General features: G+C 38.5%; 49 protein-coding genes and 1 pseudogene (2 of these 50 only partly in view). 28 read left to right on the top strand and 22 right to left on the bottom strand.

Annotated features, from left to right (window positions below; genetic code table 11):
* The 6 genes from paaB to FRZ67_RS11705 form a co-directional block, all read right to left on the bottom strand.
* Positions 1 to 164, bottom strand: partial view of a 1,2-phenylacetyl-CoA epoxidase subunit PaaB gene (gene paaB / locus FRZ67_RS11730; RefSeq protein ID WP_374728494.1) — the 5' portion only. The gene continues 223 nt to the left of window position 1, outside the view; the window shows 164 of its 387 coding nt (coding positions 1-164); the start codon lies at positions 162 to 164; the stop codon falls past the left edge of the window.
* Positions 165 to 176: 12 nt separating this feature from the next.
* Positions 177 to 1,133 (bottom strand): 1,2-phenylacetyl-CoA epoxidase subunit PaaA, encoded by a 957-nt coding sequence (paaA, locus tag FRZ67_RS11725; RefSeq protein ID WP_147189744.1) that lies wholly within the window; start codon positions 1,131 to 1,133, stop codon positions 177 to 179.
* 186 nt (positions 1,134 to 1,319) lie between these two features.
* On the bottom strand, positions 1,320 to 1,511 hold the full coding sequence (locus FRZ67_RS11720; protein ID WP_147189743.1) for a hypothetical protein: 192 nt from the start codon (positions 1,509 to 1,511) through the stop codon (positions 1,320 to 1,322).
* A 63-nt stretch (positions 1,512 to 1,574) separates the two neighbouring features.
* Complete coding sequence (locus tag FRZ67_RS11715; protein ID WP_147189742.1) at positions 1,575 to 2,336, bottom strand: hypothetical protein; 762 nt, start codon at positions 2,334 to 2,336, stop codon at positions 1,575 to 1,577.
* A 988-nt stretch (positions 2,337 to 3,324) separates the two neighbouring features.
* Positions 3,325 to 3,888: a hypothetical protein gene (locus FRZ67_RS11710; RefSeq protein ID WP_147189741.1), complete on the bottom strand. Its 564-nt coding sequence runs from the start codon at positions 3,886 to 3,888 to the stop codon at positions 3,325 to 3,327.
* 33 nt (positions 3,889 to 3,921) lie between these two features.
* Positions 3,922 to 4,290: a hypothetical protein gene (locus FRZ67_RS11705; RefSeq protein ID WP_147189740.1), complete on the bottom strand. Its 369-nt coding sequence runs from the start codon at positions 4,288 to 4,290 to the stop codon at positions 3,922 to 3,924.
* 365 nt (positions 4,291 to 4,655) lie between these two features.
* On the opposite strand from FRZ67_RS11705, the gene FRZ67_RS11700 reads away from it, so the two are divergent.
* From FRZ67_RS11700 to FRZ67_RS23930, 4 genes are all read left to right on the top strand, one after another.
* A complete protein-coding gene (locus FRZ67_RS11700; RefSeq protein WP_147189739.1) occupies positions 4,656 to 4,964 on the top strand; it encodes a hypothetical protein in 309 nt (102 codons plus the stop codon).
* Positions 4,965 to 5,094: 130 nt separating this feature from the next.
* Positions 5,095 to 6,162: a type I restriction endonuclease gene (locus FRZ67_RS11695; RefSeq protein WP_147189738.1), complete on the top strand. Its 1,068-nt coding sequence runs from the start codon at positions 5,095 to 5,097 to the stop codon at positions 6,160 to 6,162.
* Positions 6,163 to 6,268: 106 nt separating this feature from the next.
* Positions 6,269 to 6,604, top strand: coding sequence for a YegP family protein (locus tag FRZ67_RS11690; RefSeq protein ID WP_147189737.1), 336 nt, complete (start codon positions 6,269 to 6,271; stop codon positions 6,602 to 6,604).
* A 41-nt stretch (positions 6,605 to 6,645) separates the two neighbouring features.
* Positions 6,646 to 6,966: a DUF5763 domain-containing protein gene (locus tag FRZ67_RS23930; protein ID WP_225975318.1), complete on the top strand. Its 321-nt coding sequence runs from the start codon at positions 6,646 to 6,648 to the stop codon at positions 6,964 to 6,966.
* 199 nt (positions 6,967 to 7,165) lie between these two features.
* On the opposite strand, the gene FRZ67_RS11685 is transcribed toward FRZ67_RS23930, so the two are convergent.
* The 4 genes from FRZ67_RS11685 to FRZ67_RS11670 form a co-directional block, all read right to left on the bottom strand.
* Positions 7,166 to 8,749, bottom strand: a complete 1,584-nt coding sequence (locus tag FRZ67_RS11685; RefSeq protein WP_147189736.1) for an ATP-binding protein — start codon at positions 8,747 to 8,749, stop codon at positions 7,166 to 7,168.
* A 2-nt stretch (positions 8,750 to 8,751) separates the two neighbouring features.
* The gene (locus FRZ67_RS11680) at positions 8,752 to 9,552 is read right to left on the bottom strand and encodes a hypothetical protein (protein ID WP_147189735.1); all 801 of its coding nucleotides are present in this window, start codon (positions 9,550 to 9,552) and stop codon (positions 8,752 to 8,754) included.
* The gene (locus FRZ67_RS11675) at positions 9,552 to 10,439 is read right to left on the bottom strand and encodes a DNA-methyltransferase (protein ID WP_147189734.1); all 888 of its coding nucleotides are present in this window, start codon (positions 10,437 to 10,439) and stop codon (positions 9,552 to 9,554) included. Before FRZ67_RS11675 ends, FRZ67_RS11680 begins: the two co-directional genes overlap by 1 nt.
* Before the next feature lie 460 nt (positions 10,440 to 10,899).
* Positions 10,900 to 11,130 carry a transcriptional regulator gene (locus FRZ67_RS11670; RefSeq protein WP_147189733.1) on the bottom strand — a complete coding sequence of 77 codons (231 nt, stop codon included), beginning with the start codon at positions 11,128 to 11,130 and terminating at the stop codon, positions 10,900 to 10,902.
* A gap of 326 nt (positions 11,131 to 11,456) precedes the next feature.
* Here FRZ67_RS11670 and FRZ67_RS11665 point away from each other — a divergent pair, with 326 nt between their 5' ends.
* The 4 genes from FRZ67_RS11665 to FRZ67_RS11650 all read left to right on the top strand — a co-directional run bounded on the left by FRZ67_RS11665 (position 11,457) and on the right by FRZ67_RS11650 (position 18,797).
* The gene (locus FRZ67_RS11665; protein WP_147189732.1) at positions 11,457 to 11,747 is read left to right on the top strand and encodes a hypothetical protein; all 291 of its coding nucleotides are present in this window, start codon (positions 11,457 to 11,459) and stop codon (positions 11,745 to 11,747) included.
* Between the two features lie 883 nt (positions 11,748 to 12,630).
* Positions 12,631 to 15,858, top strand: coding sequence for a SusC/RagA family TonB-linked outer membrane protein (locus FRZ67_RS11660; RefSeq protein ID WP_147189731.1), 3,228 nt, complete (start codon positions 12,631 to 12,633; stop codon positions 15,856 to 15,858).
* Positions 15,859 to 16,012: 154 nt separating this feature from the next.
* Positions 16,013 to 17,386 carry a RagB/SusD family nutrient uptake outer membrane protein gene (locus FRZ67_RS11655; protein ID WP_147189730.1) on the top strand — a complete coding sequence of 458 codons (1,374 nt, stop codon included), beginning with the start codon at positions 16,013 to 16,015 and terminating at the stop codon, positions 17,384 to 17,386.
* Positions 17,387 to 17,438: 52 nt separating this feature from the next.
* Positions 17,439 to 18,797: a redoxin domain-containing protein gene (locus tag FRZ67_RS11650; protein ID WP_147189729.1), complete on the top strand. Its 1,359-nt coding sequence runs from the start codon at positions 17,439 to 17,441 to the stop codon at positions 18,795 to 18,797.
* 310 nt (positions 18,798 to 19,107) lie between these two features.
* Here the strand turns inward: FRZ67_RS11650 and FRZ67_RS11645 are convergent, their stop codons facing one another.
* The 3 genes from FRZ67_RS11645 to FRZ67_RS11635 form a co-directional block, all read right to left on the bottom strand.
* The gene (locus FRZ67_RS11645) at positions 19,108 to 19,392 is read right to left on the bottom strand and encodes a hypothetical protein (RefSeq protein WP_147189728.1); all 285 of its coding nucleotides are present in this window, start codon (positions 19,390 to 19,392) and stop codon (positions 19,108 to 19,110) included.
* Between the two features lie 55 nt (positions 19,393 to 19,447).
* Positions 19,448 to 19,879, bottom strand: coding sequence for a MauE/DoxX family redox-associated membrane protein (locus FRZ67_RS11640; protein WP_147189727.1), 432 nt, complete (start codon positions 19,877 to 19,879; stop codon positions 19,448 to 19,450).
* 72 nt (positions 19,880 to 19,951) lie between these two features.
* Positions 19,952 to 20,926 (bottom strand): helix-turn-helix domain-containing protein, encoded by a 975-nt coding sequence (locus tag FRZ67_RS11635; RefSeq protein ID WP_147189726.1) that lies wholly within the window; start codon positions 20,924 to 20,926, stop codon positions 19,952 to 19,954.
* A gap of 161 nt (positions 20,927 to 21,087) precedes the next feature.
* On the opposite strand from FRZ67_RS11635, the gene FRZ67_RS11630 reads away from it, so the two are divergent.
* From FRZ67_RS11630 to FRZ67_RS11615, 5 genes are read left to right on the top strand one after another with little or no spacing between them, the layout of a single operon-like run.
* The gene (locus tag FRZ67_RS11630; RefSeq protein WP_147189725.1) at positions 21,088 to 21,432 is read left to right on the top strand and encodes a hypothetical protein; all 345 of its coding nucleotides are present in this window, start codon (positions 21,088 to 21,090) and stop codon (positions 21,430 to 21,432) included.
* Positions 21,433 to 21,435: 3 nt separating this feature from the next.
* Positions 21,436 to 22,089: a hypothetical protein gene (locus tag FRZ67_RS23415; RefSeq protein WP_158638362.1), complete on the top strand. Its 654-nt coding sequence runs from the start codon at positions 21,436 to 21,438 to the stop codon at positions 22,087 to 22,089.
* The gene (locus FRZ67_RS11625) at positions 22,017 to 22,796 is read left to right on the top strand and encodes a sensor histidine kinase (RefSeq protein ID WP_158638361.1); all 780 of its coding nucleotides are present in this window, start codon (positions 22,017 to 22,019) and stop codon (positions 22,794 to 22,796) included. The genes FRZ67_RS23415 and FRZ67_RS11625 overlap by 73 nt, the downstream gene beginning before the upstream one ends.
* A complete protein-coding gene (locus tag FRZ67_RS11620; RefSeq protein ID WP_147189723.1) occupies positions 22,789 to 23,448 on the top strand; it encodes a response regulator transcription factor in 660 nt (219 codons plus the stop codon). Before FRZ67_RS11625 ends, FRZ67_RS11620 begins: the two co-directional genes overlap by 8 nt.
* Positions 23,449 to 23,480: 32 nt before the next feature.
* A complete protein-coding gene (locus FRZ67_RS11615) occupies positions 23,481 to 24,164 on the top strand; it encodes a hypothetical protein (RefSeq protein ID WP_147189722.1) in 684 nt (227 codons plus the stop codon).
* A gap of 93 nt (positions 24,165 to 24,257) precedes the next feature.
* On the opposite strand, the gene FRZ67_RS23925 is transcribed toward FRZ67_RS11615, so the two are convergent.
* The 5 genes and pseudogenes from FRZ67_RS23925 to FRZ67_RS11595 form a co-directional block, all read right to left on the bottom strand.
* A complete protein-coding gene (locus FRZ67_RS23925; RefSeq protein ID WP_374728505.1) occupies positions 24,258 to 24,485 on the bottom strand; it encodes a type II toxin-antitoxin system death-on-curing family toxin in 228 nt (75 codons plus the stop codon).
* 126 nt (positions 24,486 to 24,611) lie between these two features.
* Positions 24,612 to 24,938, bottom strand: a pseudogene (rhuM, locus tag FRZ67_RS23920) (RhuM family protein); the annotation flags it as partial.
* Positions 24,939 to 24,949: 11 nt separating this feature from the next.
* Positions 24,950 to 25,129: a virulence RhuM family protein gene (locus FRZ67_RS11605; protein WP_147189720.1), complete on the bottom strand. Its 180-nt coding sequence runs from the start codon at positions 25,127 to 25,129 to the stop codon at positions 24,950 to 24,952.
* A gap of 2 nt (positions 25,130 to 25,131) precedes the next feature.
* Positions 25,132 to 25,500 carry a virulence RhuM family protein gene (locus tag FRZ67_RS11600; RefSeq protein WP_147189719.1) on the bottom strand — a complete coding sequence of 123 codons (369 nt, stop codon included), beginning with the start codon at positions 25,498 to 25,500 and terminating at the stop codon, positions 25,132 to 25,134.
* A 992-nt stretch (positions 25,501 to 26,492) separates the two neighbouring features.
* On the bottom strand, positions 26,493 to 27,422 hold the full coding sequence (locus FRZ67_RS11595) for a 3-keto-disaccharide hydrolase (RefSeq protein WP_147189718.1): 930 nt from the start codon (positions 27,420 to 27,422) through the stop codon (positions 26,493 to 26,495).
* 305 nt (positions 27,423 to 27,727) lie between these two features.
* Here FRZ67_RS11595 and FRZ67_RS11590 point away from each other — a divergent pair, with 305 nt between their 5' ends.
* The 13 genes from FRZ67_RS11590 (at position 27,728) to FRZ67_RS11530 (ending at position 48,059) form a co-directional block, all read left to right on the top strand.
* Complete coding sequence (locus FRZ67_RS11590; protein WP_147189717.1) at positions 27,728 to 28,318, top strand: RNA polymerase sigma factor; 591 nt, start codon at positions 27,728 to 27,730, stop codon at positions 28,316 to 28,318.
* A 58-nt stretch (positions 28,319 to 28,376) separates the two neighbouring features.
* Positions 28,377 to 29,504: a FecR family protein gene (locus FRZ67_RS11585; protein ID WP_147189716.1), complete on the top strand. Its 1,128-nt coding sequence runs from the start codon at positions 28,377 to 28,379 to the stop codon at positions 29,502 to 29,504.
* A 394-nt stretch (positions 29,505 to 29,898) separates the two neighbouring features.
* A complete protein-coding gene (locus tag FRZ67_RS11580) occupies positions 29,899 to 33,150 on the top strand; it encodes a TonB-dependent receptor (RefSeq protein ID WP_158638360.1) in 3,252 nt (1,083 codons plus the stop codon).
* Between the two features lie 12 nt (positions 33,151 to 33,162).
* Complete coding sequence (locus tag FRZ67_RS11575; RefSeq protein WP_147189715.1) at positions 33,163 to 34,650, top strand: RagB/SusD family nutrient uptake outer membrane protein; 1,488 nt, start codon at positions 33,163 to 33,165, stop codon at positions 34,648 to 34,650.
* 24 nt (positions 34,651 to 34,674) lie between these two features.
* Positions 34,675 to 35,511, top strand: coding sequence for a LamG domain-containing protein (locus FRZ67_RS11570; protein ID WP_147189714.1), 837 nt, complete (start codon positions 34,675 to 34,677; stop codon positions 35,509 to 35,511).
* A gap of 266 nt (positions 35,512 to 35,777) precedes the next feature.
* Positions 35,778 to 37,451, top strand: a complete 1,674-nt coding sequence (locus tag FRZ67_RS11565) for a glucoamylase family protein (RefSeq protein ID WP_147189713.1) — start codon at positions 35,778 to 35,780, stop codon at positions 37,449 to 37,451.
* A 207-nt stretch (positions 37,452 to 37,658) separates the two neighbouring features.
* Positions 37,659 to 39,035: an endo-beta-1,2-glucanase gene (locus FRZ67_RS11560; protein WP_147189712.1), complete on the top strand. Its 1,377-nt coding sequence runs from the start codon at positions 37,659 to 37,661 to the stop codon at positions 39,033 to 39,035.
* Between the two features lie 108 nt (positions 39,036 to 39,143).
* On the top strand, positions 39,144 to 39,542 hold the full coding sequence (locus FRZ67_RS11555; RefSeq protein ID WP_147189711.1) for a GxxExxY protein: 399 nt from the start codon (positions 39,144 to 39,146) through the stop codon (positions 39,540 to 39,542).
* 83 nt (positions 39,543 to 39,625) lie between these two features.
* On the top strand, positions 39,626 to 41,056 hold the full coding sequence (locus FRZ67_RS11550; RefSeq protein ID WP_147189710.1) for a glucoamylase family protein: 1,431 nt from the start codon (positions 39,626 to 39,628) through the stop codon (positions 41,054 to 41,056).
* Between the two features lie 171 nt (positions 41,057 to 41,227).
* Positions 41,228 to 43,708 (top strand): glycoside hydrolase family 31 protein, encoded by a 2,481-nt coding sequence (locus FRZ67_RS11545; RefSeq protein WP_147189709.1) that lies wholly within the window; start codon positions 41,228 to 41,230, stop codon positions 43,706 to 43,708.
* Positions 43,709 to 43,778: 70 nt separating this feature from the next.
* Positions 43,779 to 44,444: a GDSL-type esterase/lipase family protein gene (locus FRZ67_RS11540; protein WP_147189708.1), complete on the top strand. Its 666-nt coding sequence runs from the start codon at positions 43,779 to 43,781 to the stop codon at positions 44,442 to 44,444.
* A gap of 163 nt (positions 44,445 to 44,607) precedes the next feature.
* Entirely contained in the window at positions 44,608 to 46,875 is a 2,268-nt protein-coding gene (gene bglX, locus FRZ67_RS11535; RefSeq protein WP_147189707.1) for a beta-glucosidase BglX, read from the top strand.
* A gap of 197 nt (positions 46,876 to 47,072) precedes the next feature.
* A complete protein-coding gene (locus FRZ67_RS11530; protein WP_147189706.1) occupies positions 47,073 to 48,059 on the top strand; it encodes a nucleoside hydrolase in 987 nt (328 codons plus the stop codon).
* Positions 48,060 to 48,169: 110 nt separating this feature from the next.
* Here the strand turns inward: FRZ67_RS11530 and FRZ67_RS11525 are convergent, their stop codons facing one another.
* Positions 48,170 to 48,385, bottom strand: a complete 216-nt coding sequence (locus FRZ67_RS11525; protein WP_147189705.1) for a hypothetical protein — start codon at positions 48,383 to 48,385, stop codon at positions 48,170 to 48,172.
* A gap of 22 nt (positions 48,386 to 48,407) precedes the next feature.
* A complete protein-coding gene (locus tag FRZ67_RS11520) occupies positions 48,408 to 49,130 on the bottom strand; it encodes a sugar transferase (protein WP_147189704.1) in 723 nt (240 codons plus the stop codon).
* A gap of 1,310 nt (positions 49,131 to 50,440) precedes the next feature.
* On the opposite strand from FRZ67_RS11520, the gene FRZ67_RS11515 reads away from it, so the two are divergent.
* Together FRZ67_RS11515 and FRZ67_RS11510 are read left to right on the top strand one after the other, a co-directional pair.
* Positions 50,441 to 51,865, top strand: a complete 1,425-nt coding sequence (locus tag FRZ67_RS11515) for a DNA recombination protein RmuC (RefSeq protein ID WP_147189703.1) — start codon at positions 50,441 to 50,443, stop codon at positions 51,863 to 51,865.
* Positions 51,866 to 52,338: 473 nt separating this feature from the next.
* Positions 52,339 to 55,569 carry an SIR2 family protein gene (locus FRZ67_RS11510; RefSeq protein ID WP_147189702.1) on the top strand — a complete coding sequence of 1,077 codons (3,231 nt, stop codon included), beginning with the start codon at positions 52,339 to 52,341 and terminating at the stop codon, positions 55,567 to 55,569.
* A 585-nt stretch (positions 55,570 to 56,154) separates the two neighbouring features.
* On the opposite strand, the gene FRZ67_RS11505 is transcribed toward FRZ67_RS11510, so the two are convergent.
* Positions 56,155 to 56,736, bottom strand: coding sequence for a hypothetical protein (locus tag FRZ67_RS11505; protein WP_147189701.1), 582 nt, complete (start codon positions 56,734 to 56,736; stop codon positions 56,155 to 56,157).
* 179 nt (positions 56,737 to 56,915) lie between these two features.
* On the bottom strand, positions 56,916 to 57,671 hold the 3' portion of the coding sequence (locus FRZ67_RS11500; protein ID WP_147189700.1) for an endo-1,4-beta-xylanase. 363 nt of this gene lie beyond the right edge of the window; 756 of the gene's 1,119 nt are visible here — the last part of the coding sequence; its start codon lies beyond the right edge, outside the window; its stop codon occupies positions 56,916 to 56,918.

Raw genomic sequence — 57,671 nt, 5'->3', positions numbered from 1 at the left:
TTGTGGTCGAGACCTTGCTTGCTGCGGATAAAGATTTCCCATAAAGGCCAGTCGTGACCAATGGAAGAAGGGTGCATTTTGTTGATAGCATTAATTTCTGAATTATCGGAGCCAGCGGCACTTTCGCCAAAATCTCCGTAATAATATTTTCTTATTGTTGTCATTGTTGTTTTGAATTATGCTGCTTCCAATTCTGTTTTTTGAGCTTTTGCTTTTCTTTTTTCTGCGTAAGCTGCGGCTGCGTCTCTTACCCAGGCACCCTCTTCCCAGGCTTTCTTACGTGCTGCAATTCTTTGTTTATTACATGGGCCATTACCTTTTACCACGTTCCAGAATTCGCCCCAGTTGATCTCTCCAAAATCGTAATGCTTTCCTGATTCATTCCATTTAAGATTGGGATCAGGTAAGATCATACCTAAAACTTTTACCTGCTCTGCGATCATATCTATAAAACGCTGGCGCAATTCATCATTGGTCATACGTTTTACTTTCCATTTCATACTTTGATCAGAATGGGTAGAGTCGCTGTCTTTTGGTCCAAACATCATTAAAGAAGGCCACCACCAGCGGTTAATGGCATCCTGGCACATATCTTTTTGTTCCCGCGAACCTTTGGAAAGAGTGTAAAGAATATCAAAGCCCTGACGCTGGTGAAAACTTTCTTCTTTGCAGATGCGCACCATAGCCCTTGCATAAGGACCGTAAGATGTTCTGCAAAGCATTACCTGGTTCATGATGGCGGCACCATCCACCAGCCAGCCGATAGCACCCATATCGGCCCATGTAAGTGTGGGATAATTAAAGATGGAAGAATATTTTGCTTTGCCACTGTGCAGGTCATTAATAGTTTCTTCTCTTGAAGTGCCGAGTGTTTCGGTTGCAGAATAAAGGTAAAGGCCGTGACCTGCTTCATCCTGTACTTTGGCGATAAGAATAGCTTTGCGTTTAAGCGATGGTGCACGGCTGATCCAATTCCCTTCAGGCAGCATACCAACTATTTCGCTGTGTGCATGCTGACTGATCTGTCGTACCAATGTTTTACGGTATGCATCAGGCATCCAGTCTCTTGGTTCTATTTTTATTTCTCTCTCAATTTTATCGAGAAAGATCTTTTCAAGGTCGTGTATTTGCATGGATCTTAATTCTGTGTTTATATAAAACGATAGCTGTTTGTTTTTTATGTTCAGACATCTATAAATAAAAGAACCTATTTTTAAAATAAGTAGTTACAAAAATAAAGAATTAAAGTTTGCGCTAACGTATGTTAGTGCTTAAATTGAATGTAAAAGCTGTTGATTAATCATCAACAGCTTTTATTTCTACCGTTTTGATTTTTTGAAGAGCCGGTTCAGTATCCACGAAACAAGAAAGCTAACGGATGCGCCTATTGCAGAAGTAGCGACACTGTATATGAGATCGTGCATATAAAAAATGTTTAACATCCCTGCAATTGTTCCACCCATGCAACCTATCATAAATACCGTTTTATCGTGAGGATGAATATTGATCATAATAAAAGATTTTAAAAGAGCCCTGACCTGCAGGACTCTTTTGTAATGATTGGATAATGGATTTTAGAACGGAGGAGCATCGACCTTAACAATAGCTGCCGCATTAAAGGCGCCATTTTTCAACTGGTATTTTACACCATTTACTTCCTGCACGAATTCAATTAACAGCACTGTAAATACCGGGTGGGTTGAAGCTGCCGGTAACGCAACTGATAAATTGAACGCGGCTACTTCCGTGCTGGTCCACGGGAAGTAAGCTGATTCTGCTGATTCGACATCGTAAACAGAGGCTTCAAAATCTACAGCAGAGCCTGCCAGAGAAATTTTGAAGTGAGTAGTGCCGTCGGGGGCAGCTACCATTGCAGATGCTATGAATGCATCAAAAGCCACTTCCATTGCGCCACTGGTACGGGTAAATGTAACAGTGTAGGGCGCAAACAATGTAGTACCTAATTTGCCCTGGGCATTAAATTCAAAGCCCTGTAGAAGTGTTGCCTCGCCATCTATTACATTGCGCTGACCACGCGGGCTTACAGCATCTTCATGAATAACGAACATCATGTTCTTCAGCAAGCGACCCACCATGCGGCTGTCTGATGCTTTTTGAATTAATGATCTAAGGGATGTACGCAGCAGTTTGGATGCTTTACCAGCCCTACCGAATTCTGCCATGTTTTCCCTTGTGCGTTCGAAGGCCGGATCGGATGCAATCTTTTCTGCCGATACGCCACCTTTTTCCCTGGCCATATAGCCATCCTGTGATTTGAAGAAGGTAATATTTCCCAATGTACCTTCTATTGTAATAATACCTTTTTGACGTGCCATGATTGTTGTTTTTTTAAAAGTTTTATTAATTGTGTTTTGCCGGTTGCCTGCCGCGGACAGGCTCAGATCTGATTACCGAACAGGGTGCAAGCTATAGCACAATAGGAGGCAAAAAGGGTAACAGGGGTAACAGTACCCCAAGTAAGTAGTTGAAGATAATTGAGTTATGTTCAAAAAAATGATGGTGGCAAAGTGATATAACAGTAAGTAACCCGGGAAGTAAATAAGTTGAAAGGTTGAGACGTTGAAGTGTTTGCAGATGGGGTGTTTGGATCATAAAATGTTAGCACCAATTACTAAATAAGTATCTATTTCCAGAAAGTGATTTAGTGATTGCTTTTCGTGAACTATCCATGAAGTATCTATGAAGCATGTATTAAGTAATGATTGAGTGATTTAGAAAGAATTTAAAAATTGACAAGACATAAAAAAGAATTTAAAAAATGAAATAAGTAACACAAGGGCACAAGTCTGCTACTCACTTGCCTGTCCTGCTAAACCTGCCAGGTAAAGGAACATGTGCCAAAAGAAGACAGAACTGTACCAGTGTGATGATATTGATTTGCCTTAGCACCAATTTATAAGGCGGGTCTCATGTGTGCAGAATTGTGTGCAGCGGACTCGCCGTGTTGCTATCGTTATCTATGCGGCGAGTACCACTATGCCAGCACACATAGCTATCCGACACCCGCCTGAGAAACAGGGTTGTCCGGAGACTCGCGGAGTAAGGAAGCAGGGATTTTATACCGTAACTCATTATAAGGATGTTGAAGCAATAGACTTGCATACATTACGTTAATCGAACCGCAACGTCCCAAAAGCTAAACGCAAAGCCTGCCTGGAGACGTTGCGGAAAAAGAAGTGCCACAATGCCAGCACACAAGCTTGCCGACACCCGCCTGAGAAACAATAAGATAAACTGCTGATTGCCTGCCCACACCAGGAACTGAACTTGCCTGCCCGATTAAACCTGTGCCAGATTGAGCACTTATTTAAGTTTTGTAGTAGTGGAATCATTCTTCAGCAACAAAGATCTTTTGCTTACGATGCATGTTTTTCGGGTAGGTGGTTTGGGCTGAGAGTCAGTAATAAGATATGTGTAGTTATTATTGATAATAATAGCAGAGCTATCCGTTTGCACTGTTTTTGGCTCAGTGGGGCAAAAAAATCTTTGTGGTGTAAATGCAAAAAGCGCATAGAAAATTAGCAGTGGGAGTGAAAAAATAAAAGCTTTGTGCGGCATCGTTGGCCATGTATCTGGATTGGCCTTCGTTAAAGCAAATAAGTGAAGGGTACTGTCATCTATCAACATTTGTGTTTCCATTTTGTCTGATGCCTTTTTGAAACCTACAAATGCAGTTGCTGATATAGCTATACCCGCTAAGGCAATAATGGTCTCTGCTAATTTTAAACCTTCGCAGTTGATTTTATCATAAGTGAATAATAAAATACCCGTAAAACCTCCGAGCAACCATTTACTCAATTCCGTAAAAGTTTTCAACCTGATAGAACGATAGCCATTGGTTTTTGGAAAGGAATTATTGTTAGCCATTTAATATTGTATTGCAGGGTTTAAAATACTTACTCATTCATGTGTCCAGGTCTGCCATATTTCCCTCAGCTTTTCCCAGATAGATAAAAAATAATTATTTATCTCATCATCACCTGCTTTGTCTTTTCCGGCATATAGCCGAAGAAGCAGTACGCTAAATAAAGACTCCAATACAGAATTTTGGATATTTACTTCCAGTAATTCCGTCGGTATCTGGTAATCAGGTATATTGCTGTTCCATAACCGCTCAACCTGGTTCCTTATAAATTCTTCTGTGTAGCTTGCTTCGTTAATTACAAAATCATAATCCGGGAATTTTGCTTTTATCTTATCCCGGGCATTTAAAAACGCATTATCAAACGATATTTTCACTATTACCGGGTTGTCAAAACCTATAGCCATATTTATTGCATTTGAAGTATTTTAAAACAGGTTGCTGACAAAAGATAAATAATACTTTTTATTTTTAAAAATAAAATCAACACGCTTCTTTTCCCACAATACCTCCTTTGTAGCCGTGCGCAATGCCAGGGATGTTGCGATTAGTTACCACACTAACATTACCGTTTTATATTGCTGCGGTGAAAAATCACATCCCTTCCGGTGATTTTTCACCTTTTTTACTTCCTTAACTCATCATTACTTTATTTACTTAAATGAGAACAGCCCAATCCACTTCTTATCCAAAGCCGTTGCTTACCTGCGCCAAACACCTTTAATTGATAAGTAAAACAGCTAAAATTTCTTTAAACTCTAAATTTATTATTATGACATTCCCCAAATCCCAAATGCTATACGATGATGGCAAGTATTATAAATGGACAGCCAAAGCAGATCATGACAATCCATATTACAAAGGCGGTAAAGATCACGCAGAGTTAAACAGAACTGAAGGTTACGAGGTTCAATATTTTGTAGAACATTCTGTTGACAAAATCAAATGGAACGGAACTCCAAGTATCGCCAATTGCAAAAAAATTGAAAAAATGATCAGGTATGATGTCCCTTCAAATTTGAAGAAAAGAGAACTAATTTATGATTGGATAGTATCAAATTATAATAAAATAAGTGCCTAATACTTAAGAACAAACAGTGAATAGGATATTACGCATCAAAACGTTATAAAAAGCCAAAACCTGTGGAATCCGTTTAGCCGTGTCAATCCGTGATTCAGACTAACTATTCATCACCTTAAAACTTGCCAGCATGGACTTCAAAGACGCTATTAAACAACTTGCCGAACGCATTCTCAAACACAAAGAACTTGTGCAAACTGAAGAAGCCACCAAACATTCTTTTGTTATGCCATTTATTCAAACACTTGGCTATGATGTATTCAACCCATTGGAAGTAGTACCCGAATTTGTTGCAGACCTCGGCATAAAGAAAGGAGAAAAGGTAGACTATGCAATAATTAAAGATGGGCAACCTGTTATTTTAGTTGAATGTAAACATTGGAGCGCCGATCTTAATCCACACAATTCCCAACTCTTCCGCTATTTCCATACCACCAAAGCAAAATTTTCTATTTTAACGAACGGTATTGAATCACGTTTTTATACTGATCTTGTTGAGACAAACAAAATGGATGAAAAGCCCTTCTTTGTTTTTGACATCCGAGATCTTAGGGATAACAATATCGAAGAACTAAAAAAGTTTCATAAGAATTATTTTAGCCACGAACTCATTTCCTCTACTGCCAATGAATTAAAATATATAGGTGAAATGAAAAGCCTTATACACAACGAGGTAAACAGCCCAACACCTGAATTTGTAAAGCATTTTGCCAAAAGCGTTTATAACAGTGTTATCACACAAAAACTGCTCGACCAGTTTACAGAACTTACCAAAAAAGCATTCCAGTATTATATCAACGATCTTATTACAGATCGTCTCAAGTCAGCGCTTATCCAGGAAGAAGACCAGACAAAAGAAATTGCGAAAGATGCCATCGAGCAGCAGGTAGCAGAAACAAAAGTGCAGACAACACAGGATGAACTGGATGCCTTTAATATCATCCGCTCCATTGTAAGAAAAAATATTCCTTTAAAAAGAATTGTGTACCGCGATGCACAATCTTATTTTGCTATTCTTATAGATGACAATAACCGCAAGCCCTTATGCAGGTTATATTTCAACAGTAGCAAAAAATATATCGCTTTATTCGACAGCAATAAAATGGAAATCAAAAAAGAGATCACCTCACTTGATGATATATTTCAATACTCCGATGAACTGCTGGATGCGGTAAAGAAATATGTTGCGGAAGTGTGATTTTTTGAGACCGGCTTTATAACTCATTAAGGGCATTTGTTGCGTCGTTCACAGAACCCCGTGGCACACCTTAACTGCAGTACACTTATAACTCAAAAACAACCATATGAACAATCCTAAATTTCAGGTTTTTAAAAGCCCTGCAAATAATCAGTATTATTATCGCTTAAGATCAGCAAACAACGAAATTGTTTTGAATGGCGAAGGATATACTACAAAGCAATCCTGCCTCACTGCCATCGCTTCTGTAAAACTAAATGCACCCATTGATAGCAGGTACGAGAAAAAAAATGCATACTTGAACTACACATTTAATTTAAAGGCTGCTAATCGTGAAATTATAGGAAGAAGTGAAAACTATACATCTTCATACGGAAGAGATAATGGAATAGCAGCAGTAAAACGTGATGCCCCGATTGCTCCTGTTGAAGATTTGGCGTAATATATCGAGTACAATTTTAAACACACATAATCAGTGTTTACATGAGATTCATAATCATACTTTTTACTTTTTTCCTAGCTACCCACTGCTTTGCACACAACAAAGACAGTTGTTGCATTTCGCCATTAGCATCGTTTGCAAAATGTACAGGCAGCAAATATTGCAAAGCCTGTAGCAACTGCAGCAGTTGTAAATATTGTGTGGATGGTCGCACATGTGGTGTATGCGAAAAAGGAAAAAAGCAATCCGTTAAATCAACAAAACCAGTTGCAACAGGTCAGTGCAAAGCCATCACAAAAAAAGGCACGCGTTGTACAAGAAAAGCAGGAAGAAATGGCTACTGTTGGCAACATGGAAAATGATAAATATTCCCACAAATGCTTGTACTATTATTTCCAAAAGGTATACATTCCAGAAACTACTCACAGGCTTTGCTATTAGCTATCGCAATACCCTTTCTCGGGTCTTTCATATAGAAACGGCACAACTGATAAAATAAGAATTACAGGAAACAATGTAGAATTAACCGATGCTAATGACACCATACGGATGAAATATCTTTTAGCCCGCCGACAGCTCTAATCTCAGCAAGTCGTCTTTGATTTTTTTGATTGTATCGGGATCAAGAGTTCCTAATAAAAATCCCGCTTTCCATTCTGCAACTCCATCGTATATGCAATTAAGCAAAAAATTAAATCTTGAATTATTATCATTTAAGTCCAACCAATAAGGGTGATTTACATTAATTAAAATGGTTAAAGAATTAGCTGCTGGCGCAGCTCTTACAATTAAATAAGGGTCCCAGTTTGAACTGTCATTGCTTAATACAACATAAATAACATATGGATCAAGCTTATATTCAAAAGTTTTATGAGTTGCTTTTAACAGTCGTTGAACGGTCTCCGAATTTGTCTTAGAAATCACTTCTGCTGGTAAAACACTTTTATTTAATACTGCATCTAAAAACTTTGGAGTCTCCAAATTTTTAATCACTGTATCTACAGCATCTTCAAAATCAAACGATAAGTTCGTTTTAGGCTGTTCTCGATTTTTGAAAGGAATGTTTGCCTCTTTTTTGTAATCCTGCAGATCTTCGTAAAGTCTTAGATTTAACTCATCTTCTTCATCATCGGAAAATAATATTTGATCTTTAGTGTGGCTAACATTAAATTTCTCATCGAGATTTAATTCACCGGTCAAGCGCTGGTTTGTTAAATCGTTTCGACCGCCTTCCTCTGTTCCGAACAATAAGCCATTTTTGTAGTTTTTAGGATACCCCACTATTACTCGATCTGCTTGAATCAGAGCAAATCCACCAGACGCCTTGGAACCCTCTTTTAAAATGCCGGCCCACCCTTCTACTTTTTTACCATTAACTTCGAATGCAAGTTTTCTAAAGAATTTTTTTCCATTACTTGCCAACAATAGTCTTTTCTTGACATCCTCAAATGAGGCTATTAACGGGGTTTTTTGAAACTCTAAATACAATGTTTCATTTTTCAAGTCAACACGATATATAGATTGCAAATATTCAATACAATTGTTATGAACCGTTGGAGTAATATTTCTTACTAAATCTTTAATTGTGATGGTAGTGCCGTGTTTTTCTTTAGCGACACTTGTCTCTGTGATTATAAGATTAGGTCTAAATTGTTCAATGTTGTATGGCTTTTCTCCTACATGTTTTTTCTGCTTTTCGCGTTCTGCCTTGTAATATTCCTTTTCATCTTTTAAGATTTTCTCAAGATCAACGGTCACGGTTAATAATTTATTTGAACCAGTTTGGGTAGTTTCAATTTGCCATTTGTTACCAAACCAAAATGCGGCTGTTTTCAATCCCAATCCGTATTTCGATCTTTCATTTGAGATAGAAGGCTTTTTGCCTAAGGTCATTGCATTTTGAAGATCCACTTTACTCATACCAAAGGCATTATCGCTTATAGTGATAAAGGAATTTTTTCCGTTGTTATAATTTATTTCAACTTGCAAGAGAGTTTCTTCAGCTTCATACAATTCATCTAGGCGCTCACGATTATTTCGATACGACTGAGTGCTATTGTCTATAAATTCTGCAAAAGCAAACCAAGGTTTGTATGGCAAGCGTTTATATGATTCCAAAATTTCGTAACCCAGTATTAATTCCATAGTTATAGTTTTTGCAAAATATAATCACCACCTAAAGATATTCCCAAAACCATGTAAACATCTTCCGGGATATTGTGATCGAATTTTAAGTATGTTGTTTTTCCACTTTTGATAACTGTTATCTTGAATGGGTCCATGTCATATTTTGCCTCAAATTCATGAGGTAAATCTTTCGCGAAATCGCGTTTCATAACTTCATAATGTTGCTCATCAGAATACTTGAGTTTCGAAAAACGTGTAAGTTCATAAGGATAATCACCACCAAACCTATAGCCCTCATAAATATAACCTATTCTTTTGTAGACTTCCATTACACAAATTTTTAATTGCTTTTTATGTTCGTAAAACTTTTTGAAAACTTTTTCTGAATAATCATCGAGAACTACTATTAAATCAGGAGGAATGTTGGATACGCACTTAATAAACTCATCTTTCAATGGTGAAAGGCTTGGGTCTTCTTTAAGAATATATTCCACTAAATCATCGGGCTTGAATTTCGGGTTACTAAAACAGGTTATTTGATTACGGGTATGTTCAGTTGGAGGTTTGCAAAGTTCAACTTCAACTATAACCCATTTTGTAAAGTTCTTTGATACCAATATTAAATCTGGTTCAAATTTTTTTCCAGGTATTGCATCACATGATAATTCGAACTTAAAATTAAATACATAATAATTTTCAAAAATCTTGGTCGCATGGCGTTTCAGTTTTTTTTCGAAATCGGGTTCATTGTATTGTTTGATGCTTGCAATTTGCAAATAATGATGCTTCGTGCTAGCATGCGTGATAAGTAATTGCGCCATTATAAAAATCTCCCTTTTGATCCAAGAACATATTTTTTATTTGCTTCAACTGAAATCCATCTCCGCTTGAGCGCTTCGCTTGACTCACCCGTGGTATTACTTCCTCCAAAGGGGTCGATAACAAGATCATTTTCTTCGGTGAGCATTTTGATAAAAAAATTTGGAATGTCGATCGGCATCCGGGCAGGATGTAGTTCATAATCATTTTGTTTGCAATACTCCAAATATTTTGATGAAGATTGTGTATTGGCAGACACCAACACATTTGAGGGTATTGCACCGTTATTATTCATCGAAAACCCATTTGCACTGATATCGTGCTCAGATGGTCTTTTCCCAGCATTATATTTTCCCGTTTCTATCAGTTTTTTCATTGAACTGCTATATTCCTTGAGAACTTTGCGATTATTTGCTTTTGGTCGGGGAGTTTTACTCATCCACCAAATATGAGTGAAAGAATCTTTTACTCTTACTCTATCTATGTTAACCCACTGAGCAGGACTGGGCAGCTTCGCTGTGTTATACCACACAAATTGTTGACACAAATAAAGTTTTGCTTCTTTTAAAATTGATAACAACGCTTCAATTGAAAGCGTTGACATAACAGGATGTCCCGACTCCCATGAATTGCCAACTTCAATTACCAAAGAGCCATCTTTTGCTAAAAACTCTACAAGGTCTTTACAAATTTTTGTTATCCAATCGATATACTCCTGCCCATTTAAATTTCCATATTTTTTTTTTCGATTTAATGGGAATGGCGGGGAAGTGAAGATTAAATTCGCAGTACCTTTTAAATGCTTTGTTTTTTTTGATGAAATAAAGTCTTCAATTTTTCCTTCATAAGAAATTCCATAGTCAGTTTTATAAGCGACTCTAATAGACATGCATTCTTTTTTTATTTGCCAATATTACACGAATAATTTTATAGTGAACATCAGTAAGTACAAGTGTATGACTAACCAAAGCTTCATACAATATCATCTTGGTTCCTAAGACTATTTATCAAACTGTAAAGGCTCGACTGCTAAACTTGTTAATAGCTTCTTTCTCGCAATTTTTTTTAATTGCTTGCGTGCATGTACCGAATGCTCCGTAACCTTTTTTAGAATAATAGCCTTCGCATTAAAATACGTGTAAACATTTGCATATGCTGTGGTTACGGGTATATTCCCGGATGTGTTTATTGCGACCGAGAACATAAAGGCAAGGGAAAAGAATAAAACTTTCATGTGGCGTAGGGAATTTACGACATTAAGATAGAAAGAAGTTAGGAATTGAACAAGCGCAACGTTTAGAAAAATTAGTCTTTAAAAATAAACGATTTTCTCTTGGCACTTGCATTTTTCAACGTTGGATTGCTTTAAAGAAAAGCTCTAGTGTTATTTCACGAGCAGTGCACATTTTTTCAAGTGATGAAACACTTATTGAGTAAGAGCTTTCTTTATAATTTGCTATTTTTCGTATAATCTTTTCATCAACATCGTGTGCAGTCGCAAAACTTCGGGTAGAACCTTCCCAAGGATCAATCCATCGCTGTTTTATATACTCACATATGGCATCCTTGATATCCTGCATTTAACAAATAAAAACTTTTGAATAAAAATTATTGCGGACGATTGTCCGCATTTGATGTAAATACCATATATTTGTTTCAATAAATATTTTTGCGAAACTTCAATGAAATTATTTGAAGCCATTCGCTTGGAGTCTTGCTTTAGAAACCTAGGAAATTTCAGAGAACAAGACGATAAGTTGAATAGCTCACGTCAAAGGGCGTGGGCTCACTTATTCGTTCTCAGGCTTCCTAGGGCCTCTAAAGCGGTAAGTTGAGACCTGCGCTCCCTTTTTTTAAGGCTGCAGCCCGGCTTACAGTTTTATTCACCAACCTAAACAGTAAGTCTATGCCCAACCAACAAGAAAAACAACTTCAAGCACTGTTGCATGAGCAAACTGGATGTTCAGAAAATATTTTGTTTGCCCAATTAGAACAACAAGGCTATTCCCGCCAGGAATTACATGCGTTGCTGCATAAGATCGTGCTGCATGAAGCTACCCAATGCAGGGGTAAGAGAAGCCGTAATAAATTTTCCAAGTTATACCATCGTACAGTTTATTTTTTCAACCAACTCAGTGGCAAGGCGCTTTCAATGTTGCGCTCCCAGTTTGCAAAGAAACCGAAGAACCCGGTGTAGGAGGAGGCAATGAGGCAAGAGGCAAGGAGGCAAGGAGTCGCAGGTGGTAAGTGGTAAGTTGTAAGTGATAAGTGAAGAAAGAGATTGCCACAGCTTTGCAAGCGCACAAGGCTTTGAGAAAAGTTTCGCAATGACGAATGTGAGTAGTGAGTGGTAAGTTGTAAGTAATAAGTGAAGAAAGAGATTGCCACAGCTTTGCAAGCGCACAAGGCTTTGAGAAAAGCTTCGCAATGACGAATGTGAGTAGTAAGTGCTAAGTTGTAAGTGATAAGTGAAGAAAGAGATTGCCACAGCTTTGCAAGCGCACAAGGCTTTTGAGAAAAGCTTCGCCATGACGAATGTGAGTAGTAAGTGGTAAGTTGTAAGTAATAAGTGAAGAAAGAGATTGCCACAGCTTTGCAAACGCACAGGGCTTTGAGAAAAGCTTCGCAATGACGAATGTGAGTAGTAAGTGGTAAGTTGTAAGTAATAAGTGAAGAAAGTGATTGCCACAGCTTTGCAAGCGCACAAGGCTTTGAGAAAAGCTTCGCAATGACGAATGTGAGTAGTGAGTGGTAAGTTGCAAGTGGTAAGTTGTAAAGTGATAAGTGTGAGTAGTGAGTTGTGAGTGGTGAGTCGCGAATGGATTGATGAGATTGCCATGATTGGAGGCAAAGAGGCAATAGGCAAGGAGGCAAAGAGAAAAGATGCTTACAATTTCACAATGACGAATCGAGAATGGATTGATAAAGCTTCGCAATGACACTTACGATCAAGTATGCCGTCGCTTACAGCTATGGCGTACAAGAGTGCGACGCAACGAAGATGCCATATTTGCCACTGCCCGATACATACATATTTCCCTCCTTTTGTTTTACCATTTTAAAAACAATAACTGACTGCAATGAAATTGAGATATTGCTTATGGGTAATTCTATTGCCTATACTAAGCCGTGCGCAAACAAATAAAACGACGATTACAGGCCATGTGCGCAATGCCGAGAACGGTGCACCCATAACAGGGGCAACCGTTTCACTAACATATGCACAGGTAGCCACCGTTACAAATGAACAAGGCTGGTTTACCCTTGGTGCCATAAACCTGCCCGACACATTACAAGTAAACATGCTTGGCTATGCGGTAATACGCATGCCGCTGACAACAGGTGCCCCCATCAACATCCTGCTGGAGGAAACCAGCCGCTCTTTGGACAGCGTGCTGGTCTCCACAGGGTACCAGAAAATACCTAAGGAAAGAGCAACCGGTTCATTCGATCTTATCAACAATGTATTGCTTAACCGTTCGCCATCATCAACCGTGTTGCAACGCATCGAGAACCTTACGCCGGGTATTCTCTTTAATCATGGCGACGCGGCGAATACAGATGCGCTGCTTATACGTGGGCGCAGTACCATTTATGCAAACGCAGCACCGCTGATCGTGCTGGATAATTTTCCTTACGACGGAGACATTAACAACATTAACCCCAATGATATTGAAAGCATCAGCATTCTTAAAGATGCTGCGGCCGCAAGCATCTGGGGTGCAAGGGCAGGCAATGGTGTTATTGTCATAACCACGAAAAAAGGCAACAGCCCAACACCGCAAATACAGTTCAATACAAACATTACTATTACACCAAGACCAGATCTTTTTAGTGTGCATTCTATCTCTTCGCCAGATTATATAGAACTGGAAAAAACATTGTTTGAAAACGGTTATTATGCAAATGATGAATTGTATGACAGCTGGAATTTCGGGCACCCGCCGCTTACACCTGTTGTGGAATTACTTATTGCAAAAAGGGATGGTACCATACCCGCAGCAGAGGCGGATGCGCAGATAGCAGCATACAAAACATTTGATGCAAGAAACGATATAGGCAAGTATCTCTACCGCGATGCAGTAGCGCAGCAATATGCGCTTAACATCAGCGGCAGCACGCCTGCTGTTTCTTACTACTGCTCTGCAGGATGGGATAAGCATATCAATAGCCTGGCAGGTGCAAACGATAACCGCATAACATTGCGTTCGCAGCAAACGATCCGGCTCTCCAACAAACTGCAGGTTGATGCAGGACTGAACTTTATACACGCCATCAACAGCGAGGGCAATAATCCCGGCTATTTTTTAAACAACGGCGCAGGTAAAAGCCTTTACCCTTACGCAGCTATTGCAGACGCTTCCGGCAACCCGTTGGTTATTGTAAAAGATTACAGGCAACGGTTTACAAACGATGCTTATAACAATGGGTTACTGAACTGGCAATACAGCCCGCTGGAAGACATCAGCGAAAATGAATTAAAGCTTGTGAACACAGATTACCTGCTTAATACCGCTTTGCGCTACAGTATTCTTAAAGGTTTGCAGCTTGAACTGAAATACCAGTACGAGCGTGCTGCTGTTGTAACAACAGATTTTCACAGTGGCGACAGTTATTTTGCACGCAACCTGATTAACAGCTTTACGCAGGTAAACACAGCTACAGGTGCATTGTCTTACCCGCTGCCACAATGTGCGATTATGAACGTAAATAATGGTACGCTGCAAAGTCACCAAGGCAGGGCAACAATTACTTACAATACCGTTTTTAAACAACAGCACCGGCTAAACATACTGGCCGGCTGGGAAATAAAAGACCTGCAACGGCAGCATACCTACAACCGCTTTTATGGTTATAACACAAACACGGCATCAACAATTTCCAAAATAGATTATGTAACCAAATACACGCAGTACTACAATATTTACGCACAGGCGCAAATACCATCATCGCAAGGTTTGGGCAGTACCACAGACAGGTTTATCTCTTCCTTTGCCAATGCGGCTTATACTTACCGGGAGCGTTACATTTTATCGGGCAGTATAAGACATGATGCAGCAAATCTTTTTGGTGTAGATGCCAACCAGCGCGGTACACCCTTATGGTCGGCCGGGGTTGCATGGCAGTTAAATAAAGAGCGCTGGTTTGAAAACAAATGGTTACCGTTATTAAAACTGCGGCTTACTTATGGCAGCAGCGGCAACATATCAAGGCTGGCATCTGCATATACGACGGTTAGTTTTTTTGGAGCAGTACTTACACCGCTGCAAAAGGCAGATATTATAAGCCCGCCCAATGCAGAACTGCGCTGGGAAAAAGTATCGATGCTGAATGCAGGTTTAGATTTTGCAACAGCAAACAATGTTGTTACAGGAACGATAGAATACTATCATAAAAAAGCAACGGACCTTTTGGGGCAGGCACCGGTAGATCCTACGCTCGGCATTACCAATGCGGAAGGTGAAAGTTTTTTCTATGGCAATGTAGCCTCTATGAAAGGCAGCGGTGCAGATGTGCAGATCATTACCAACAATATTACGGGGAGCTTTAGCTGGCAAACAAGCTGGGTGTTTAGTTATGCTGCTTCAAAGATCACAGATTATTTAATGCCTTCGGGTACTGCGGCAAGTCCTTACCTGCAGATCAATTCTTTTTACATTAACCCCGTTAAAGGCAGACCGGTTTACAGCGTGTACAGTTATCCATGGTTTGGTCTTGACCCGCAAACAGGCGACCCGCTTGGGTATTACCAGGGTAAATCATCATCAGATTATAACACAATAGCACAACAATCTATTGACAGTATTACTTACAATGGTTCTGCGCAACCCATGATATTTGGGGCGGTGCGGAACAGTTTTACTTACAAAAGCATTTCATTTTCTTTCAACATCAGTTATAAGCTGGGTTATTATTTCCGGGTGCCATCGGTTAATTATTCATCATTGTATTCATCATGGAACGGGCATAGTGATTATGCGCTACGCTGGCAGCAGCCCGGCGATGAAGCGCACACCAATGTGCCTTCCATGGTTTACCCTGCAAATACTGCAAGAGATGCATTCTACCAGTATTCATCCGTGCTTGTTGAGAAAGCAGACAATATAAGGCTGGAAGACATCAGCATTAGCTATGATATGGATAAGAGCAGGCATAGGGCATTGCCATTTGCACATATCAGGCTGTATGCATATGCTTCTAATCTTACGTTGTTGTGGACGGCAAACAAACAACACATCGACCCCTATTATAACAATACACCCGCAGCAGGCAAAAGCTTTGCACTGGGATTAAATATTACGTTTTAAAAACTTCAAAAGAAGAAAATGAAACCGAGAAAATTTTACCGATGGGTGTTTATATATAACCCGCGAGAAGGATTGCAGATACATCTTTCCCTACGACGTACACTACAGCCCTATGAGCTGAACTGATATTGCAAAAACAATAAAACAATAAGTAATGAAGACAATATTACACCTTTTGCTTGCAGCACTATTTTTTGCTGCATGCAAAAAATCTTCTTTCCTAGATAAGAGGCCCGATCAATCTCTTGTAGTTCCACAAACACTGACAGACATGCAGGCATTGCTGGACAATGACCGCGTAATGAATGGCGCAGGCGGATTCGGGGTGGTGCCTGCACTTGGTGAAATGGGAACAACGGATTATTTTCTTGAAGAGCAGGATCTTAATGGATTCATTCCGCCGATGGAACGCAATGCCTATACATGGCAGAAAACAATTTATAACGGCGAAACAGTACCGGACTGGAACCTGCCTTATGCGGCAGTGTTCTATGCAAACAATGCACTCGAGGGGATAGAGAAGATAGAAAGAACAAACGCAAATGCACAGGCATGGGATAATGTAAAAGGCAGTGCATTGTTTTACCGCGCTTACATGTTTTACCAACTGGCACAGGTATTTGCGGCGGTGTATGACAGCAGCACAGCCGCGACAGATAAAGGAATTCCCTTACGTTTAAAAGCAGATATTAATGAAACGATCAGCAGATCAACGGTGCAGCAAACCTATGATCGCATTATAGAAGATCTTAATGAGGCGTTACCGCTATTGCCATCGTTGCCGCTTTATGCAACACGCCCTTCAAAAGCAGCGGTGTATGCGTTGCTTTCAAAAGTTTATTTGAATGTGTATGATTATGCAAAGGCAAACGAGAACGCAACAAATTGTTTGCAGTTGCAGGATGAGCTGATGGATTACAATGAGGTTGACACAACGGTTACGTTTCCTTTCCAGCCACTGAACAGTGAAACTATATTTTTTGAAGCAGCAATACCGCATTTATCCGTAACACCATTTGTAGCAGGTATAGATACTGCACTGTACAACAGCTACACCGCAGATGACCTGCGGAAGAAATTATTCTTTACACAAAAAGAATCGGGTGTTATCACTTTTATGGGCAGTTATGGTTTGTATGACCTGTTCAATGGCATTGCCACCGATGAGATCATGCTGATACAGGCAGAGTGTCTGGCGAGAATGAATAAAACAACGGAAGCATTAAATGTATTGAACAATTTGCTGGTTACAAGATTCCGCACAGGCACGTACGTGCCGTATGAAGCGTCAAACGCCGAAGAAGCGCTTGACATTACCCTTACCGAACGGCGCAAAGAACTGATCATGCGTGGCACAAGATGGACAGACCTAAGGCGACTGAACGAAGACCCTTTAACTACAACCATATTACAACGAACCGTACAAGGCACCACATATACATTACCGCCAAATGATCCACGCTATGTGTATCCTATACCGGATGATGTGATCGGTTATAACCCCGGCATGTTTCAAAACCCACGGTAAAGAACCTGTTTTAGGGGTAATGAAAACTATTAAAGTTTAAATAAACAAACACATGCAAAAGATAATTCTTCTCCTGTTCATAATAGTATTCCCGGGAGCATGCTTTAGCCAGGACTCGCTTACATGGGTTCTTGCAACGACTGCTGTAAAACGGGATGGCAAAGAAATTCATATCGGCGAAAAAGTAGCCGATATCAATTTCAATAGAATACTCAACAACAATAACAAGAGAACCACATTGTATAACTTCCTTGATAAACCGCTGATCATAGATTTCTGGCACCAGTACTGCACTGTTTGTGTGGGAGAATTTTCAAGACTGGAAAAATTGCGCCAGCGATTTAAAGACAGTGTAAATATTTTACTGGTAACATTTCAGAGCAATACTTCGACGAATGAGTTTTTTGAAAGAAGAAAAGCAGAGGGTAAACCGGTATTACTGCCATGTGTTACAGAAGACACATTGCTTAGAAAAACGTTTGGTCATGAAGGAGACCCTCATATTGTCTGGATAAATACGAATGGAACGGTGCAGGCCATTACATCTCATATTGCATTAAATGAGACAAACCTGTCAGCCTGGTTGAAACATGGCAATATTGACCTGGCTGTTAAATCGAACCAACGCGATTTTGATCCATACAAGCCATTGCTTGTAAACAACAATGGCGGGGCGTCAGGAGCATTCCATTACCGTTCTGTGCTCACAGGTTACATCGACAGCATACCTGCCTTGTCATTATTTGTACGTTCAGATGATAAGCAAACAAAGCTGGCGGCATTCAATACAACCATCGACCAGTTGTTCAAAGATGCTTATGCGATGTTTGATACGACAGCAGCGTCTTATCTTAACCTTGACTGGTTAAATAAGAGAGTGCTGTATGAGTATCAAGACTCTTCGACAGCACAGTATTACAGTGACGCTTATGATGCCGGTTATGGACAGCTTACTGCTTTTCAGCGTAATCATTTGTATTGTTACGAGCTTGATCTGCCGGTAACTTTTACAACGCAGCAGGCAGCGGGAATAATGCTGGACGAGTTGTCGAAACTTTTTGCAATAAAACCATTTACAGAAACACGCAGTGTTACCGGACTTGCGCTTATTCGAACAGCGGATACAGATAGACTAAAAACAAAAGGGATAGCAGCAACCGGGAGAATACAGCAGGATTCTACTATGATCGTAAAAGATATGCCGGTTTCGGCCCTTGTAAATGTACTCAACCTCAATTATTATTTCCCGCTGGTTGTTGATGAAACAGGTTATCCGGGTAATATAGATATAACTATTCCTTTGAAGGAAAAAGATCTTCATGCTGTAGAAACTGCATTAATGAATTATGGATTGGCACTTGTTCCGAAGCGCTATGATATGCCCATGCTTGTCTTGGAATCATTTAAATAGGTTACTATAGGTTTGGTTTTCGTCCATTTATCCTTACTGCAAAAAATGCAGATGAAAAGCCCGGTACTAAAAACGGCTGCCCTAAAAGGGCAGCTTTTATTGGTTACAGGCGTAAAGGGTGGACAGAGTTTAGTTCTCGCGGCAAACGATTACAAGTATTCCTGCAGGAGTATAGTTTGGTGGTACACAGCTTTAACCCGTATGGCAGGGCATCGTAACAGCAAGCCGAAAAAAATGGATTTTATTTTCGTTATGTGCATTATGGGGGTTTGAATGAGCAACAGCCTTCTAAGCTGTTGCTCTGTTTTGGTTACGGCTTTTTGTGTGTAATAGTAAGCGTTCCTGAAGGTCCATACACACCGGGGCTTATCAGCACATAGCTGGTATATGCCTTGCTACACCCTTTTACAGTGCCACTACATCCAAAAGGATCTGATGACTGTTGCGGCGGCACACCCATTGAATTGTTTACGTTACCGTTGTCATCGGTAGTAAACCAATAAGGGTCAGCGAATTTTACATTTGATGGTTTGGTAAAAGCAAATGCGGCGACAGCCATAATGATTGCTGCGAAACCGGTAGCGATCTTTTTCATAACTGATTTTTTTAAAGTTTAATAACCTTGCTTTTGCAGGGAAGGTCTTACCTGTTTATTGCAATAATATTTTTTGTTTTTTTTCCAATCTACGGGCAAATAAAACAGCGGTGACTGTGAGCAGAATAAGTGTACTGTTAAACAAAAGATGTTGTTTCCATGTCATGCTACTTATTATGCCGCCGCAGGAACAGGGCAGATCATCTGATACAGCAAGCGCATAGAAAAGATAAAGTGTGAAAAGTAACAGCAAAGCAGTGGAGCACTGCAAGCCTAATAAGCGGGTAACCGGAAAAAATAAAAGTGCAACGACCACTAATTCAACGGACGGAATAAGCCAGGTTAATATAAAAGCAACGGGTTTTATTACAGGCATTGCTTTTAAAACCGCGGTGAATGAATCCAATGAGTATAGTTTATTGATCGAGGTATAAGTGAAAAGAAAGATGAGCAGGAAGGCTACTATATCAGGAAATATTTTTTTCATGGTGTTTTGATATGAGTACGCAAGCTATTCCAGCTTTGTTATGATTTTTTAATTAACTGTTGTGAAAAAAGGCTATGAGCTTTTTTTCCTGAGAGATGAAGGCGTGATATGAAATCGGTTTTTAAAAGCCTGACAGAAATTGGCAGCGTTACTATAGCCACAAGCATATGCAATTTTCTTAACGGGCACCTGTGTTTCGACCAGCATATTCCATGCGCTCTGTAATTTCCAATTCCTGATATAGGACCCCAAGGATACGCCGAATACTTTTTTAAATACTCCTGATATCTTGTTTGAACCGTGCCCGCTCTTACGCGCAATTTCGCTGATTGAAAGATGCTGCAACGCACCAGCATGAATGATATTTTTAATATCATGTGCAAATGAGAAGACCTGACCGGTGTGTGCTATTACCTGTTGTTTTTGTATCTGGGAAAAAGCAAGATGAATCAATGCAGCACAGAGCTCAATGCAAACCTGTTTCAAATCTTCTGTAAAAGGAGCTTGTGTTATTCTTTTTATGACATTGAAAAAAGAAGCATGCATAAAAAAAGGCTGTCTACCGAAAATAAAAGGAGCCCGTTTGTTGAGCTGCATTCTTTCGCCATGTAGTTCCGGATAAAGGGCGAGCCTTGATACGACATCTTCTACCGCAGGCATTAAGATAAATATTACATGGTCTTTTACTGCCGGCATTTGTAATTGTGCCTGCATTGCAGGATGGGAGACAACGATAAAATGCCCGGCCCTGAGTTTTAGCTGACCTGCATTCTGTATGGTAATGGAATGCTCTCCTTTTAAAACAAAATAAAAAAAGACAGACGGTTCAGGTTTCGTAATAAATGCTTTTACAGAATTTACTGCATACATCATTGCGTACAAAATGACGGTATTACTTACTTCTATAAACTGTGTTGCTGTTTGTATTTCGTTGTTATCAATGATTTCACTTTCGTGGCGTGGAATATACCACTGCGCAAAACGCAGCGGTGGCAGAAAGGATATAAGGGCGGTGTGATTATGTTCGATGGTTAACAAGGGTTTCATGAGATTTCATTTTAGGGAACTGACGCAATGATAAAATATGCGGCAGTATTATGCAACAACTTTGGTTAAAAAGCGTACCGGTACGGTATTCTTTGCGTACCGGTACGCGGGTCTTTGCAACTGATTCTGATTAGTTTGCGTGTACTAAAAACGTAATTTATATGAGCGAAAATTCTATCCAACATTCTATCAGTTTGCAACAGGCAATTGATATGACCACACTTTATCGCGCCAACCGCCCGGCAGCATTTCCTATTTGCGAGACATTCGAAAAATCATCCGTGCTAGCCTTATTGTCTCATGTTGATGCTGCTTACCTGCGTGTTTACTATGGTATGAAAGCCTCGGGAGAAGTGGATGCGATACTGGTAGTGGCAAACAGTGAAAACGAAGATATTCTCTCCGAAAGCGACACAAATGAGATAGATTCAACAGAAACGCTTATTTTAGAGGACGGGTTCAGGTGTCCACAGTATTGCCCACCCTCATCACCCTTAAATACATAGTTAATGACTGCTTTCAGCATTCATGAGATATTAAACCTAAGTGTACTTTTTGCTGCATTTGCTGCGGTTTACCGTTTCAAACTTTTCAAAACAGCAGCGGCTCCTTTTTTACTGTTGCTATGGTTAGCCAGCTTCAATGAATTACTCAGCCTTTTTCTGATTTTGCAGGGGAAGCCAAATGCACTTAATGGAAACATTTATGTGCTGTTGGAATTTATATTACTATGCTACCAATTCAAGTGTTGGGGGAGCCTGAAAACAAATTTCTTTTACCTGATTATTTCAGCAGGCTTTATGATCTGGATCTCAGATAATATTTTTTTGCATCATCCTGATAACAATAATTCAATATTCAGAATTGCTTATTCGCTGGGAGTGGCTTTGTTAGCGATCGATCAAATAAACAGAATAGTAATTCTGGAAAGAGGCAGACATGATGCACAACCCATTTGCATTATTTGTATTGCGTTGTCACTTTATTTTGGATTTAAAACTTTTGCAGAAGTTTTTAATCTTTTTGATCTTGGACTCGATAAAATATTTTACTACTACTTATGGTTTACCCTGTCGGTAGTAAATGGTGTATGCAATATATTATTTATGACGGGCATTTTATGTTTTCCCAGGAAGCAACCATTTATATTACGATATTATTAGCGTTCTGTGTATTTGCCGGTGTAGTTGGTTTCTTTGTGATGACATTGTTTAAGTATCAAAAAAGAATAAACAAGTTACAAGATGCCCAAATACGCGCAGATGTACTAATGCTTGAACAGGAGCGTTCGAGGATGGCTTCAGAATTACATGATGAATTCGGGGCTTATGTTTCTGTTATTAAATACAAACTTCAAAGCCTGGAGTTAAAGGAGAACGATGATCTTTTACTAATAAGTGAAGCGGAGGCTATTATTGATGAGATGATGCTGAAGATAAGGCAACTATCATACGATCTTATGCCCATGCTGCTGGAAACGAAAGGGCTTCGCAGCAGCCTTGATGAGTTTATCAACCTTTTAAAGCAGGGCAAAAAATTTACCGTGCATTATGTTTACGAACTTACACATGTGGAGAAGGAAAAGACAATTCATTTTTTCCGAATCATACAGGAAGCGCTGAGTAATTCTGTAAAGCATGCCAAGGCAACAGAGATAAAAGTGATGATGTATGAGAGCAAACATGCTCAATATATTGAAGTGTACGATAATGGGAAAGGATTTGACAAGCAAGCTATTTCGCGTCGCCAAAAAGGGTTAGGGCTTCTGAATATCCAAGCCCGAACCCAATTATTAAAAGGAAAGATGTTCCTGGAAACTGCTCCGGAACAGGGAACGCATTATACTATTGAAATACCAAAGGATGAGTAAAACGATCAACATTGTGGTAGGAGATGATCATGAATTATTCAGGGATGGTTTGAGGGCCATGCTGGAAAAGGATGGCACCATAAAAGTAATTGGAGAAGCCAGTAACGGGGCGGAACTCATAACATGCGCTGAGGCATTGAAACCACATGTTGTTCTGGTAGATATCATGATGCCGGAAGTAGATGGCGTAAAAGCTATTTCAATTCTTACCAAACAAGAGATTCCTTATAAATGCCTGGTGCTTTCCACTTTCAGTAACTCACAGATGATCGTGAATGCACTCGAGGCAGGCGCATTAGGATATGTTGTTAAAAATGCTGCGAAAGGAGAAATTGCAGAAGCTATAAAAAAAGTGCATGAGGGATATCCTTACTATTGCAGGTCTACAGAAATGGCCCTGACAAAGCTTATTGCAAAAAGTAATTTTAATCCTTACGACAGAATTAATAAACCCATTTTTTCGGAAAAGGAAATTGAGATCATAAGATATATCTGTGAAGGAAAGAAGAGTGAAGAGATAGGGAAGCTGGTGCATTTAGGTACGCGAACAGTAGAAGGGTACAGGCAAAAGATATTAGAGAAAATGAATGTGAACACAATAGCAGGTGTTGTTATTTATGCCATAAAGAATTATTTGTACAGAATAGATTAGCCAGATAATTTTTTCAACCAAATCCAATAACTATGCAATACCCTCTTGAGGGGTTGACCCTTGCTTTGGGCAGCACGCTTATGTCGAATGACAAAAGTTGTATACCAGATACAACTGAGGGTATTTCCTCTTTAAAAATTGCACTATTAAAATTATTTGAACAAATTCCTTTTGCGCTTTGTGATTACTTAGCCACTGCACAAAATGAGCAACAGGCAGCCTATATGCTGCATGCTTTAAAAATATCATTGTATCATATTGTGCATACCCTTTCGACTTATAAAGAATTGGCGGTCTCAGCTGATCATCAAGCTTTCAACAACCAGGCTGAATTGTATGATTACGCCATTGAAGAAACCAATAAACTAAATGTATTTCTGTGTGCGTATTTTACTAATCTCCCATCATTCTCTATTCCGTCATACGCTCATCCGGCAAAGCTTTTATCAAAAGATACCGACAGCATTTTGCAAACCAATCTTTCTGTACCTCAACTTGCATTGTTTATGCGATTGCTGGTTGAGAGCGGTGTTATTGCAGAACGCAATAATATTACGCAACTTACCAGTAAAGCCGCAGCGATCCTGCAAACAAAAAAGAGCAATTGTATCTCTGCAGAAAGTTTACGTATTAAATACTATGCACCAGAAAAAGCAGCGATCAATATTCTTAAAGAGTATGTAAGCCAGATGATGCAATTATTGTGCAGGTATTGAGCTGAATATTTTATTATTCACCTGTAGTTTTATCTGCATAAGATCATCTTTTCTTTAAGATATAGCCCTTCTGAAACCACAGTAGTACTGAGATCATATCAAGGCGTAAGAATGAAATGCAAAGTATGCAGCGTAACAAAAAACAAACAAAAATGCAGCAATGCGTTTATTGCCATCTGTAAAAGAATGATTTTTTACTACGAAATATAAAAGATGAGCCCCTTTTTCTTCTACCGAAGGATACAAATCTTTACCATCAAAAGTTTGATAAATGCCGTTCAGCGAACCTTTGAAGGATTTGTCTTTTTCATTGCCAAACAATGCAGAACCGCCGAATTTATTTTTCAGACCTTCAATAGCTTTTATTGCCTCTTTGTAAGAAATGCGGAATACTTCTTTACTTTTTGATTTTTGGATCTTTAATGCCTGGTGATCATATTTATCCAGGATATCCAGTGCCGTTGTGAAATCATTTAATACTTTTAACAAGCCCTGTGCTTCGCTGCCTGAAATTTCTTTTGCATGTGCAACTTTATCAAACAACTGAATGGCTTGCTTTAATTCGCTAAAACGGTTTTCCGCTTCCGCCAGTCGCTTTTCGTTGATAGCATAGCCTTTTACTAAATAATCGTTTAATCGCTGAGTGGCCCACTGGCGAAATTGAGTGCCCTGCTTTGATTTTACACGGTAACCTACAGAGATGATAACGTCCAGGTTGTATAGTTCAAGTTTTCGGTTTACGGTTCTTTTTCCTTCCTTTTGAACTGTCAAGGAATCCTTGACAGTTAATTTTTTTGCAACTCACCTTCTTTATAGCAATTATTGATGTGAAGACTAATATTTTGTTTTGTTTGTTTAAATAAAGAGGCCATTTGCATCTGACTGAGCCAAACAGTTTCTCCATCAAACTGAACTTGTACTTCCGTTTGATGTTCAGGGCTTTTATAAATTAATATTTCATTCATATTCAAGCGGCTGTTTTAAAGTTTGCCGGATAATCTTTTAAGCGCTGAGTGGCCCACTGGCGGAATTGGGTACCACGTTTGGAATTTACCCTGTAGCCTACGGAAATGATCGCATCAAGATTAAAGTATTTTATATTCCTGGTTACCTTTCTTTTACCCTCTGTTTGAACTACCGAGAAAAACTCGGTAGTTGACTTTTCAATTAACTCCTGCTCCGAATATATGTTTTTGAGATGAAGGCCAATAGTGTTGGAATCTTTATCAAACAATTCAGCCATTTGTTTTTGGGACAGCCAAACCGTTTCATTTTCAAGATTAACCTGCAGTTCAATTTTGTTATCAGGCGATTTATATATTTCTATTTCATTCATTTTCGTTCTTAGCTGTCAGGAAATTCCCCACTATTGAATGTAACAATTTATTATTGCCCTACCCGAAATCCCTTTTTCCTTTGCCAGTTCCCTCAGCAGGTTATTGCAATACACTTCTAACGCATAAACTGTAATTATGGAATTATTTTTATAGAAATTTTTGTACCAAACTGTATTGCTGCTATTAAACTTTACTTGCGTCGCACTCTTGTGCTTTTGTATTTCTATTCACCATTGTCTGAATCAGAATTTAAATGATTAAAGGGTTTTCAGAATTTTTATGCGCTATCAATCCTGTTAATTTTAAAATCCTGAAAATCCTGATGCAGACAATTATTAGGATTTGCAGGATTATTATATTTTGGATGGAATACCTTCTTGTACTGTATACTAATCTGAAACGTCCCTGCCTTTGCACAAAACCATGAAGGAGACGTTTCAGCGAAAAGAAGTTGAACTTTTGCGATCCGTCGGAGAAAAAATTGACCTATATTATCTTCAAAGAATAATTCAATTCAATAAGGATATTAGGTTTAAATCTACGATTTTAAAGAAATGGCATTATTAAGTTAAATAATATTAAATCCTTATTGTAAAAACGCCCAGAACATTATGTTGAAAGTATTGACCTATCTTTTCTTGTCAATTGCAGCAATACTCTGTCAACTTCATTAAAGCTTACTCATTTTGCCATGTCGTTCTTATTGCTTCGCATCTTCTTTCTTCGTCCGGTTCAAAATAAATTTCATGCGATCAACCTGCACACGAAATTTAGGAGTGTATATTTTGTCTCCACATAGTTACCCGAAGGGAACTTTGTGGAGACGCAAATCCAACTCTACGCTGAGTCCCTTTCAGGTGACTCTGCTGAGACGAAGAACAGAGAAATTATGCAGACAAGCTTTGCAGCGGAAACATATTCTTCGGTAGAAGAGCACAAGCGTGCGACGCAACAGAAGCGTTATACTTATTTTATTGCCTGGCTAATCAAACTATTTTGCAGGCGTAATAATAATATTCCTGTATTCTATCGGGCCATGATCTCCCTGTATCAACAATGGCCCGGCTTCTGCTTCTTTACTATCAATTGCGCCGCCGGTAATACCCGGAATTTCGCGATTGCAAATAACAGTCTTGCCGTTGGCAACCAGGGTTATCATCCTGCCAACTAATGTGATATCATAGGTCTGCCATTCACCGGGATCTTTTGCCATCATTTCACTTGGTGTAATAAAGCCATATACGGCACCAAACAAACCGGCCTCAGGTTGCATGCCTTTACTATCTATAACCTGCACTTCATAACGTCCACGTAAATACACACCACTGTTACTACCTTTCGGATAGCGAAATTCTATATGCAGTTTAAAGTCTTTGAAAGTTGCATCAGTAACAAGGTTAGCGCCTGATTTCGGACTACGTAATACGCCATTTTCTGCAAGCCATTGATTATCGCCCAATGCATGCCAGCCTGTTAAGTCTGTACCGGTAAAAAGCTTTACCGCGTTTCCCCAAACAGGCTCTCCATCTCTGTGTAATAACGGTGCACGCACAGCGGTATATTTATATGTTTTGCTATCGGGAAAAGTTATGGTTCCTGTCAATTGATTGTCTTGCAAAGTGCCTTCCAGCGAAAGATCATTCGCGCCTTGCTCCCATTGGGGTGGAACAGAGAAACTGATCTTATTATTTTCAAAATTTACTTTTGAAACCGGCCTTGCACTTCCCACATTAACTACAACATCGCCTACCAACGTGTGCAATCCTGAGTGTCTTACTTCAAGCCAGCCGGGAGCAGGTTTGCCATTCATATCAATCGTTATATCCCAGCGTCCTTCAATGACAGAAGGTGTTTGGGCAAAACAAACCGTTGATAAAAAAGTGCAAAGCAAAACGGCGAATAATAAGTTTATCCTTTTCATAAAGCATTTTTAAAGAACAGTCAAGGTACTTATAAAAATAAATAAGAAAAGAATGTTTTTGTATGGGCCTTCATTCATGAGCATCGCCTGTTGCGTCGCACACGGAAGAATGATCCGGAATAAAATTAAAAGATTGCAGGTATTACCTATACTTACTTAAATCTTACCATCAGGCAGTTACAAAATAAAGAATTAAAGTTTGCGCTAACGTATGTTAGTGCTTAAATTGCGTTACGAATAATTTTTTTCGGATTATTTGAAACGATTTATTCAAATTTGTTCAGGCTTTACTACTGCTTGCTACAATGATAAATGATCTGCTTAACATACAACAGGGCATTGCTAATGGCAATGAATTGATGCTTGGAGAATTGTATAAACTCTTTCACAAAAAGCTGCAGCATTTTTCAAGAGCAATAACAAGAAGCGATGAAATTGCAGAAGAAGTGGTGGATGATGTTTTTGTTAAGTTATGGAACAGGAGAGGAAAAGTTGCAGAGATAGAAAACATCACCGTTTATTTATATATAGCTATAAAGAATCAATCATTAAACGCTTTATCCCGCAAAGCGCAGCAACTTGTATCTGAATCATTCGACTACCTGGACATAGAAATTGAAGAAGCGATAGGGGATCCGGAAGTATTAATGATCACGGAAGAAATGATGCATCGAATGCAAAAGGCAGTCGAAGATCTGCCACCACGCTGCAAGATGGTTTTTAAACTGGTAAGAGAAGATGGATTAAAATATAAAGAAGTTTCTCAAATACTTAATATCTCGGTAAACACTATTGATGTGCAAATGGCTATAGCCATAAAACGAATTTGCACGGCGCTTCAGCTTGAAAAACCAAAACGCAATTTTACTTCCACCGCCACCGAAAAAAAAGTGTAATTTTTTTTGTCTTCACTTAGTAGATGATTTTTGATTGCATGTCTATTACCTCTGACGAATGCAAGATCAAACCTCAAATAACGGCTTATGGTTTTTGATAGCCCGCTCTTTAAGCGGTGAAGCAACTTCTGTTGAAGAAGAGCAATTGCGCCAGGCATTAATGAAGGATATTGCATTACAGCAACAATACGACCTTATGAAACGTATGTGGCATGCCGGGGATAATCAAAGCGCTGCCAATACAGACGAGGAAGAAAAGAAAAATATTACCCGTATTCTTCAGTTGGCAAAAACAGAAACTCAACCCAGCGATGAAATTCCTTTGATCCAGATAAAATCACGAAGAAGATACCTGTATGTGTTAAGTGGTGTTGCAGCTGTTTTAATTTTAGTGGTGCTGGGCTGGTTTATAAATAACAGCAACACAAAAAAAAGTTTAACAAGTAAGGCAAACAATACACAAAACCTTGTGGCAGCAAACGGCAGCAGAACAAGAACCATTCTTCCCGACGGTTCAACTGTATGGTTAAACGCGGGTTCTCATATTTCTTTTGCCGAAGATTTTTCGGGTAAAACAAGAGAGGTTGTTCTTGATGGTGAAGCATATTTCGATGTGGTAAAACAACCGCAACGCCCCTTCATCGTGCATGTTTCAGGATATGATATAAGAGTATTGGGAACAGCATTTAACGTAAAATCATATCCAAAAGATAAGACCGTAGAAACAACTTTGATCAGGGGCCTTGTGCAGGTAACCAAACAAGGTGTGAACCTGCAAAAACCAATTGTATTGCACCCCAATCAAAAACTTATTGTTGACAAGTTTGCAGCGAATATTCCAAATAACTTGCCTGATAATAATACACCGCTAACCAACCAGGTTGACCCAAAAGACTTCAGCATAAGGAAACTAGATACTTCTATACAGGAAAGTGAAAGAATAGAAACAGCATGGATCTATAACCGTCTTCAATTTCGCGGAGACAGTTTTACAGACCTTGCAGATAAACTGGAAAGATGGTACAACGTGAAAATAATTTTTGATGACGAACGGGTGCAGCAATTGAATTTCACAGGTTCTTTTGAGCAGGAGACGATTGAGCAGGCCTTTGCAGCACTAAAAACAGCAAACGCGTTCAACTACCGCATAGAAGGAAAGGACATTCATGTATATTCTGTAAAATGATCTTTGATGAAGTTGCTTTTTATTGATCGGTGAGCCAAAGTGCAGTGCAGCCATTATGCTTTTGTTGCGTCGCACTCTTCAACTTGCAATCTCTGTGGAGCAATTACAGGCAGACAATTATTTTTTGAATGAAATATATCATCGTCAGGCGAAATCTTTTTAGACAAGTAAAACTTAAATCAATGAGACTACTACTGCTTTTTTATGAAAACGACCTGCATCCCAAATAAAACAAGAAGCGGAGAATGTTGGCGCATTCCCCGCTAAAAACAGGTTTAACGTGTGTGTATAACCATCTGCCGGTGCAGATGGATTGTTTAACCTTTAATTCTAAAATATGAAATCTTTTCAGGTTGCTAAAAAAAATCCGTTTTTCTTAAAATTATTCCTGGTTATGAAACTGACGGTTGTTTTGGTAATGTTCTTTTGCCTGCAGGCTTCGGCTGATGGTTTTAGCCAGCAGAAGATCAGTTTAAAATTCAAAAAAACTGAAATAGCAGACATTCTTACCTCAATCGAAAAACAGACCAGCTACAGGTTCCTTTATAACAATGACCTGTTAGACCTAAAACAGAAAGTAAACTTAAATGTACAGGATGCCGAGCTAAAAGAAGTGCTCAACCTGATGTTTACAGATACTGACCTGTCATATGAATTTATGCAGAATAACCTTGTTGTAATAAAATCTGCAGATGGGGGAGCTTATGAAGTTAAAGCTATTGTTACAGGTAAGGTTACGGGCGAAAATAACACTGCACTTTCCGGCGTATCTGTTCAGGTAAAAGGCACCAACAAGGGAACTGTAACAGACGCACAAGGCGTTTTTACAATAAATGCAAATGAAGCAGATGTTCTCGTATTCTCGTATATCGGTTATGAGACACAGGAAATAGCTGTAAGCGGAAAAACAGAAATTAATGTAACAATGGTGGCTTCAAACAAGCAGCTGGATCAGGTGGTGGTTGTAGGCTATGGAACACAAAGAAAGATAGATGTAACAGGATCTGTTACACAAATAAAAGGAGAAGAAATTTCCAAACAGGCCTCTATAAATCCCATCAGTTCATTACAGGGAAAAGTTGCTGGTGTTCAAATTACCAATTCAGGAGCTCCTGGTTCGTCACCTCAGATTCGCATCCGTGGTTTAGGAACGGTATATGGAGATCCCAATCCATTATATATTGTAGATGGGGTCTGGTATAACGATATCAGTTTTCTTAATCCTGCTGATATTGAAACCCTGAGTATTTTAAAGGATGCATCAGCAGAATCTATCTATGGAATCAGGGCAGCAAACGGGGTGGTCTTAATTGCAACCAAAAAAGGAAAAGCGGGGCAGGCTCTGATAAACTATAGTGGCTATGGCGGTTGGCAAAGTGTTACAAACCAGGTAAAAATGGCTAATGCCACAGAATATGCTACACTGATCAATGAATTAAGTGAACGAAACGGAGCTGAACCAGTATATGACGATCCTGCTTCCTATGGAAATGGTACAGATTGGTATCATCAAATTCTGAGAAATGCATCTGTAAATAATCATGCTATATCACTTACAGGTGGCTCTGAAAAAAACTCCTACAGTTTTTCATTGGGTTATTTGAATCAGCAGGGTGTTGTTGAAACCAATGATTATACCCGTTATACGGCTTTACTTAGAAATGATTTTCAGCCTTTTGAAAATTTAAAGCTTGGATATAGTGTCACCGGCGCTTTTAGTAATTCAAATGACATACCAGGCGGTATTTTTCACCAGTTGTTTTCTGCTGCACCCGTTGTACCCGTTTATTATGCTGATGGCAGCTATGGTGATCCAAATGATTACAATGTTGGAGATGGTTCTAATTTTAATCCACAGGTCACAATTGATTTCTTCAATCAGAAGTCAAAAAATTACAGGTTAAACGGAAATGCATATGTTGATTTAAAGTTCCTTCAACATTTTACTTTTCATACAAGCGTAGGAGGTGAATATGGTGAAAGTGAAGTGCGCAACTATTTGCCTGTTTACAAAGCAACCTTAAAACAGCAGAATAGTACAAGCCAGTTATCTATCCAGCGTGCAGAAACCAGAAACTGGATTCTGGAGAATACACTTACTTATGCAAATAAATTTGGCGATCATAACATCACCGTATTGGCAGGCCAGGCAGCTCAACGTTATAAATCTTATGGTTTAACGGGAACCGCTTATAATGTTCCCTTTAACAGCGAAGGTGATCTATACCTGGCGCTGGGTGATGAAGGCAGCAGAAATGTAGTGGATTATGGAGATCTTTCAACTATTGCATCCTACTTTGGAAGAGTAAACTATTCTTTCAAAAACAGGTATATGCTTAATGCATCTATACGCGCAGACGGGTCCTCTAAATTCTACGGTGATAACAGGTGGGGTTATTTTCCGTCAGTGGGTGCAGGTTGGGTAATTAGTCAGGAATCTTTTATGCAGAATCAGAAAATTTTCGATTATCTTAAATTACGCGGAAGCTGGGGTAAAATTGGTAATGCTTCTGTTCCTTCCAATCTGTCTGTTTTAAAAGTTACCCAGGAACCATATTTAACGGCCATTTATAATAATCAGCCTTATACAGGCGCAAGTATTACAACACTTGTACCGCCTACTACTTATTGGGAAAGAGGAGTTGGAACAGACATTGGCCTGGAAGCTTCATTTCTTAATAAAAGACTTTCTATAGAAGCAGATTTTTATAACAAAAAAACAGAAAAAGCTATTTTCGATATCCCGGTTTTAGGCTCATTGGGTACAAGCTCGGGTTCTATAGTTGGTAACCAGGCAGATTTTCAAAACCGCGGGTTTGAATTTTCCGCTACCTGGAATTCAAGTTTAAGCAAGTCATTGTCTTATACTATCGGAGGCAATTTCAGTATTAACAATAACAAAGTATTGTCTGTTTCAACAGGAGCTAATCCGATTTACCAGGCTGTTGGTACAACCGGCTCAAACAACTTTAACACTATTACGGTAGTTGGGCAGCCAATTGGAGCGTTTTATGGGTACCAGGTTACCGGCGTTTTTCAATCGGATGAAGATGCTGCTGCTTCCCTTCAATCTACTGCCAAAGCGGGAGATTTTATTTACAAAGATCAAAACAATGATAAGGTTATTGATGGGAAAGACAGAATCGCCATTGGTAATCCAAATCCTAAGTTTACATATGGTTTAAATACTACCTGGAATTATAAACAATTTGACCTGACGATAGATCTCCAGGGCGTTGCCGGTGTAGATATTTATAATGCAAATCTTGGTTTGCGTTATGGCGGGGAAAATTTTACAAAAGACTTTTATGATAATCGCTGGCATGGGCAGGGCACTTCTAATTCATATCCATCCGCAAATATTGGTGGTGGCCAAAATTACCTGGCTAATTCATTTTATGTTGAAAGCGGTAGTTATTTCCGTATCAGAAATGCGCAGTTAGGTTATACAATATCTCCTGATTTTATCAATAAATGGAAAATAAAGAAACTCCGGGTTTATGCAAATGCACAAAATGCATTGAACTTCTTCAACTACAAAGGCTTTAGCCCTGAAATTGGTGGTACACCTACCAGAGCAGGTGTTGATGTAGATGTGTATCCACTATATGCTACTTACAATTTTGGCGTAAATCTTACTTTCTAAAAAATTAGTTGTATGAAAAATATTAATAGTAAATCTTATTTACGAACTATTGGGCTTTTTATGGTCTTAATAGTTTTTTCGCTCACTGCGTGTAAGAAAAGTTTTCTGGATGTTGCTCCACAGGGCCAGCAACCAAACGAACAATTCTGGCAGTCTGAAGCAGATGTAACAAAAGCGGTTAATGCAGTATATGGAAATCTTCGTAGCTGGACAGAAGTTGCTTTTGCGCCAATCGCTGTTGAAAGTCTTGGATCAGATGATGCAGAAAAAGGAAGTGATGCCCAGGATGCAACATTCATGAATGATTTCGACAATTTTACTGCCACATCAACCGAAGGCCAGTTACAGGATTTTTGGAACGGTCAATACCAGGAAATAAATTTATGTAACCAGGTATTGGATCATATAGATACCATTCCAATGGACGATAATTTAAAAGCCCGTTATATAGGCGAAGCAAAATGTATCAGGGCCTATTCATATTTCAGATTGGTTCGTGCATTTGGTGATGTGCCACTAAGGCTTCATTTGCCTGTAGATGCTACAGAATTTAATATACCCAGAACACCTAAAGCTGATGTTTATGCTGCAATTGAGCAAGACCTGGCAGATGCAGCATCCGTGCTGCCCGTAAGTTATACAGGTGAAGACATAGGCAGGGTTACAAAAGGATCTGCATTAGGGCTTCACGCAAAGGTTGCCATGTATCAACAAAAATGGCAGGATGTATATGACCTTACCACACAGGTAATGGGTTTGGGAGTCTATTCACTTTTTCCTGACTACCAGGAATTGTTCCGTATAGAAAATGAAAATTCATCAGAGTCTGTTTTTGAAATTCAATGCGCTTTGATTCCGGGTAACCCTGATGCATCCAATTCCCAATATTCCCAGGTGCAGGGTGCACGTGGTGTAACGGGCGGAGGCTGGGGTTTTAACGTCCCAACGCAAACCCTTGCTGACGCTTTTGAAACAGGTGATCCACGCAGAGATGCAACCATTCTTTTCAGGGGCGAAACAACACCGCAGGGAGATGTTATTCCTTTAACAGCTTCAAATCCTATGTACAATCAAAAAACTTATGTGCCTTTTAGTTTGTATCAATCAGGCTTTAATGAAGGTTGCCAGCAAAACGTTCGTGTGCTCCGCTATGCTGATATTTTATTGATGAATGCTGAAGCAGCAAATGAATTAGGTAACACAGCTCAGGCATTAAGTTCACTTAATGCAGTTCGTGCAAGGGCAAGAGGTGATAATGAAGAAATTCTCCCGGATGTTACAACAACGGACCAGGCTTCTTTACGCACAGCAATATGGAATGAAAGACATGTAGAACTTGCAATGGAATTTGACCGTTATTTTGATGTGATACGCCAGGGCCGCGGAGCAGAAGTATTCGGCCCTAAAGGATGGAAGGCCGGTAAAAACGAGGTGTGGCCAATACCTCAAAATGAGATTGACCTGAGTGCTGGTGTGCTTACACAAAACACCGGTTATTAATTTTTAACAACAAAAGTTATTACGATGAAAACAGTAAATATAAAGCCGGTGTTGTTGCTGATACTTTGTGCAGCATTCGGTTTGTCTTCCTGCTATAAAAAATTTGATACCAGTTCGTATGCACCTGCACTTTCAATTGGTGGTTATACAGGTGCTGATGAAATTGCTCCTTCAAATTTGGTTGCGTATTTCCCTTTTGATGGCGACTACGCTGATAAGGTATCCGGCACAGCAGGTGTAAACACCGGCACAAGTTTTTCAGGAGGAATTAAAAATCAATCTTTAAAAGGCGGGCTTAATTCTTATGTGTTATTTACTCCCGGTGCTTCCATTACTACAATGCAAAGTTTTACCATCACCTATTGGGTTAATAGCCCGGCTCCTTCAACAGGAATTATAGGTTTGGTAAATCTTGCAAACACAACCGGCTTTTGGGGAAACATAGACATGTTTTTTGAAAACGGCAGTACAAATTCAAATGGAATTTTAAAAGCACATATTACGAATGGGCCGGTAGATTCATGGGTTGTAAAAGATGGACTTGTTAACCTTTTCGATTCATGGAACCACATCGCACTATCATATGATGCAGGCACTACTACTTTTAAATTATATGTAAATGGCTCTCCTGTCACAACAAATGTTGTGGACGGGTTTGGACCATTGCAGTTTACAAATACAGGCAATATTGTTATCGGATGTGTACAGTTTCAAACAGACCCCAGTCAAACTTCGGCTACAACCGCTCAGGACTGGGCAAGTTATTTAACCGGCACGATGGATGAAGTTAGAATTTACAACAAGGCATTGGGTGATGCTGACATTAGTGCATTGGTAAAGCTGGAAGGCCGCGGTAAATAAAATTTTGTTTTAGCAATCAGTATATGGGGTTGCCGGAAATTATCCTGGCAGCCCCTTTGCATAAATGTTCCATAATGTACAGAACGTACAAGAGTGCGACGCAACAAAGTTTAATGGCAGTTGAAAAGCCTGGCTCATAAAATATTTTTTTGTTATCGTCTTTAGAATAAATATGAAGCTTTCATTGTCTAACTTCTTCCGGTGGAAGAAGGTCTCACTTTTACTGCAGTGCATGGTTGAGCTTTAAATATTATAAATAATAATTCATGACGAAGTGTGTAAGCATATTGCGTTCGGTCATCGTATCATGTTGCGTATTGTGTGCATGCAGCAAAGGTGGCGGTTCAGATCCAACACCGCCTGTTGTGCCGCCTTCTTTTAGTTTCAGCAGCCTTAAAGTAAATGATGCCTCAAATGGTTTTACTTATTACAACATTCCTAATTCAACAATTTTAAAATTATCATTTGGTGCAGGTGTAGATTCAACTACAGTAAAAAATAGTGTTGCATTTTCAAACAGTAACGGAGCATCTGTAAGTTATGCAGCAAGCTATGAAAATGGCGATAGTACCATTGTTATAAAACCTTCATTACTTGATTACATTACAAAATATACTGTAGTTGTAAGCACATCATTAAAGTCTAAGGAAGGCGGAAGTTTGCGCAGCGGCGTTTCTGTTAATCTAACTACACAAATAGATTCATCAGATAAATTTCCGCGCATAGGCGATGATGCATTACTCGATCTTGTACAAAAACAAACATTCAAATATTTCTGGGATTTTGGTCATCCTACAAGTGGCCTTGCAAGAGAAAGAAATTCGTCCGCCGATGTTTGTACAACAGGAGGAACAGGCTTTGGTATCATGAGTATGATCGTTGCTGCCAGCAGAAATTTTGTTTCGAGGGCTGATGCACTTGCACGTATTCAAAAGATCGTGAGCTTTTATAAAAATAATTGCACAGCCTATCATGGAGCGTTTGCACACTGGATAAATGGTGCAACCGGCGCCACTATTCCATTCAGTGATAAAGATGATGGTGCAGATCTTGTAGAAACTTCTTATCTCATGCAGGGATTACTTTGTGCAAGACAATATTTCAATGCTGCAGATGCAGCAGAAACAACGCTAAGAAACGACATCAACACATTATGGAATGCCGTGGAGTTTACATGGTTTCAAAAAAGCAATGAAAATGTTTTGTACTGGCACTGGAGCCCGAATTATAACTGGGATATGAACTTCCCAATTCACGGCTGGAATGAAGCGCTGATTGTATATGCATTGGCTGCATCATCCAATACACATGCAATAACAAAAGATGTTTATGATAATGGCTGGGCACAAAATGACGCAATGAAAAATGGTAACATTTATTATGGCATACAGCTTCCATTAGGCCCGGCGTTTGGCGGACCATTATTCTTTGCACATTATTCTTTTCTCGGCATAGACCCACATGATCTTACAGACGCTTATGCAAATTACTGGACACAGGATACCGCACATACAAAGATCAATTACAACTATTGTGCAGCTAATCCAAAAGCTTACAATGGGTACAGTAAATTATGCTGGGGACTTACGGCAAGTGATCAGCAAAATGGCTATGATGCACATGCACCAAACAACGATAACGGAACCATTTCGCCAACTGCTGCAGTTTCATCATTGCCTTATGCACCAACAGAATCAATGAACGCATTGAAGTTTTTCTATTATACACTCGGCGATAAATTGTGGGGAGATTATGGTTTTGTAGATGCATTTAATCTTACCAACATTTGGTTTGCAGATTCTTACCTTGCCATAGACCAGGGCCCGATGATCGTGATGATAGAAAATTACAGAACCGGGTTGCTATGGAATTTATTTATGAGTTGCCCGGAAGTAAAAACAGGTATGACGAATTTGGGATTTCAAAGTCCGAATTTATAAAAGAAAATTTTTGTTACGGGCTTTCGTATGTATAGCATCACCGGTTGTGTCACTCACTTCGGCGTTCTGAACTTTGCTGAGCAAAGATTAAAGCGTACAAGCGTGCGACGCAACGAATGCTTAATATGACATGCTAAAGATGGGCCACAAAAAATTATTTACCATAAAAATTCATCTTAAAGAATAATTGTTATAAATAAATTATTTATGAGAACGCTTTCATTTTGTTTAGCTGTTATATTGTTGCCATTGCTTTCCTGCGAACAGAAAAATTCTAACAATGAAAAGATTGCTTCAGCAAATGATCTTCCAAAAAATCTAAGCGATTCTGCATTGCTCGATAGCATTGAACACAGAACGTTTGAATTTTTCTGGAGTGGCGCAGAACCTAATAGCGGTATGGCTCCTGAGCGAATCCACATGGATGGAGATTATCCTGATAAAGACCAGCACATCATTGCAACAGGCGGCAGTGGTTTTGGTGTAATGGCAATTCTTGCAGGTATTGAAAGGAAATATATAACAAGAGAGCAAGGCTTGCAACGTTTTGAAAAGATCATTTCTTTTTTAGAAAAAGCCGATCGTTTTCATGGAGCATTTCCACATTGGATCAATGGTGAAACAGGACATGTAAAACCATTCGGTCAAAAAGATAATGGTGGCGATCTTGTTGAAACATCTTTTTTATTCCAGGGGCTGCTTTGTGGTCGTCAATATTTTAAAGATGGCAATGATGAAGAAAAAAAATTATCATCACGTATTGATAAACTTTGGAAAGAGGTAGATTATAACTGGTACAGGAACGGTGGTCAAAATGTTTTATACTGGCACTGGAGCCCGGATTATGCATGGCAAATGAATTTTCCTGTGCATGGTTATAATGAATGTTTGATCTTTTATATCCTTGGCGCATCATCACCAACGCACGGTGTGCCTGCAGAAGTTTATCACCAGGGCTGGGCGCAAAATGGTGCGATTAATAAAACTACTTTTTATAAAAATGATACATTGCATTTGCATTACCAGGGAGATCCGCCACATGGTGCATCGTTGTTCTGGGCGCATTATTCTTTTGCAGGATTAGATCCCCATGGATTAAAAGATAAGTATGCAGATTATTGGAAAGAGATGACAAATCTTTCGCATATCAATTATCAATGGTGTGTTGATAATCCAAAACAGTACAAGGGTTATAGTGACAGCAGTTGGGGATTGACGGCAAGCTATTCAATAAAATTTTATGCAGCACATGCACCTAATGATGAAAATGATCTGGGTGTAATTTCTCCAACGGCTGCTATTTCTTCAATCGTATATACGCCACGGGAATCAATGGCCGCTATCAAGCATTGGTACACTGATGATAGTTTGCGCAAAGTAATTTTAGGTAAGTATGGATATTATGATGCATTCAGTGAAAACTTTGGTTGGTATAAACCATGGTATCTTGCCATAGACCAGGGACCGGAAGTGGCGATGATAGAAAACTACCGCAGTGGTTTACTTTGGAAATTGTTTATGAGTTGTGATGAAGTGCAGAGTGGTTTAAAGAAATTAGGGTTTGAAAGTCCTTATATAAAATGATTGCCACAGAGAGCACAGAAACACAGAGAAAGTGTAAAAATTAAGTTATGTGTTGCTGTGTTTTCAGTTGCAAAAATATATTATCAACTTACTAAAAATTACCAACTTATGAGCCCTGAAACAGCCAACAACAATGATTACCCTTTACAAGAACTTACTAGCAGGATAATTGGATTAGGAATCGAGATACACAAAACTTTAGGTGCAGGGTTTTTGGAAATAGTTTACAAAGATGCTTTTGAATATGAATTTACAGTTAATCAAATCCTATTTGCAAGGGAAGAAGAATTAAAAATTTCGTATAAGACTACAATTTTGAAGCATACATTCTATGCAGACTTTATAGTGTTTGACAATGTTATTCTGGAAATAAAAGCTAAAGAAGGTGGCATTGCCGAAGAAGATTATGCGCAAACAATAAATTATTTGAAGTGTTCCGGGTGTAAGATAGGCTTGATATTAAATTTTGCAAAGCTGAAACTAGAAATTAAAAGAGTCATTTATTAAATGCCACAAACGCACTGAAACACAGAGAAAGTGTAAAAATTGATTTCTGTGTTTCTGTGTTCTCTGTGGCAAAAGAAAATTATATGAAATATATATTTCCCATTTTCTTATTATTATCTGTGGCGTCACATGCACAGAAGAAAAACATTGCTGCTACAAAAGCATTTCCTGATTCCATTGCACCTGTTGGCATCATAAAAAATCTTTCTGATGCTGAATTGTTGGATGTTGTACAACGGCAAACATTCCGCTTTTTCTGGCATGGCGCACATCCGGTAAGCGGTCTTGCATTAGAAAGAGACAACACCGTGCATGCAGAATACTATTGGGATTATATTAATGAAGCATGGGATGAACCGAATTTTAGCAAATCAACTTTTGGTCCTGATGCAGGTGCAATTGGCGGAACAGGCTTTGGTATCATGGCAACCATTGTTGCAGTTGAGCGCGGCTGGATCGGCAGAGATACTGCAGTTGGGAGATTAATTAAGATCGCAGATTTTTTGACGCATGCGGATTGTTATCATGGCATCTATCCCCACTTCATGAATGGAAGAACAGGAAAAGCAATTCCATTCGATCGCTTGGATGATGGCGCTGATCTTGTTGAAACTTCTTATTTAATGATGGGCTTTTTATGCGCAAGAGAATATTTTAATAAAGATGTTCCAAAGGAAAAATATTTACGCAACCGGATCACTGCGATGTGGGGTGCTGCAAACTGGAACTGGCATACAAACAATCAAAATAAATTATTCTGGCACTGGAGCCCTAACAATGGATTTGATATGAACTTTCCTATCTGGGGTTGGAATGAATGTTTGATCACTTATATTCTTTCTGCGTCTTCTCCTTATCATGCTATTTCAAAAGAAGCTTATGATGGGTCATGGGTTGGCAGCGCAGGTTTTAAAAATGGTAAAGAATATTACGGTTATACATTGCCGCTTGGCAACTATGATAAAGACAAAGGCGGTCCGTTATTCTTTGAACAATATACTTTCCAGGGAATTGATCCGAACGGGTTGATTGATTCTTTGGGCAACGATTATTTTATGCAGGGAAAAAATCATACGCTGATCAATCGTGCTTATTGCATAGAAAACCCCAATCGCTTTAAAGGCTATAGCGAGAAGTGCTGGGGCTTAACTGCAGGTGATAGTTACAAAGGTTACCTGGCACACAGTCCTGAAAATGATCGCGGCGTTATTCAGCCGACCGCAGCTATTTCATCTATGCCATACACGCCTAAAGAAAGCATGGAGGCATTGCGTTATTTCTATTATCAACTGGGTGATAAGATCTGGGGTCCTTATGGTTTTGCAGATGGTTTCAGTTTTGAACATAACTGGTATGCAAAAACACATCTTGCCATTGATGAAGGGCCAATCGTTACCATGATAGAAAATTATCGTAGCGGTTTATTGTGGAAGTTATTTATGAGCATTCCCGATGTGCAAAATGGTTTAAAAAAACTCGGATTTAAAAGCCCGTGGATAAAAGAAAATAAATAAGAGAAATTTTTTTTATGTACCAGGTTTTTGAATAAATATTAAGCTTTTGTTGCGTCGCACTCTTGTACGTTTTATTCGCTGCCCGGCAAAAATTCCGAACGCACAAGTGAGTGACACAACAGGCGATGAATAACGATAAATAGCCTGCATCTAAATAAATATTTTTATACCATGCCTGCATTCATAAAGAGCATTTGTTTGCCTTTTTTTCTTTCTGCATTTTTTGTTGCTTCAATAAATGCACAAATAACAGTTGACAAAATTATCTCTTATAAAAAAACCACATCGGGTATAGAAGGAAAAGCGGACAACGCCATTTTTGATGTACATGCATACAGCGAAAATATTATTCGGGTGAGGGTTTCAAAAAATAAACGTATTAGTAATTTCTCCTACGCACTTGTTGATACAGCAGTTCCGGCATTCAATAATATTAGTATTGAAGATAAAGGCAACACGGTCATTCTTTCTACAAGCGTAATTGTTGCGGAAATAAGAAAGCAACCCTTTTTCAAAATAATATTCAGAGACAAGCAAGGAGATATTTTAAATGAAGATGCCGATGCCACTGGTTTTGCCGGCGATAGGGTAACTGCATATAAACAGCTGCAGGATGGCGAAAGATTTATTGGTATGGGCGAAGCGCTTGGTAATCTTGATAGAAGAGGCAGCGGCATTACGTTGAACAACACAGATAATTATAAGTACAGCGATCCGCGAGTGCCAATGTACAGCAGCATTCCGTTTTACATGGGTATTCATCATAATCTTGTGTATGGATTATTTTTTAATAACACTTATAAAGCATTTTTCAATTTTGGATTATCTACTCCATTTACTTCTGTAAGTTTTGACGGCGGCGATATGGATTACTTTTTCATGTACGATACTTCTGTTGCAAAAATTATTGAACACTATACTTCCTTAACAGGTCGCACACAATTGCCACCCATGTGGAGCTTGGGTTATCAGCAAAGCCGCTGCACATACTATCCGCAGGATAAGGTGATGTGGATCGCAGAAACATTTCGCCGTAAACAAATTCCGATTGATGGAATCGTATTAGATGCAGATTATCAGTTGGGCTACGAACCTTTCAGAACAAATACGCAACGCTTCCCCGATCTGCCAAAGCTTTCTTCTGATCTGAAGAAAATGAATATTGAATTAACTGCATCGGTTTATCCCGGTGTAAACATCGACAGCAGTTACGATTCTTATACTGATGGATTGAAGAAAAATATTTTTATCAAAACAACTGATGACAAACCATTTCAAACAGAGATTGCGCCGTTGAAAGTGCATTTGCCTGATTATACAAATGCAAAAGCAAGAGAGTGGTGGATTGATAAAATGCAATGGATGAAAACGAATGGTATTAACGGTTACTGGAACGATATGAATGAACCTGCAGTCGGAGGCAGTTATTTACCAGATAATCTTGTATTTGACTTTGATGGAAGAAAAGCCACTGCAGCAGAAGCAAAAAATGTATACGGCTTTCAGATGGCAAGAAGCAGTTATGAAGCAGCATTGAAGAATAATAACACTCAGCGACCTTTTGTTTTAACGCGTTCCGGATTTGCAGGCGTGCAGCGCTATTCAGCTATGTGGAGCGGCGATAATATGGCAACAGATGAAGGGTTAATGACAAGTGTTTTGTTAAATACTCAATTTGGTATTTCGGGTGTGCCGTTTGTTGGGTATGATATTGGCGGTTACATTGGCGATGGCAATAAAAATTTATACACCCGTTGGATAGAAGTTGGCATTTTTTCTCCTTATTGCCGCAATCATCGTGAATTTTTCGGCGCAGCAAACGAGCCCTGGGCTTATGGAGAAGAAGCTGAAGCAATTTCAAAAACATATATTGGTTTTCGTTATCAGATGATGCCCTATATCTATTCTGCTTTTTATGAAGCGTCGCAAACAGGGTTGCCAGTTCAAAGAAGTTTGAGTATTAATTATCCTTTTGATGGGAACGTGTATGAGTTGAACTACCAATATCAGTTTTTATTTGGTGATGCTATTTTGGTTGCGCCTCTCACAAGTAAAGAAACATCAAAGAAAATTTATTTACCGCACGGAGATTGGTATAACATTTATACCGACAAAAAAATAACAGCACCAAAAGAATTTACACAGGAAACCCCTGCATGCCAATTACCCATTTACATAAAGGCATCTGCAATTATTCCAATGCAAAGTTTGGTTCAGTCAACAAAGCAAAAACCTGCTGATACTTTGTTTTTGCATGTTTACTATGGAAAAGAAAAAAATACATTCACTTACTACGAAGATGATGGCAATACGATGGCTTATAAAAATGGAAACTTCTGCAAAAGAAATATTGAGTTTGATCCTATTTCAAAACAATTAATCGTATCTGCGCAGGAAGGAACATACACGTCTGATTTTCACAATATAAAATTAATGCTTCACGGGTTTGATAAATCCATCAATAAGATCGATGTTAACTATAAACCTGTATTGACCGGAGATGACCACGTGCAATTGCTGAATGCATTGGAAAATCTTGATGATATTTATGATAAGAAATACTACCAATCACTCAAAAATTCTTCGCCGGCACCGCCTGTAAAAACCTGCACGATAATTAATTCCCCAAAACAAATAAATATTAGCTGGTAAATATTTACGCTGTATGAAAAAAATCAAATAAATTTATTGCGTCTTTTTGACGCAAAGAAAACGATTCATCATGCTTGCAAAATCTCTAGCTTCATTATTTATTGCATTCCTTTGTTCAGCTACCATTTTTGCACAGGTGTCTTTACCATTCGCAGGTGAGATACAAAAATTCAGGCAGGCAGACAGCACGCAAATGCCTTCACAAAACGAGATTCTTTTTGTAGGCAGCTCTTCTTTTACAAAATGGACAGATGTACAAAATTATTTTCCTGCTTACCCAATTATCAATCGCGGCTTTGGTGGCTCTACATTGCTGGATGTAACGATGTATGCAGATGATGTTATTTTTCCTTATCATCCAAAACAGATTGTTATCTATTGTGGTGAGAATGATCTTGCTTATGTTGATACTGTTTCCGCTCAAACTGTTGCCAATCGTTTTATTACTTTGTTCGATGTCATTAGACATGTTTGGAATGAAGTTCCAATTGATTTCATTTCAATCAAACCAAGCCCAAGCCGCGAAAAGCTGATGCCCAAAATGATTGAGGCAAATAAACTCATCAAAAGTTTTCTTGCTTCCAAAAAGAACACAGCTTTTATAGATGTGTTTTCAAAAATGCTTACACAAGACGGAAAACTAATGCCCGGAATATACATAGAAGACAAATTGCACATGAACGCAAAAGGTTATGCTATCTGGCAAAAAGAGATTGAGCCATATTTAGTAAAATAGAAATAGTATGAGCCCAACTGCAAAGAAGGTGGCATCGCCTGTTGCGTCGCACTCTTATACTTCCTGTTCAATATTGAACTGAACGTTGAAGTGAGTGACACAACAACGGCATGATAGTTATTCAAAAGCTGGCAACACAATAAATAAAACAATACAGCACTACATGAAAAAAATATTTCTTCTTCTTGGTTTACTTACTACGGTTTATGCACAGGCACAACAAGACGCAAAGATGAATGCTTTTGTAAGCAACCTTATGAGCAAAATGACGCTCGATGAAAAGATTGGCCAGTTGAATCTTGTAACGCCTGGTGGTGCGGTTACCGGTGCTGTTGTAAGTAAAGGTGTTGATGAAAATATCCGCAAAGGTTTGGTGGGTGGTTTGTTTGGAATATGGGGACCGGAAAAAGTAAGGCAGGCACAGAAGATCGCTGTAGAAAATTCGCGGTTGCATATACCGCTGATCTTTGGTTTGGATGTGATACACGGTCATAAAACTATTTTTCCTATTCCACTTGGCATGGCTGCAACATGGGATACAATGCTTGTCGAAAAAAGTGCACGCATTGCTGCAACAGAAGCAACGGCTGATGGTTTAAAATGGGCATTCTCACCTATGGTTGATATTGCCCGTGATCCGCGCTGGGGAAGGATTTCAGAAGGTAATGGTGAAGATCCATACCTGGGTTCTAAAATTGCACAGGCAATGGTAAGAGGTTACCAGAATGGCGATGTTTCAAAAGATAATTCTTTGATGGCTTGCGTAAAACATTTTGCTTTATATGGCGGTGCAGAAGCCGGTAGAGAATATAACACTGTTGACATGAGCCGTGTTCAGATGTATGAATATTATTTGCCTCCTTATAAAGCCGCTGTTGATGCTGGCGTTGGAAGTGTAATGAGTTCTTTCAATGTTGTGGATGGAATTCCTGCGACAGGTAATAAGTGGTTGCTTACTGAATTATTGCGCAAACAATGGGGCTTTAAAGGGTTTGTAGTTTCTGATTATACTTCTGTAAGCGAGATGACTGCCCATGGCATGGGAGACCTGCAAGCCGTGTCGGCACTGGCTTTGAAAGCAGGGCTGGACATGGATATGGTGGCAGAAGGTTTTTTAAACACACTCAAAAAATCTTTGAGCGAAGGAAAGGTAACGCAACAGGATATTGATGTTGCATGCAAACGAATATTGGAAGCAAAATATAAAATGGGCTTGTTTGAAGATCCTTATCGCGGCGTTAATGAAGACAGACCAGCAAAAGAAATATTGACAGATGATAACCGTAAAGCTGCACGTGAAGTTGCGGAACATTCTTTTGTGCTTTTAAAAAATGATGCACAAATATTGCCGCTAAAAAAATCTGGAACCATTGCATTGGTTGGGCCTTTAGCAGATAACCAACGCAACATGCTTGGTACATGGGTTGTTGCGGGCGACTGGCAAAAATCTGTAAGTGTAATGCAAGGCATAAGAAATGTTGCAGGCAATAATGTAAATATTATTTATGAAAAAGGTGCCAACATTACTGATGATTCTTTATTGAAAGCGCGTACCAATGCTTTAGGTGTGGAAGTAGAAACGGATAAACGTTCTCCACAGGATATGATCAATGAAGCGGTTGATGCAGCAAATAAGGCAGATGTTGTTGTTGCTGTAGTTGGCGAAGCTGCAGATATGACCGGTGAATCTTCCAGCCGTTCTGATATCAGCATTCCTGAGAGTCAGGAAAATTTATTGAAAGCTTTGGTACAAACAGGAAAGCCTGTTGTAATTGTTTTGTTCAACGGAAGGCCATTAACACTTACATGGGAGAATGATCATGCAAAAGCAATTTTAGACACCTGGTTTGGGGGAACCGAGGCAGGCAATGCAATAGCTGATGTATTGTTTGGAAATTATAATCCTTCCGGAAAAATTTCAACGACTTTTCCTAGAAGCGTTGGGCAAATTCCAATTTATTACAACCATAAAAATACAGGCCGCCCATTTAACAATGATGGGGCAAAATTCAAATCAAGCTACCTTGATATAAGCAATGATCCTTTGTACCCCTTCGGTTATGGTTTGAGCTATACAACTTTTTCTTACAGCGATGTAAAACTTAGTAAAACAAAGCTCAAAGGAAATGAAACCCTCAATGCAACTGTTACCGTAAGTAATACAGGAAAGTTTGCCGGGGAAGAAACGGTACAGTTATATATTTCTGATCCTGTGGCTTCTGTTTCCCGTTCTGTAAAAGATTTGAAAGGTTTCCAGAAAATAATGTTACAACCGGGGGAAAGCAAAGAAGTAACCTTTACAATAACACCGGAACAATTGAAGTTCTTCAATAGCGATCTGAAATATGATTGGGAAAGCGGAGATTTTATTGTTCATATTGGCACCAATTCGAGCGATGTAAAAATTGCAAAATTGAATTGGATAAAATAGGCGTTTTTATTTCTCTATAAGCAGCAGTTAGTTTGGTTTAAAGCGGGCGACGTAATTGTTGCCCGTTTTTGTTTTCCGTCTGCAATGCATGTGGCATCGCCTGTTGTGTCACTCACTTCAGCCTTGTCTTTTTTACTCATCATGAATTTATCTTTTAGAATTTGCTATATTCAATATTCCTAATAAAGTGATACTGTATGAAATATTTTCTTACCTCTTTTTTTATAGTTATAATTTTTGGTTCGTTTATTGAAAAGCAAAAGCCAGTTTCAATAATCTTTGATACAGACATTGCACCCGATTATGATGACGTAGGTGCTATGGCGTTACTTCATGCCTTTGAAGACAATGGTGAAGCAAAAATTCTGGCAACTATTTCCTGTAATGCATTTGAAACAACTGCACCTACATTAAGTGTGTTGAATACCTACTTTAACAAACCTAATATACCAATAGGCATTACAAAAAATACGCAGCCAAATAAAGATTGTGCACAGCAATGGGCACAGGCAATCGTTACAAAATATCCGCACCAGCTTAAAACAAATGGCGAAGCCGAAGATGCGGTAAAACTGTACAGGAAAATACTTTCATCTCAGCCAGATAAAAGTGTAACAATTATTACTGTTGGGTTTTTCACCAACCTCGCAGGGTTATTAAACTCAACATCAGATGAATATTCCCCGCTTAATGGAAAGGATCTTATTATAAAAAAAGTAAAGCAACTGGTTTCAATGTCTGCAAGAATTGACAGTGGAAAAAACAGTGGTTATGAATTCAATGTCGTTGTAGATGCAAATGCTTCTCAAAAAGTTTTTAATGAATGGCCAACACCATGGATCATGAGTGGTTTTGAGATTGGTGAAAAAATTCATACCGGCATTCGGCTGATCAATAATGAGAGCATTCAAAACAGTCCTGTAAAAGATGCCTTTAAAATTGCATTGGCAAAAGACAATAATACAATTGGCCGCAACAGCTGGGACGAAACTGCTGTACTGGTTGCTGTGCGTGGGTTACGCCCTTATTTCAATTTTAAAAAATTGAATTTTAAAATTGAAGATGATGGAAAGGATATAGTAATAGCAGGAGACAAAATAGTTTACTTAACTTTCAAACAAACACCGGAAGAAATTGCAGGAACGATCGAAGATCTGATGATGCATCAGCCTAAAGTGAAGTAAAGTATTTTTTCATCAGGCAAATAACTTTCGCGGTTACGAACATCCCTTCCTGATCAATGAAAAGTATTCTTAATTGTATTGGTTAATTGTATTTGCTGTTGTCATTATCCTCAAACCAGGTGAAAAAAAATCGCCTTTACTTTTAAATTTATTGCAAGGTCTGCATCAATTTCTTTGGTGAACTGCCAGCGATAATTATTATCGCGGGTAAATTGAAATTTATCCGGACCATTTACTTCCAGCCACCCGTTTTCATTTTTTACAATGAAATAATCTGCTCCGTTGAATGAGACGATCGTTTCTATGGTATTTAGTTGTGCTTTCATATACATTAATCATCTTTCTTTGTTAATAAGCGCCTTCTCCCGTAATGACAACTACTGGTGTCTCTATCAATATTTTAAGGTCCAGCAATAAACTGTATTTCTCTATATACCTTGTATCATGCTCCATCATATATTCAGCTCTCGTATTATTAACCCGGTCGCGTATCTGCCATAACCCTGTTATGCCTGGTCTCACAAGACAACGTGTTTCTTTAAACTCAGGCAGGTGCTTCAGCATAAAAGGTACTAGAGGCCGCGGGCCAACAATACTCATGTCTCCTTTCAAAACATTGAATAATTGCGGAAGCTCATCTATACTTGTTTTACGGATGATCTTACCGATCCATGTAATGCGGGAGTCATTTTTTACTTTATGAAGAATACCTTTTTCCTGCTCAGCAAGCGCAGTTGTATGGTCAGCTGTTTTACTGCTCTGATCTTCAACCATAGACCTGAACTTATAGCATTTGAAATTTATTTCGTGTAAACCAACACGCTCATTGGAATAAAGAATGGCTCCTTTGGAAGTAAGTTTAATGATAGCAGCAACAATGATCAGAATCGGCGCAAAAAAAATAATTAATAAGGAAGAAGCAAGAATATCAAATATTCTTTTGACAGACAATTGAAATCCTTTGTCTTCAAGTGTTGCTTTTATTCTTTCATGGTGAATAATATAAGGAAGGTGCATTACGTATGTCGCATTTTCCTGTCTGGGTACCGGGTTCGCAAATTGCATTTTCATAAGAATAGAATGTTTGTTTTTAAAAGGATCGGGTTTTATTGACCAGGTAATTTGCTAAAAACATGCCAAATGAGTTTTTTAAAAATTTATACCTGAAAATCAACGAGATAGTAACTCAATGCGTTGTGGAAATTCCCGTTTTGACAAAATACTTTCCCTTTTCAGGTAATAAATGCATTTATACAGTTAATAAACGGCAAATTTTTTTTGAACTATCATAATGCTTATGCCGGTGTAAAAGGTTAAACGCATTGTACAACAATACTGAACGTTACCAGCGCGGCATAGTGGTATCAAAATGGCTTTAAGATTTTCTTTTCGGCAAAATCTTCTATTTAAGATATCGACTCTTTCCTGATCTTTTTTACGCAAACCAATAATATTTGCCTCAAAAGTTTTTTTCTTCCGTTCTTTTGCATCAAGGCAAAAGAACCAAAAAATCAAGGACCACATGAACGTTGCTCACGGCATCTTTTATTTTAGTTGTTGGTGTTCGCGAATCTCCTTCGTCGATTTCCGCGCATTGGTCCGTGCCAGCGCCACACATTGCGTTCTCAAATCAAATAAACCTTCACGAAAAAGAGTTAAGGTCTTTTGCATAAAGTGCGAAGATTGAAATCCTGGAACAAGCACACTAAAGTTCTATTGCTGAAACCACAGTAGTACAAAAGCCTAATCAAGAAACAATGAACGAAATGCGAAGCATTCATCGAGGCAAATAAAAATAGCAGATCACGAGATAATTGCTGTACATCATTCGCTCTTGAACTTTTTGTTACTTTTTCTTTCAAGAGAAAAAGTACGGAAATAAAAAAAGCAAATAATATTTCCATCAAAAGTTTTTTTCTTGTGTTCTTTTGCCTTGATGCAAAAGAACCAAAAAATCAAGGACCACATGATCGTTGCTCACATTATCTGTTATTTTATTTTGGTGTTCGCGAATCTCCTTCGTCGATTTCCGTGCATTTTGCCTTGCCAACGCTACACATTACGTTGTCAAATCAAATAAACCTTTGCAATAAAAAGCTCAGGTCTTTTGTATAAAGTGCGAAGATCAAATCCTGAAACTGCACACTAAAGTTCAATTGTTGAATTCACAGTAGCACTTCAGCTACATCAAAGCGAAAAGAAAGAAAAGTGTTGTGTATCTTTTCTTTCTTGACTTTTTTTGTTACTTTTTTGTGTTAAGACAAAAAAGTAAATAACAACTTGCCAAAAACACAGCAACCCAAAAGAGCAGGAAAAAAACAAAAAAATAAATAAGAAATTTTCTATCTTACCCCTACAACCCTAAAGGTTGCTTTACCAACATGACTACCGAATTAATTCTTCTTATTATAATTGCAATATTATTACTCATTATTCTCATCAAAGTATTTTCTAATTCTAATAGCACGCTGCAAACAGAAGTGCGCCGCATAGAACAATCCGTAAAAACAGAAATAGCAGCCAACCGCAAAGAAACATTCGAACAATCTGCACTCGCCAGGAAAGAGTTACAACAATCATTACAATCTTTCGAAGAAAAACTCAATCATCTCACCACAACCATCGATCATAAACTCACGACATTCACAGAAAGCAATAACAACAATGCAACTGCAAGCCGCACCGAAATAAAAGAAGCACTCAATACATTCAAGAAAGATCTTGCACAAAGCATTACAGAACTCAACAGCATACAAAAAGATAACTTCTTTGCACTACTAAACAAACAAAGCGAACAAAACACAGACACCAGCACAAAGCTCGACAGCATGCGACAAACCATCGAACAAAAGGTTACCGCCATGCAGCAAAGCAATGAGCAAAAGCTTGAGCAGATGCGCATTACCGTTGATGAAAAACTGCAGCAAACTTTAGAAGCACGTCTCGGCGAAAGTTTCAAACTCGTAAGCGAACGCCTCGAAGCCGTGCACAAAGGCTTAGGCGATATGCAGCAACTTGCCACCGGTGTTGGCGATCTCAAACGTGTACTCAGCAATGTAAAAACACGTGGCGTATTGGGCGAGTATCAACTCGAGAACATACTCGAGCAAATACTTACCACAGAACAATATGCAAAGAATGTAAAAACAAAAGAAGGCAGCAATGCACTCGTAGAGTTTGCCGTAAAACTCCCCGGCACGCAGGATAAAACACTCTGGCTGCCCATAGATTCCAAGTTTCCCAAAGAAGATTTTGAGTTGCTGCTGCAGGCATACGAGCATGGCGATGCCACACTCATAGAAGAAAGCCGCAAAGCATTTGTACGCGGCATAAAAAAATGCGCCGCAGACATCTGCAACCGTTATATCGATCCGCCAAACACAACAGACTTTGCCATACTCTTTCTGCCCTTCGAAAGTTTATATGCAGAAGTCTTGCGCACACCCGGTCTGTTCGAAAGCATCCGCACCGAATACAAAATAAACATTGCCGGACCCACCACACTCTCCGCCTTCTTAAGCAGTTTACAAATGGGTTTCCGCACACTCGCCATAGAAAAGCGCAGCGGCGAAGTATGGCAGTTACTCAGTGCCGTAAAAACAGAGTTTGGCAATTTCAGCGGCTTACTCGATAAAGCACAGAAGAACATACAAACCGGGCTCGACCAGTTAGAGCATGTTGCAGGCGTACGCACAAGAGCCATACAAAAAAGATTAAGAAATGTAGATGCTTTGCCAGCGGAAGAAGCACATAAAATCTTACCAATAACAACAGAAGATTTACAGGAAGAACCTGATGAACAATGAACAAAAGCAGATATGTTATTACAAAAGAAAAATAGTATTACTACGGTTCGACCTCCCTCTCCCACCGGAGAGGGAACGAGGGTGAGGCTTTTACCCGAACTAACAAATGGAGAGGTGAGTGATGAAGAGTAGAGAAAAATTTTTTGGTAGCCGGCATTTGTATTTCATGGCATCGACTGTTGCGTCGCACTCTTATGCTGTGTTATTTTTAGGGACATTTAATATTGGTACATGAGCTTTATGGTTATAGCAAAAAAAGTTATCTTAGAACGTCAACCCGAAAGGTTGCTTGCTAGCATGAATTTTTCATATTGTATATCTCTAAAAACATTGTACATATTTTTTAAACGACTTTTGAATCGGTTTAATGCTTCATATGTTTATTTTGAATGTCTGCTTCTACCATGTACTGTGTCCTATTATTATTTATTAACCTTCACTTATTTCAATTATAAACCTAAATAACATAGACTATGAGTTTTCACATTCTCAATTTCAATTATAAAGTTGATGATAGAATAGAAGATATTTTTAGGACAATTAAGGAACGAAATGCGGTCCTGTTTCTTGGTGCTGGTGCTTCAGTTACAGAAGATAATAAATTTTTAGGGCAAGATATTATTAACCTTTATCAAGCTAAACAATCAATAGATTTAAATACTAATGACTTAATTGAATTTGTCGACATACTTTCTGCAAATCCTAAATTTTCTCGAAACGAATTTGACAACTTTATTGACGATTGTTTACGAAGATTAAGACCGAATGAAGGACATAGAACTATAGCCAAATTGAATTGGAAAGCTATAATCACTACTAATTACGATATTTTAGTCGAGAGAGCATTTCAAGAAATCGAGGGCACAACCTTCGAAAATTTAAAGTTGGTAACACTCAAGAACAAAGATGAATATTATTACTGGGCTTCAGACGACCAAGTTATTTATTACAAGATAAATGGTTGCATTTCGGACAAAAAGGCTTATCCTCTTGTTTTTTCTACAGATGATTTTCACAAAGCTGAAACTAACTATAAAGTAGTCCTCAAGCCATTAAGTAACCCTTCGGATAAAATAAAATTTATTTCGATCGGTTATTCTTACAAAGACATTTTTGCGAGAAAATTGCTTCAAAAAATCGATAACCTCGATTTCAGAGGTAGAAGACTATTTTACAATGTTGACCCCTACGTAAATGAACAATCTCTTCCATGGTATCAAAAACACAATATCTGTGTGATAAAAGCAAGTATGACAGAATTTTTTGATCAATACGTAGCATGGGAAGAAGAAAAAGGAAAACTCATAAAAGTTCAACAAAAAAATTATTATACCAACATTAATGATAGTCCGATTTATCTGGTAAATAAGGAAATATTTAGAAGGGTAGATAACAATCTTGTACAACTTAACGAACATTACAAGTCTAAACATATTACTGAAAAAGATTTTTTTAAAGGCGAAGAGCCAAACTATTATGTTATTGAAAGAAATTATGATGTCGAAAAAAGGAACAAACTTAAACAAGTACGAGATGAAGTCATGCAGATTATTGAATCCAATGGGACGAGAGTTGTTCCGCTTATTTTTTTAACGGGCACGTTTGGAACTGGTAAGTCAACCTTTGCCTATAGACTTATCAACAATATGACTTCAAATGCTGACAATTCCATATTAGCATTTGAAATACTTGATCCAGCTGAGCTAAAATCGATAGATTTAAAAGATTTATTTGCAAAAACTGGAGCCGCCGTTATCTTTTTGTACTTAAACAGCATTGAAATAAATTCAGTATTTAAATCATTATTGGATCTAAGAGCTGGACTCAGCATTGACAATTCTCCTGAGTATAAGGTTATTGTATTGGCGAGTATAAGAGAAAATGTGCTTCAAAAATTAAAAGCCGATAAGAACATACCTAATGCTCATGTTATTAATGTCGACTCTAGGCTCGCCTCTGAGGAAATAAATGAGTTACTATCAAAACTGAAGAATTGCGAGTTAATAAATTACCGCGATGCTCAAGAAAAAGATGAGCTTAGGAAGAGAATAGTTAAAGAATATGAAGGTGATTCCTTTATATCGTTATCTGAACTTATTAGCGGAAGTAAATTGATAAATGATTTAACTGAAGCGTATGACCAACTTGGCAAAACTGCGCAGGAGGCTTTTTTGTATACTTCAATGTTGTATCAGTTTAAGATTGCAATGCCATCGAGTTTATTAAAAAGCGTTGTAAATAAGGAATGGGAAGAGTTTAAAAGTGAAGTAATTGATATCGATGGGAAGGGGATTTTATTACAAGAAACAACTAACCCCAAACATATAGATGCAGATTTATACTTCACTACAAAACATCCATTGATTTCACAAAAGCTTATAGTCAATATATTAAGAGACGAGGACAGTAAATATTCTTATGCGAAAAGGATTGTTACACTAATCGGTCTAGGTGCGAGGAACAGCAGATTAATTGTAAATTTTTTAAAAGCACTAGATACATATAACTATTTTCCAAAACTTAAGATTAATTCACTTTTTGACTTAGCTGAACCCAATCTTTCCGAGGATCCCCATTTTTTGCTTCATTATGCGATAAACTTGCAAAAAAGAAAGAACATTAACGAAATAAAATATGCGATAGATAAGATTATTTATGCGGAATCCTTTTTTAAAAGGAGAAATCATTATCTAATTCATAGGCGAGGTGTTTTAAATTTTGAATTAGCAAAATTATATTTTGAACAAAATAATTTTTCACCAGATTATAGAGTTTTGAACTTACTTTTCGAGGCTCGTGATTTATTAGATATTAAAAGAAGGCTAGATCCTTGCTCCTCCTTTAGCTTTGTTGACACCATAAATTTAGAGATATGGTCATTAGACAATTTAAAACTCAATGAAGTAGAAGAGTTGAAAACAAGAATCAAGATTGATGAACTTTTTGATATTGCAACTAAAACCGTTTATGATAACTTAAATCGTATTCGTGAGCTACAAAATAAATACGTATCAAAATATAAATTTGAAGCAAATGAAGAAGAATATTTAAAATATGTAGAAGATAAATTTGGAACAGAAGATGCAAGACCCTATGGCTTAATATTATTGTTTAATTTCTATTTTGATCTTGATAATAGATATCAGTTTGAAAATATAATCGAAGAACTAGAAATGTATACTCACAATAATTTTGTATTGAAAACACTTTTCACTTTTTACGGAAGGAATCTGCATATAGTCAAATATCGTTTAAAATTTTTCAAGCTTATCAAGCAAAATCCTGAAATTGAAGATACAGAAGAACTAAAATATGATTATTTCAATTTTATAGCCGAATGCTATAATAAAAATTTCAAATATGCACACTCCTATTTAGAAGGTATAAGTAGAAATTTCCATTTTCTTAGCCCAGATTTCAATCGAGCTTGGTTAGACGCCGACACGGGACAACCACAAGTATTTGAAGGTTTTGTAAAATTAAACAAACGAGGAAAGAAAGTTATATTAATTCCTTATCTAGGTCAATATATGTACTTAAACAAAGCTTCAAAGTCCCTTGAGATTAATAAAAAGTGTCAAGTTAACTTATACTTCTTTTTATATGGAATAAGAGCAGAACTAGTTAATTCGTTTGCTGAATTTTCAAATGAAAAAGAAGTTGTGGATCAAGATGATAATTTTGAAAATTATACGAGTATATAAAGATAAGAAGTCACCTCCGCTCGCCTAAGAATATAAGCAAGCTGCTGGCACAGCTAGCCTAAGAATATAAACAAGATGTTGGCGCAGGAATGAGGCGGTAGATTTGTGTGTTAGCTTTCTGTCTCCGCAGAGTCTCCTGAAAGGGACTCTGCGGTATTCATTGAGTTATAGTTTAACCGATGTTCCCCCGATGCACAATGCATTACTATATACACTCCCTGCTCAACGTTAACAGAACGCAGAGTCCCTGCGGAGACTCTGCGAGAACATCGTTCCTGTTCATGAAAGAACTGAACGTACAAGTGTTCCAATTTCAGTCTCCGCAGAGTCTCCTGCAAGGGACTCTGCGGTATTCATTGAGTTATAGTTTAACCGATGTGCCCCCGATGCACAATGCATTACTATATACACTCCCTGCTCAACGTTAACAGAACGCAGAGTTCCTGCTGAGACTCTGCGAGAACATCGATTCTGTTCATTAAAGAACCGAACGTACAAGTGAGTGACACAACAAAAGCATCATAGTAGTAATGCAGATGGCTATCTAAAAATAATTTCCTGCGATGTCAAGGGACTCTGCGGTATTCATAGCGGTGCTGTTAAATCAATATCCTGCAAAGCTGCATAATGTGTTACGGTATAGATACCTTGTTCTCCGGTCAAATAATATTTTGCAGAGCTATGCAGGTAATCTTCCGGCTTATCGGCTAATGGTATTTTATACCTGCAGGGATTTAAATGTATATAATCCAGTTTTTGTAAAATGAAATCTGTTGTGTAACATTCTTTCTTATCAAAAGATGGTTCAAATACTTCATGTTGTTTCTTTCTTTTTTTGTCAGTATCATTAACCCATGATGAAAGTTGTAGCAGTGTATCCTTACTGTTTATTTGCTTTAATAAATCAACAAGACCGTAAGCCATAAATCTTTTACCATTACCAATAATGGTATTGATACTTTTTGATGATTGCCTGAATGCGATAATTGTATGCGCATGCTCTGGCATAATAACATACCCTACTATATAATTGCCGTTTGCTGTAAGGTAGTTAAACCAGTCGTACACCAACTGGTGACCATTAGTTACCTGGAATAGTGGTAGCCATCTTGCACACGTAAATGTGATAAAGTAAATACCATTGCTTTCTGATATCTGTCTTCTCACACTCATAATAGTTAAGATACATAATTAAATGTACTCAACATAACCCGCAGAGTCCCTTTCAGGAGACTCTGCGGAGACCGAAAAAAAATTAACCAAATGTCACAGGTCAGCCAACGCACATGGCAATGCTACAGACCTGCGCCAGAAGAGAGGCTGTAGCAATGAATCACAGATGGCAGTTAATTTACTTTTGTTTTAATAACACTGTAAAATGCGGTTTTTGGTTTGTACTGCCTGTCGAACAATAATGGATAATTTGTTCTGCCATGAATGGGCCAGCCATTTAGCCAGGACACGCCATCTGCGACGCCCCAGAATGTAACGCGTGTTATGGCTTGATGATATTTTAAAAACAAACTAAATAAGTCTGCATAGGCTTTTGCCTGTGCTGCCGCAACGGAATCAGGAACTGCTTTTGGATATGGGTTCATTTTATCATTGCCTTCTGCAGTGTTGCTGACTTCTGCAGTGTTGCTATCCCATGGGTTGGGTAATACACTAAGATCCAGTTCAGTAAACATTACTTCGATACCCAATGCAGCAAATGCTTTAATGCTTTCTTCTATATCCTGCATGGGAACAGTGTTGTATTTCCAATGCCCCTGGATACCTACACCATCAATACGCACACCGGCAGCTTGTATTTTTTTGATGAGTGCGATGGCACCCGCTCTTTTTGCAGGCTGTTCAATATTATAATCATTGTAGTAGAGCTTTGTATGTGGTGCTGCCTTTTGTGCCAGGCGAAAAGCTTCTACTATATAATCCTCACCAAGTTTTTGGAGGAAAACAGAGTTGCGCAATGTACCATCTTCATTCAATGCTTCATTTACTACATCCCATGAATACACTTTGCCATCATACCTTGATGCGATTGTAGTAATATGGTTCTGAAAATATGCTTTTACAGAATCTGCGTCCTGCATGTGCCGCAT

The organism is Panacibacter ginsenosidivorans (assembly GCF_007971225.1).
Taxonomy (GTDB): Bacteria; Bacteroidota; Bacteroidia; order Chitinophagales; family Chitinophagaceae; genus Panacibacter; species Panacibacter ginsenosidivorans.
This window is presented reverse-complemented; position numbering and strand designations above follow the sequence as displayed.

Bases quoted from the DNA above. Each gene is read 5' to 3' on its own strand.
- paaA (WP_147189744.1), bottom strand. From the start codon at position 1,133: ATGCAAATACACGACCTTGAAAAGATCTTTCTCGATAAAATTGAGAGA.
- FRZ67_RS11720 (WP_147189743.1), bottom strand. From the start codon at position 1,511: ATGATCAATATTCATCCTCACGATAAAACGGTATTTATGATAGGTTGC.
- FRZ67_RS11715 (WP_147189742.1), bottom strand. From the start codon at position 2,336: ATGGCACGTCAAAAAGGTATTATTACAATAGAAGGTACATTGGGAAAT.
- FRZ67_RS11710 (WP_147189741.1), bottom strand. From the start codon at position 3,888: ATGGCTAACAATAATTCCTTTCCAAAAACCAATGGCTATCGTTCTATC.
- FRZ67_RS11705 (WP_147189740.1), bottom strand. From the start codon at position 4,290: ATGGCTATAGGTTTTGACAACCCGGTAATAGTGAAAATATCGTTTGAT.
- FRZ67_RS11700 (WP_147189739.1), top strand. From the start codon at position 4,656: ATGACATTCCCCAAATCCCAAATGCTATACGATGATGGCAAGTATTAT.
- FRZ67_RS11695 (WP_147189738.1), top strand. From the start codon at position 5,095: ATGGACTTCAAAGACGCTATTAAACAACTTGCCGAACGCATTCTCAAA.
- FRZ67_RS11690 (WP_147189737.1), top strand. From the start codon at position 6,269: ATGAACAATCCTAAATTTCAGGTTTTTAAAAGCCCTGCAAATAATCAG.
- FRZ67_RS23930 (WP_225975318.1), top strand. From the start codon at position 6,646: ATGAGATTCATAATCATACTTTTTACTTTTTTCCTAGCTACCCACTGC.
- FRZ67_RS11685 (WP_147189736.1), bottom strand. From the start codon at position 8,749: ATGGAATTAATACTGGGTTACGAAATTTTGGAATCATATAAACGCTTG.
- FRZ67_RS11680 (WP_147189735.1), bottom strand. From the start codon at position 9,552: ATGGCGCAATTACTTATCACGCATGCTAGCACGAAGCATCATTATTTG.
- FRZ67_RS11675 (WP_147189734.1), bottom strand. From the start codon at position 10,439: ATGTCTATTAGAGTCGCTTATAAAACTGACTATGGAATTTCTTATGAA.
- FRZ67_RS11670 (WP_147189733.1), bottom strand. From the start codon at position 11,130: ATGCAGGATATCAAGGATGCCATATGTGAGTATATAAAACAGCGATGG.
- FRZ67_RS11665 (WP_147189732.1), top strand. From the start codon at position 11,457: ATGCCCAACCAACAAGAAAAACAACTTCAAGCACTGTTGCATGAGCAA.
- FRZ67_RS11660 (WP_147189731.1), top strand. From the start codon at position 12,631: ATGAAATTGAGATATTGCTTATGGGTAATTCTATTGCCTATACTAAGC.
- FRZ67_RS11655 (WP_147189730.1), top strand. From the start codon at position 16,013: ATGAAGACAATATTACACCTTTTGCTTGCAGCACTATTTTTTGCTGCA.
- FRZ67_RS11650 (WP_147189729.1), top strand. From the start codon at position 17,439: ATGCAAAAGATAATTCTTCTCCTGTTCATAATAGTATTCCCGGGAGCA.
- FRZ67_RS11645 (WP_147189728.1), bottom strand. From the start codon at position 19,392: ATGAAAAAGATCGCTACCGGTTTCGCAGCAATCATTATGGCTGTCGCC.
- FRZ67_RS11640 (WP_147189727.1), bottom strand. From the start codon at position 19,879: ATGAAAAAAATATTTCCTGATATAGTAGCCTTCCTGCTCATCTTTCTT.
- FRZ67_RS11635 (WP_147189726.1), bottom strand. From the start codon at position 20,926: ATGAAACCCTTGTTAACCATCGAACATAATCACACCGCCCTTATATCC.
- FRZ67_RS11630 (WP_147189725.1), top strand. From the start codon at position 21,088: ATGAGCGAAAATTCTATCCAACATTCTATCAGTTTGCAACAGGCAATT.
- FRZ67_RS23415 (WP_158638362.1), top strand. From the start codon at position 21,436: ATGACTGCTTTCAGCATTCATGAGATATTAAACCTAAGTGTACTTTTT.
- FRZ67_RS11625 (WP_158638361.1), top strand. From the start codon at position 22,017: ATGCAATATATTATTTATGACGGGCATTTTATGTTTTCCCAGGAAGCA.
- FRZ67_RS11620 (WP_147189723.1), top strand. From the start codon at position 22,789: ATGAGTAAAACGATCAACATTGTGGTAGGAGATGATCATGAATTATTC.
- FRZ67_RS11615 (WP_147189722.1), top strand. From the start codon at position 23,481: ATGCAATACCCTCTTGAGGGGTTGACCCTTGCTTTGGGCAGCACGCTT.
- FRZ67_RS11605 (WP_147189720.1), bottom strand. From the start codon at position 25,129: ATGAATGAAATATTAATTTATAAAAGCCCTGAACATCAAACGGAAGTA.
- FRZ67_RS11600 (WP_147189719.1), bottom strand. From the start codon at position 25,500: ATGAATGAAATAGAAATATATAAATCGCCTGATAACAAAATTGAACTG.
- FRZ67_RS11595 (WP_147189718.1), bottom strand. From the start codon at position 27,422: ATGAAAAGGATAAACTTATTATTCGCCGTTTTGCTTTGCACTTTTTTA.
- FRZ67_RS11590 (WP_147189717.1), top strand. From the start codon at position 27,728: ATGATAAATGATCTGCTTAACATACAACAGGGCATTGCTAATGGCAAT.
- FRZ67_RS11585 (WP_147189716.1), top strand. From the start codon at position 28,377: ATGCAAGATCAAACCTCAAATAACGGCTTATGGTTTTTGATAGCCCGC.
- FRZ67_RS11580 (WP_158638360.1), top strand. From the start codon at position 29,899: ATGAAACTGACGGTTGTTTTGGTAATGTTCTTTTGCCTGCAGGCTTCG.
- FRZ67_RS11575 (WP_147189715.1), top strand. From the start codon at position 33,163: ATGAAAAATATTAATAGTAAATCTTATTTACGAACTATTGGGCTTTTT.
- FRZ67_RS11570 (WP_147189714.1), top strand. From the start codon at position 34,675: ATGAAAACAGTAAATATAAAGCCGGTGTTGTTGCTGATACTTTGTGCA.
- FRZ67_RS11565 (WP_147189713.1), top strand. From the start codon at position 35,778: ATGACGAAGTGTGTAAGCATATTGCGTTCGGTCATCGTATCATGTTGC.
- FRZ67_RS11560 (WP_147189712.1), top strand. From the start codon at position 37,659: ATGAGAACGCTTTCATTTTGTTTAGCTGTTATATTGTTGCCATTGCTT.
- FRZ67_RS11555 (WP_147189711.1), top strand. From the start codon at position 39,144: ATGAGCCCTGAAACAGCCAACAACAATGATTACCCTTTACAAGAACTT.
- FRZ67_RS11550 (WP_147189710.1), top strand. From the start codon at position 39,626: ATGAAATATATATTTCCCATTTTCTTATTATTATCTGTGGCGTCACAT.
- FRZ67_RS11545 (WP_147189709.1), top strand. From the start codon at position 41,228: ATGCCTGCATTCATAAAGAGCATTTGTTTGCCTTTTTTTCTTTCTGCA.
- FRZ67_RS11540 (WP_147189708.1), top strand. From the start codon at position 43,779: ATGCTTGCAAAATCTCTAGCTTCATTATTTATTGCATTCCTTTGTTCA.
- bglX (WP_147189707.1), top strand. From the start codon at position 44,608: ATGAAAAAAATATTTCTTCTTCTTGGTTTACTTACTACGGTTTATGCA.
- FRZ67_RS11530 (WP_147189706.1), top strand. From the start codon at position 47,073: ATGAAATATTTTCTTACCTCTTTTTTTATAGTTATAATTTTTGGTTCG.
- FRZ67_RS11525 (WP_147189705.1), bottom strand. From the start codon at position 48,385: ATGAAAGCACAACTAAATACCATAGAAACGATCGTCTCATTCAACGGA.
- FRZ67_RS11520 (WP_147189704.1), bottom strand. From the start codon at position 49,130: ATGAAAATGCAATTTGCGAACCCGGTACCCAGACAGGAAAATGCGACA.
- FRZ67_RS11515 (WP_147189703.1), top strand. From the start codon at position 50,441: ATGACTACCGAATTAATTCTTCTTATTATAATTGCAATATTATTACTC.
- FRZ67_RS11510 (WP_147189702.1), top strand. From the start codon at position 52,339: ATGAGTTTTCACATTCTCAATTTCAATTATAAAGTTGATGATAGAATA.